The 57671-nt window shown below is 38.0% G+C and carries 46 protein-coding genes, 1 tRNA gene and 1 riboswitch (2 of these 48 cut by a window edge); of the genes, 26 read left to right on the top strand and 21 right to left on the bottom strand.

Going from position 1 to position 57671, the window contains the following annotated elements; genetic code table 11:
• A protein-coding gene (locus ASE74_RS02345; protein WP_055903582.1) for a TetR/AcrR family transcriptional regulator crosses the window boundary here: on the bottom strand, positions 1-268 show its 5' end (the start). The gene continues 278 nt to the left of window position 1, outside the view; only the first 268 of its 546 coding nucleotides appear in the window; it begins with the start codon at positions 266-268; its stop codon lies off the left edge, out of view.
• A gap of 115 nt (positions 269-383) precedes the next feature.
• On the opposite strand from ASE74_RS02345, the gene ASE74_RS02340 reads away from it, so the two are divergent.
• Positions 384-629, top strand: a complete 246-nt coding sequence (locus ASE74_RS02340; RefSeq protein WP_055903579.1) for a hypothetical protein — start codon at positions 384-386, stop codon at positions 627-629.
• Between the two features lie 45 nt (positions 630-674).
• Here the strand turns inward: ASE74_RS02340 and ASE74_RS02335 are convergent, their stop codons facing one another.
• The gene (locus ASE74_RS02335; protein WP_055903576.1) at positions 675-1304 is read right to left on the bottom strand and encodes a DUF4159 domain-containing protein; all 630 of its coding nucleotides are present in this window, start codon (positions 1302-1304) and stop codon (positions 675-677) included.
• A 148-nt stretch (positions 1305-1452) separates the two neighbouring features.
• On the opposite strand from ASE74_RS02335, the gene ASE74_RS02330 reads away from it, so the two are divergent.
• The 11 genes from ASE74_RS02330 to ASE74_RS02280 all read left to right on the top strand — a co-directional run bounded on the left by ASE74_RS02330 (position 1453) and on the right by ASE74_RS02280 (position 15794).
• Positions 1453-2451, top strand: coding sequence for a MoxR family ATPase (locus ASE74_RS02330; protein ID WP_055903573.1), 999 nt, complete (start codon positions 1453-1455; stop codon positions 2449-2451).
• Complete coding sequence (locus tag ASE74_RS02325; protein ID WP_055903570.1) at positions 2451-3338, top strand: DUF58 domain-containing protein; 888 nt, start codon at positions 2451-2453, stop codon at positions 3336-3338. The genes ASE74_RS02330 and ASE74_RS02325 overlap by 1 nt, the downstream gene beginning before the upstream one ends.
• 3 nt (positions 3339-3341) lie before the next feature.
• Positions 3342-4712 (top strand): BatA domain-containing protein, encoded by a 1371-nt coding sequence (locus ASE74_RS02320; protein ID WP_055903566.1) that lies wholly within the window; start codon positions 3342-3344, stop codon positions 4710-4712.
• Positions 4699-6831, top strand: coding sequence for a DUF4175 family protein (locus ASE74_RS02315; RefSeq protein ID WP_055903563.1), 2133 nt, complete (start codon positions 4699-4701; stop codon positions 6829-6831). The genes ASE74_RS02320 and ASE74_RS02315 overlap by 14 nt, the downstream gene beginning before the upstream one ends.
• 2 nt (positions 6832-6833) lie before the next feature.
• Positions 6834-8618 (top strand): hypothetical protein, encoded by a 1785-nt coding sequence (locus ASE74_RS02310; protein WP_055903560.1) that lies wholly within the window; start codon positions 6834-6836, stop codon positions 8616-8618.
• Between the two features lie 461 nt (positions 8619-9079).
• A complete protein-coding gene (locus tag ASE74_RS02305) occupies positions 9080-10714 on the top strand; it encodes a TldD/PmbA family protein (protein WP_055903557.1) in 1635 nt (544 codons plus the stop codon).
• Positions 10715-10716: 2 nt separating this feature from the next.
• Positions 10717-12033, top strand: a complete 1317-nt coding sequence (locus tag ASE74_RS02300; protein WP_055903554.1) for a TldD/PmbA family protein — start codon at positions 10717-10719, stop codon at positions 12031-12033.
• 139 nt (positions 12034-12172) lie between these two features.
• Positions 12173-13813 carry a TldD/PmbA family protein gene (locus ASE74_RS02295; protein ID WP_055903551.1) on the top strand — a complete coding sequence of 547 codons (1641 nt, stop codon included), beginning with the start codon at positions 12173-12175 and terminating at the stop codon, positions 13811-13813.
• A gap of 912 nt (positions 13814-14725) precedes the next feature.
• Positions 14726-14796 (top strand) — tRNA-Cys (locus tag ASE74_RS02290).
• 25 nt (positions 14797-14821) lie between these two features.
• Positions 14822-14921: riboswitch (SAM riboswitch) on the top strand.
• An 82-nt stretch (positions 14922-15003) separates the two neighbouring features.
• Complete coding sequence (locus ASE74_RS02285; RefSeq protein ID WP_055903548.1) at positions 15004-15240, top strand: hypothetical protein; 237 nt, start codon at positions 15004-15006, stop codon at positions 15238-15240.
• Positions 15222-15794 (top strand): DUF4833 domain-containing protein, encoded by a 573-nt coding sequence (locus tag ASE74_RS02280; RefSeq protein ID WP_055903545.1) that lies wholly within the window; start codon positions 15222-15224, stop codon positions 15792-15794. Before ASE74_RS02285 ends, ASE74_RS02280 begins: the two co-directional genes overlap by 19 nt.
• 247 nt (positions 15795-16041) lie before the next feature.
• Here ASE74_RS02280 and ASE74_RS02275 read toward each other — a convergent pair whose 3' ends face one another.
• Positions 16042-16581: a hypothetical protein gene (locus ASE74_RS02275; RefSeq protein WP_055903542.1), complete on the bottom strand. Its 540-nt coding sequence runs from the start codon at positions 16579-16581 to the stop codon at positions 16042-16044.
• A gap of 177 nt (positions 16582-16758) precedes the next feature.
• Here ASE74_RS02275 and ASE74_RS02270 point away from each other — a divergent pair, with 177 nt between their 5' ends.
• Positions 16759-17652 (top strand): winged helix-turn-helix domain-containing protein, encoded by an 894-nt coding sequence (locus ASE74_RS02270; RefSeq protein WP_055903539.1) that lies wholly within the window; start codon positions 16759-16761, stop codon positions 17650-17652.
• 113 nt (positions 17653-17765) lie between these two features.
• On the opposite strand, the gene ASE74_RS02265 is transcribed toward ASE74_RS02270, so the two are convergent.
• Complete coding sequence (locus ASE74_RS02265; protein ID WP_055903536.1) at positions 17766-17954, bottom strand: hypothetical protein; 189 nt, start codon at positions 17952-17954, stop codon at positions 17766-17768.
• A 64-nt stretch (positions 17955-18018) separates the two neighbouring features.
• A complete protein-coding gene (locus ASE74_RS02260) occupies positions 18019-18852 on the bottom strand; it encodes an LCP family protein (protein WP_055903533.1) in 834 nt (277 codons plus the stop codon).
• 240 nt (positions 18853-19092) lie between these two features.
• On the opposite strand from ASE74_RS02260, the gene ASE74_RS02255 reads away from it, so the two are divergent.
• From ASE74_RS02255 to ASE74_RS02205, 11 genes are all read left to right on the top strand, one after another.
• Positions 19093-20040 carry a glycosyltransferase family 2 protein gene (locus tag ASE74_RS02255; protein WP_055903530.1) on the top strand — a complete coding sequence of 316 codons (948 nt, stop codon included), beginning with the start codon at positions 19093-19095 and terminating at the stop codon, positions 20038-20040.
• 120 nt (positions 20041-20160) lie between these two features.
• Positions 20161-21327, top strand: coding sequence for a glycosyltransferase family 2 protein (locus ASE74_RS02250; protein WP_055903527.1), 1167 nt, complete (start codon positions 20161-20163; stop codon positions 21325-21327).
• A gap of 339 nt (positions 21328-21666) precedes the next feature.
• Complete coding sequence (locus tag ASE74_RS02245; RefSeq protein WP_055903524.1) at positions 21667-28170, top strand: type I polyketide synthase; 6504 nt, start codon at positions 21667-21669, stop codon at positions 28168-28170.
• 10 nt (positions 28171-28180) lie between these two features.
• Positions 28181-32230: a non-ribosomal peptide synthetase gene (locus tag ASE74_RS02240; RefSeq protein ID WP_055903521.1), complete on the top strand. Its 4050-nt coding sequence runs from the start codon at positions 28181-28183 to the stop codon at positions 32228-32230.
• Positions 32220-32924: a 4'-phosphopantetheinyl transferase superfamily protein gene (locus ASE74_RS02235; protein WP_055903518.1), complete on the top strand. Its 705-nt coding sequence runs from the start codon at positions 32220-32222 to the stop codon at positions 32922-32924. Before ASE74_RS02240 ends, ASE74_RS02235 begins: the two co-directional genes overlap by 11 nt.
• A 13-nt stretch (positions 32925-32937) precedes the next feature.
• Positions 32938-33792 carry a cupin-like domain-containing protein gene (locus ASE74_RS02230; RefSeq protein ID WP_055903515.1) on the top strand — a complete coding sequence of 285 codons (855 nt, stop codon included), beginning with the start codon at positions 32938-32940 and terminating at the stop codon, positions 33790-33792.
• A 171-nt stretch (positions 33793-33963) separates the two neighbouring features.
• Positions 33964-35331 carry a UDP-glucose/GDP-mannose dehydrogenase family protein gene (locus tag ASE74_RS02225; protein ID WP_055903512.1) on the top strand — a complete coding sequence of 456 codons (1368 nt, stop codon included), beginning with the start codon at positions 33964-33966 and terminating at the stop codon, positions 35329-35331.
• A 223-nt stretch (positions 35332-35554) separates the two neighbouring features.
• Complete coding sequence (locus tag ASE74_RS02220) at positions 35555-36652, top strand: hypothetical protein (RefSeq protein WP_055903509.1); 1098 nt, start codon at positions 35555-35557, stop codon at positions 36650-36652.
• Complete coding sequence (locus ASE74_RS02215) at positions 36653-38008, top strand: lipopolysaccharide biosynthesis protein (RefSeq protein ID WP_055903506.1); 1356 nt, start codon at positions 36653-36655, stop codon at positions 38006-38008.
• A 15-nt stretch (positions 38009-38023) separates the two neighbouring features.
• Complete coding sequence (locus ASE74_RS02210; protein ID WP_055903503.1) at positions 38024-38887, top strand: glycosyltransferase; 864 nt, start codon at positions 38024-38026, stop codon at positions 38885-38887.
• On the top strand, positions 38880-39674 hold the full coding sequence (locus ASE74_RS02205; protein ID WP_235525989.1) for a glycosyltransferase family 2 protein: 795 nt from the start codon (positions 38880-38882) through the stop codon (positions 39672-39674). Before ASE74_RS02210 ends, ASE74_RS02205 begins: the two co-directional genes overlap by 8 nt.
• Positions 39675-39679: 5 nt before the next feature.
• On the opposite strand, the gene ASE74_RS02200 is transcribed toward ASE74_RS02205, so the two are convergent.
• The 13 genes from ASE74_RS02200 to ASE74_RS02140 all read right to left on the bottom strand — a co-directional run bounded on the left by ASE74_RS02200 (position 39680) and on the right by ASE74_RS02140 (position 53990).
• Entirely contained in the window at positions 39680-40771 is a 1092-nt protein-coding gene (locus tag ASE74_RS02200) for an acyltransferase (RefSeq protein WP_200912247.1), read from the bottom strand.
• 57 nt (positions 40772-40828) lie between these two features.
• The gene (locus ASE74_RS02195; RefSeq protein WP_235525988.1) at positions 40829-41674 is read right to left on the bottom strand and encodes a beta-1,6-N-acetylglucosaminyltransferase; all 846 of its coding nucleotides are present in this window, start codon (positions 41672-41674) and stop codon (positions 40829-40831) included.
• A gap of 17 nt (positions 41675-41691) precedes the next feature.
• Positions 41692-42891: a glycosyltransferase gene (locus ASE74_RS02190; protein ID WP_055903494.1), complete on the bottom strand. Its 1200-nt coding sequence runs from the start codon at positions 42889-42891 to the stop codon at positions 41692-41694.
• Between the two features lie 10 nt (positions 42892-42901).
• Complete coding sequence (locus tag ASE74_RS02185) at positions 42902-44092, bottom strand: glycosyltransferase (RefSeq protein ID WP_235525987.1); 1191 nt, start codon at positions 44090-44092, stop codon at positions 42902-42904.
• Between the two features lie 71 nt (positions 44093-44163).
• The gene (locus tag ASE74_RS02180; protein WP_055903491.1) at positions 44164-45441 is read right to left on the bottom strand and encodes an O-antigen ligase; all 1278 of its coding nucleotides are present in this window, start codon (positions 45439-45441) and stop codon (positions 44164-44166) included.
• A gap of 13 nt (positions 45442-45454) precedes the next feature.
• A complete protein-coding gene (locus ASE74_RS02175; RefSeq protein ID WP_055903488.1) occupies positions 45455-47587 on the bottom strand; it encodes a hypothetical protein in 2133 nt (710 codons plus the stop codon).
• A 14-nt stretch (positions 47588-47601) separates the two neighbouring features.
• Entirely contained in the window at positions 47602-48279 is a 678-nt protein-coding gene (locus tag ASE74_RS02170; protein WP_162235779.1) for a TolC family protein, read from the bottom strand.
• A 34-nt stretch (positions 48280-48313) separates the two neighbouring features.
• Positions 48314-49387 carry a sugar transferase gene (locus ASE74_RS02165; RefSeq protein WP_055903482.1) on the bottom strand — a complete coding sequence of 358 codons (1074 nt, stop codon included), beginning with the start codon at positions 49385-49387 and terminating at the stop codon, positions 48314-48316.
• Positions 49387-49791, bottom strand: coding sequence for a PleD family two-component system response regulator (locus ASE74_RS02160; protein ID WP_055903480.1), 405 nt, complete (start codon positions 49789-49791; stop codon positions 49387-49389). The genes ASE74_RS02165 and ASE74_RS02160 overlap by 1 nt, the downstream gene beginning before the upstream one ends.
• Before the next feature lie 212 nt (positions 49792-50003).
• Entirely contained in the window at positions 50004-50546 is a 543-nt protein-coding gene (locus ASE74_RS02155; RefSeq protein WP_055903476.1) for a serine O-acetyltransferase, read from the bottom strand.
• Between the two features lie 612 nt (positions 50547-51158).
• Positions 51159-52769, bottom strand: coding sequence for a hypothetical protein (locus tag ASE74_RS02150; protein ID WP_055903473.1), 1611 nt, complete (start codon positions 52767-52769; stop codon positions 51159-51161).
• Positions 52770-52878: 109 nt separating this feature from the next.
• Positions 52879-53070: a hypothetical protein gene (locus ASE74_RS02145; RefSeq protein ID WP_055903471.1), complete on the bottom strand. Its 192-nt coding sequence runs from the start codon at positions 53068-53070 to the stop codon at positions 52879-52881.
• Positions 53071-53354: 284 nt separating this feature from the next.
• Positions 53355-53990, bottom strand: coding sequence for a response regulator transcription factor (locus ASE74_RS02140; RefSeq protein WP_055903467.1), 636 nt, complete (start codon positions 53988-53990; stop codon positions 53355-53357).
• Positions 53991-54368: 378 nt separating this feature from the next.
• On the opposite strand from ASE74_RS02140, the gene ASE74_RS02135 reads away from it, so the two are divergent.
• On the top strand, positions 54369-55118 hold the full coding sequence (locus ASE74_RS02135; protein WP_055903464.1) for a sensor histidine kinase: 750 nt from the start codon (positions 54369-54371) through the stop codon (positions 55116-55118).
• A gap of 350 nt (positions 55119-55468) precedes the next feature.
• Here ASE74_RS02135 and ASE74_RS02130 read toward each other — a convergent pair whose 3' ends face one another.
• The 3 genes from ASE74_RS02130 to ASE74_RS02120 form a co-directional block, all read right to left on the bottom strand.
• On the bottom strand, positions 55469-55723 hold the full coding sequence (locus tag ASE74_RS02130) for a hypothetical protein (protein ID WP_055903459.1): 255 nt from the start codon (positions 55721-55723) through the stop codon (positions 55469-55471).
• A 369-nt stretch (positions 55724-56092) separates the two neighbouring features.
• Entirely contained in the window at positions 56093-56701 is a 609-nt protein-coding gene (locus tag ASE74_RS02125; protein WP_055903456.1) for a hypothetical protein, read from the bottom strand.
• Positions 56702-57029: 328 nt separating this feature from the next.
• On the bottom strand, positions 57030-57311 hold the full coding sequence (locus ASE74_RS02120) for a helix-turn-helix domain-containing protein (RefSeq protein WP_055903453.1): 282 nt from the start codon (positions 57309-57311) through the stop codon (positions 57030-57032).
• Between the two features lie 144 nt (positions 57312-57455).
• Here ASE74_RS02120 and ASE74_RS02115 point away from each other — a divergent pair, with 144 nt between their 5' ends.
• Positions 57456-57671: the start of an SDR family oxidoreductase gene (locus ASE74_RS02115; RefSeq protein ID WP_055903450.1), read on the top strand. Its footprint extends 585 nt past the window's final position; 216 of the gene's 801 nt are visible here — the first part of the coding sequence; the start codon lies at positions 57456-57458; its stop codon lies beyond the right edge, outside the window.

Raw genomic sequence — 57671 nt, 5'->3', positions numbered from 1 at the left:
CCAAACTTCCCTCCTCCTTACCCGAAGCTTTTTTTTCTGCTGTAATCCACTCTGTGAGCTCTTTCAAGCTTTGGCCCATCAATTCTTTAAGCAAATCCTCTTTATTACGGAAGTGATGGATAATTCCTCCTTTACTCAAACCCGTTTTATCTGCAATAGCCTGAAAAGTAACGCGATGCCAATCTACAGCACCAATTTCTGCAGCTGCATCCAAAATGAGCTGTTTGCTTACCTCAGGTTCCTTTTTTCTTTTATAGGGATTCTCCATTCTTCAAAGATACCGAACATTTGGTTTGTTTACAAAATATATTTACATTTGTTTATATAAAAGATCAGTTTCATCCAGCTTGCATCTTAAAACATCAAAATAATTACGCTAAAATATGTCTAGATACATCACCATCCTCTCTACCATTATAGAATCAGACAGTGATACTGATTTAATTGCATTGGCCATTGCAGGGCTAAAGGATATTTCAGCATGGAGTATCGATCTCGAAGATTGCGATAAAGTAATCCGTGTTGTTTCGGCAGAGGATATCGGCAATGAATTTTGCGATAAATTGGCATTATTGGGTGTAAAGGCATCAGTAATGGAAGTTTTTGATAAAAAATACCATTTAATGTAAGCTTACAGAATGTTAACCATTTGAAACAACCGACAGCACAAAAAATCAACTGTTAATCCCCATGGCGTAGAGGATAATATTTACCCCAAACTTGGTATTGTCTTCAGCTAAAAAACGTTTGTTTCTAAAATCGTAATCCCATTCGCAGCCATAATCTTTGTTGCTGTACAGCACCCCTATCCTATTGTTAACCGTAATGGCTTTCAGGTAGTCGTGCACCAAATCATCACCCCAGCCATTTAACTCGAAAGATGTTGTTGGCGGTCCTTTTTCGAATTTGAAAAATGAGTTGTAAATGCCATGGTTATTGGGTATTTTTTTTAGAGCCTGGGCACCAAACAGGTTACTCATCTGCGTTTCAAAAGAACGTGCAAATAAACCGTCAATATCGTGGTTGCAGTCATCTACGAAAATAAAACCGCCATTATGCACATAGGTTTTAAAATTTACAGCTTCCTGCGTACTAAATTGCACCAGTTTATGGCCACTTAGGTAACAAAATGGGTATTTGAATAAATCCCTACTGCTCAGTTCCACAATTTTTTCCTCCTCATCCAAAGGGATTGTAGTATACTCTAAAAGTGAATTGAGGAGATTTGAAGGCATGCGCTGATCCGTATCCCAGTCGCCAGAATTGTATTTTAACCTCGCAAATGTAAATTTAGCTCTTTGCACAGCCTAAATTACCTTCATTTTTTAATAATCAGGTTTTTTAAGTCAATTATCTTGTAAATTTTTTGATATTCTTTCAGCAAGGCTAAAAACTATCTACCAATATCCCCTATATTGAAGCACCATATCGTCAAACTAAAAAAACACCATTTTGGAGCGTTCAGAAAGCAACCTAAAAACATTGATCGATAAGATCTCCCAGTTAAAAAGCGAAATACAGAAAGTTATTGTAGGTCAGGATGTAATCATTGAGGAAATGCTGATTGCTTTGATGGCTGGAGGGCATTGTTTGCTCGAAGGTGTACCCGGACTAGCGAAAACCTTAATGGTGAGAACCATGTCGCAGGCTTTGGATCTCTCATTTAGAAGAATCCAGTTTACCCCCGATTTAATGCCAACCGACATTGTGGGTACAGAAATACTGGAAGAAGACCATGTAACCGGAAAACGTTTTTTCAAGTTTAATAAAGGTCCGTTATTTGCCAATATTATCCTGGCAGATGAAGTAAACAGAACGCCACCAAAAACGCAATCGGCACTATTAGAGGCCATGCAGGAGTTTGAGGTTACGTATGGCGGACAAACCTATCCACTGGATCGCCCGTTTTTTATACTCGCCACACAAAATCCTATTGAGCAAGCCGGAACTTATCCATTGCCCGAAGCGCAATTAGACCGTTTTTTACTCTACATTAAAATCGGCTACCCTACCGCAGCCGAAGAAACCCAGATATTAAGCAGTACAACAGGCAGTAAAAAAGCGGTAATTAATCCGATAATTGGTACCGAAGAAATTAAAGCTTTACAAGCCATTACACGAGAGGTAAGCATTAGCGATGATTTAATTACTTATGTAAGCGAAATAATAAGGGCCACGCGCCCTGATACCACAGCAGTTAATTTTGTAAAGGAATGGGTACGTTGGGGAGCAGGCCCAAGAGCAGGGCAAGCCTTAATTTTAACAGCTAAAGCAAGGGCATTGTTTAAAGGCCGGTATGCGGTAATTCTGGAAGATTTGCAGGCAATGGCCTACCCCGTACTGCGCCATAGGGTACTGATGAACTTTAAGGCCGAGGCTGAAAATGTTTCTTCGGACAAAGTGACGGATGAACTGATTAAAGCAATCTCGAAACCAAAAGCCAATATTTAATGAGTAAACTGCTCGATCCGAAAGTATTGATGGCCATAAAAGACCTTGCTTTATCGGCTAAAATGACGATAGATGGTTTTATGAATGGCATTAATAAAAGCACCGTAAAAGGGCCTGGACTGGAGTTTAGTCAATATAGAAGCTACCAGCCTGGTGATGACCTGCGCTCGCTTGACTGGAAAATGTTTGCGCGGTCTGACCGTTATTACATCCGCGAATCGGAAGTAGAAACCAGTATTGCTGTGCGCATATTGATTGATGCCAGTGCCTCGATGAACCACAATGATGGCGACTTTAGCAAAATAGACTATGCAAAATACCTGGGTGCATCTATAGCTTACCTGGCCAATTTACAAGGCGATGCCATTGGCTTATATGTGCTTAAAAACTCAGGAATTTTTTCGATGACGCCAAGGCAGGATTATCAACACTTAGCAAGGTTGTTTTACCAATTGGAGCAGATTAATCCCGATGGAAAATTTACAAAACCTATTTATTACAAAGAGTTGTTTGCAGGGGCGCAAAAGCGCGAACTGCTAATTTTTGTAACCGACCTCTACCAATCTGATGATGAAATTATAAAACTTTTAGATACGCTCAACACGCTCAGGCATGAGATTGTAGTGTTCCATGTTTTATCAAAAAACGAACTTGAACTTGATTTTAAAGGATACAGCACTTTTGAGGATCTTGAAACAGGCGAAACGATCCAGATCGACCAGGCAAAGGCCAGGGTAACTTATAAAAATAAACTAAGTGCTTATTTGGAAGAAACCAGGATTAAGATGCTAGACAGGAGGATTTTTTACAGAACCATTAGTACTGACGAACCGCTGGATCAGGCTTTGAGAGATTTTTTAAAACAAAGAAGTAAACTTAGAATTTAAACTGTGCAATTTTTATATCCAATAGGTTTAATTGCGTTTGCAGGATTAATAATCCCGCTTGTAATACACCTGTGGAATGTAAAACAGGGCAAAACGCTCAAAATAGGTAGCATAGCATTATTGGGTGAAAGCTCGAGGGCAAGTGCCAAAAGTTTCAAACTTAACGATTGGCTGCTCTTTGTACTGCGTTGTATACTTTTAATTTTACTGGCATTTTTACTCGCGCAGCCCTATTTAAAAGAAATTACCTCAATTAGCAATAAAACGGGATGGATTTTGGTCGATAAATCAATATTTCCACAGGTTTTTAAAGCGCACAATACAACAATAGATTCATTATTAAAGAAAGGTTATGAAATTCATGATTTTAACCCTGGTTTTGTACAATTATCAATAAAAGATACTGCATCAAACACCGCAAAGCCTGGCGATACCTTAAGTTACAGCACTTTATTAATGGCGGCCAATCAAAATATCCCTTCGGGTGCATCTGTTTATCTTTTCGCCAACCGCCGCTTAAACCGTGTTGGAAACGAATTGCCTGCAATTCATTATAAATTAAACTGGATTCCATTTAACCAGGCAGATACCCTGAGCAGCTGGATTACGACCTATGCCGAAAAAAAATATGAAGCAAAATCAAATCCATCCAACACCACTTACCAGGCTTTAAATTCAACAGATGAAAGTCCAATAAACATCGCCATACACGAAGCCGCAGGGATTACCGATGGAAAATATCTTATCGCCGCCATACAGGCAATAAGTGGTTTTACCAAACGCAAGCTGATTATTACCCCCCCGGGCCAAAAGGTGGATATTGGTTTTTGGCTTTCTGACGAGGCTGTTGCACCAAGCTTTAAAGCTTCTATTGTTCAGGGTGGGGCATTATTGAAGTATGAAAAGGGCAAGGTAGTTGCCGAACCTTCATTTATGGTTATTGATGGCCGCAATATTAAATTAAGCAGAAGGACAACCTCTGCCAATCAAGCTGAAAAAATATGGACAGACGGCTTCGGAAACGCAATTCTGGCCAAGCAAAAGAGCCAAATGCTAAATATCTACCATTTTTATAGTCGCTTTAACCCGCAATGGAATGATTTGGTTTGGAATGGCGTATTTGTAAAAAGCTTAATGCCGATCGTGATCAGGGATCAAAATCAGCCAGATTTCGGTTTTGAAAACAATATTGCAGATCAACGCAGTTTATCAAACAATCAAAATGTGGTTAATGAAATTAATAAAATAGAGGCTCCAACAAAAAACACTCAAAATAAACCTTTGGGGAAATTCTTTTGGATCGCCGCTTTATTGATTTTTACCACAGAACGCATTTTATCATTCAGAAAAAAAACGGATTATGTTAAAAACTGAAGGACAAAACTGGATTAGAAACTTAAGGATAAGGTGGATTAGCTTAAACCTGATCAGCACTTTGGTAACTGCATTGGCCATATCATTGGTAATAACAACAATCGGCAGCCATTTGATGCTTCTTCCTTACTGGCTTTTTGCAATTCTGTTTCCTATTATATTATGTACATTACTATTAAATAAACCAGTTTGGAAAACTACCGATCGTGATGTTTCGCGTTATGTAAACCACCAATACCCTGAACTGGAAGAAAGTGCCGATTTACTACTTCAAAACGAAGCCGATTTATCGATGTTGCAGAAACTGCAACGCCATAAAATTGAGAATATAATTCCGAACCTTTCCAAACCGAAAGAACCTTTTAAAAAATTATATATGGGCTTAGCGGTACTTGCCTTAGCCTTAATTATCAGTTTTGGATTTAGCAAAATCCATTTGATTAAAAATATTAATGCGGCCGATCCTGCAATTAAACCCATAACACCTGTAATTAAAGAGCATATTCCACCAGAAATCGCTGACTTTACAGCCACCATTACACCACCTGCTTACACAGGTAAAACCGGGCGAAAACAAAAGCAGTTTACCATTTCTGCTGAAACCGGTGCGCAAATAAACTGGAAAATTGAAACCAACATTGGCATCAAAAAGCTGAAGCTTATTTTTAACGATAAAGAAATGGTGCTGCTTAAACCTGCAAACACAGCCCACACGCTATGGAACCATAGTAAAACCATTACTAAATCTGGCTTTTACCAACTGGAACTTGATGGTAAAAAATCAGATCTGTACCAAATTGAAGTCATTCCTGATTTGCCTGTAAATATTAAAATTACGCAACCAAAACAGCATACCACCATTGATATCGGTCAGCCGCAAAAATTTAATTTAAATGTATCTCTTACCGACGATTATGGTGTTCATGATGCCTTTATATCGGCAACAATGGCCAGTGGTAAGGGCGAAGGTGTCAGTTTTACAGAGAAAAAACTGTCTTTTAACACCAGTTTTGATAACAGGAAAAATCTTTCGCTCCATAAATTGATCGATTTAAAAAGTCTTGGTATGAAACCTGGTGATGAGCTTTATTTCTTTATCAAAGCAATGGATAATCATGGTCAATCGAGCCGCTCTGATGTATATTTTGTATCGATAGTAGATACTACGGAGTTAATGAGTTTAGCTGGCATGACGAATGGTGTTAACCTCGTTCCAGAATATTTCAGAAGTGAAAGGCAGATTATTATTGATACGGAGAAGCTGTTAAAAGAACAATCGGCTTTGCCTGTAACAACTTTTAAAACCCGAAGCAACGATTTAGGGATAGACCAGAAGTTGCTGAGATTGCGTTACGGACAGTTTTTAGGTGAGGAAAATGAAAATGAGATTGGCGGTGATCACGACGACCATGATGAGCATGCAGCGCATAAAGGTGAAGGCGAGAAATTTGGCGATGTTACTGCAATAATGGATAAATATGCGCACAAGCATGATATTGCAGAAGATGCAACTTTTTTTGAACCAGAAATGAAGGCGCAGTTAAAGGCCGTTTTAACCGAAATGTGGAATGCTGAACTTCGTTTAAGAACCTATAAACCGCAGGAAGCTTTACCATACGAATATAAAGCATTAAGATTATTGAAAGATTTGCAACAGAAATCGCGGGCTTATGTGGCCAAAACCACCGTAAAAACAGCTGCACTGAAACCCGAAAAACGTTTGAGCGGTGAGCTCGACAAAATTATGCAACCGGTGCAAAAACTAACATTTGAGCAGAAAGAAAAAAGGATAGCCAACTTAAAAACAGCACTCGCGCTATTGGAAAGCAGAAAAACAGGAAAAAACTTTGCTGAAAAAGATCGTTACTTGCTGAGCGAAACAGAAAAATATATGATCGGCGCAGCGGCAGATAACCCTAATACCTATTTAAATGCGCTGAGCAGTTTAAGAAAGTTAGCTACAGGCAATAAACTGATCGTTAAAGACATTGATCTGGTTGAAAAAGCCATAGTTAACATGATTAATGTTGAGGGTGCAAAACCGCAAACACAAGGGGCCGGAACAGCTTCGGCATTGTATCAAAACTATTTTAATAACCTTATTAAAGTTAACAGATAGATATGGAGTTTATATACATCGCTATTATTGCTGGGTTATTGTTATTGGCTTTTTTGCTTTACAAAGAGTTGCGTAGAACTAATAAAGCAAGAATTACCTGGCGGATTTTAGCAAGTATTATCGCTGTTGGCTGTTTTGTGCTGTTAATTGTGCCCATCAAATATGAAACAAACGTGCAGCAAAATGCAGATGAAATTATTTTACTCACTGCAGGTACAAACCCTGATTCGGTGGCAAAACTCAAAGAAAAAAAATACACGCTTCCTTTTGTAGATTTAAAAAAAGTTAAGGCCACCACCATTAACGACCTTTCTTATTTCTTAAAATCGAATCCAACTATCCACAAACTGAAAATATACGGTTATGGCTTAAATGCAACTGAATTAAAAAACCTCAAAGGATACCAGATTGGGTTTCATGCTTCGGCAAAGCCAACCGGTATAATTGCCGCCAATTGGTTAACCAGGTTAAAAAGCAGCGAAACTTTAATCGTTCAGGGAACTTACCAGAATATGGGTAATGAAACGGTTAAACTTTTACTTAAAGGCTTTGGTAAAGCGGTTGATTCTATTACTATCGGTGCTAAAACAAATAAATCATTTTCATTCAAAACCAGCCCTAAGCATATAGGAAATGCTGTTTATGAGTTAATTGCTTTGCATAAGAAGGATACACTTTCCAAAGAACCTGTTCCGGTGCAAGTGGGCGACCAGGAACCTATGAAGGTTTTAATCCTGGCTTCTTTCCCTGATTTTGAATATAAGTTTTTAAAAAACTGGCTGTACGAAAACCATTATCCATTGGCATTCCGGAGTCAGATCAGTAAAAATAAGTATGCTTCAGATTTTCTGAATATGGATAGTTTGAACCTCAATCAGATCAATACTTCATCGTTGAAAAAATTCGACATGCTGATCATTGATGAAGACGAGCTGGCGGCATTAAATTCAAACGAAAGGGCTTCGATAGATATAATGGTTAAAAATGGAATGGGATTACTGATCAGGGTGGCAAGTACCAAACCATCTACCCCACTTAGTGCATTATTTGCCAGATATGAATCTCCTGTTTTAAAGGGAAAAACGCTGAATTTAATGCTTACAGAAAATCGTTTTAAGTTTAATCCTCTTCCCCTTGAGCAAACATTGTTTTTAAAAACCAATCAAAATGACCTGCCGCTGATTACCGATGCTACAGGTAAAACATTGGTAAACAGCAATATTAAGGGTTACGGCAAAGTACTTATCTCAACTGTTTCATCTACCTACAATTGGTTGCTTTCTGGAAAAAAAACCGATTATGCAACTTACTGGTCTAAACTTTTAGCCAATGCAGCCAGAAAAAAAAATGATAGCCAATCGGTTAACATCCTTCCTCAATTCCCTGCTGTTCATCAAAAAACAAGAATCATTGCTGATTTGGCTGCTTCTGAAAAGTTGCCCATCTTAAAAATAGACCAGGTTAAGTTAAGTCCACGCCAGAATATGGAATTGCCTTTTCAATGGGATGCGTTTTACTGGCCTCAAAAAACAGGCTGGGTAGATTTACAGGTAAACCAAAATATTGAGCCGCTGTATATTTATCGTAAAACCGATTGGCAGGCACTTAAAAATCAGCAAATGTTAAATGATACTCAACAGTTTGTTAAAAATTCTGCCAATGTTAACAATAAATCACAGGTAAATAATGTTGTTATCGAAGAAGAAATATCCATTTGGTGGTTTTTTGCAGGATTTTTAATCTCAGCCGCTTTTTTATGGTACGAATCGAGGATATTGGCAACTTAGTGCAGTAAAGCTTGTTACAGAACTTATTGGTAGGAAAAATAATCCTTCGACTCTGTTGCTATTGACAGGCTTCAGTAAAGCGGTCGTCATTGCTGAGGTACTAAGCAATCTTTCATGTTAGTGAGCCTTGTCATAAAGATTGCTTCGTCGCCTGAAAAAGCCTTCTCGCAATGGCGATAATCATAGGGTATTCATTTCCTTAAAATCATGTCACTTATATTGATTTGGATAAAATAAATTATCCTTCAGGATTACAATTAAATAAATATTCCGTGCTTTCTGTGTTTCCGTGGCAAAAAAACTAAGAAAACACCTCAAACCGTGGTTATATCAACCAAAAAACGTCTTTTCATAAAAAAACATCCCTTATTCAGCATTGAAACTAAAATGTTATAATCAATTTGCCTTTTTAGGGTCGCAAATGGCTATCTTGAGATCGTAAACCTACTAAACTAAACCAATTGAAAAGAAAAGATTTCCTCTACTTATCCGGAATGGGTATGGGTGCATTACTCCTGCCCGATCTCGCTGCATTCGGAACTCCGATAGACCCGCTACAAGCGCTTGATGGAGTGGATGTAAAAATTAAAAAAGAACTGGCTGATGTTGCCCTAAATGCAGCCAAATCCAAAGGCGCAACATATGCCGATATCCGTATCGGCCGTTATTTAAACCAGTTTGTAGCCACCCGCGAAAAACGAGTTCAAGGCGTAGCCAATACTGAATCGTACGGTGTCGGCATCCGCGTTTTAGCCAACGGATGCTGGGGCTTTGCCGCAACAAACAACGTAACTAAAGATGCCATTGCCAAAGCAGCAGAGCAGGCAGTAGCCGTTGCAAAAGCCAACGCCAAAATACAAGGCGAACCCGTTCAGCTTGCTCCACAAAAAGGTTATGGCGAGGTAAGTTGGAAAACACCAATCGAAATTAATGCCTTTGAGGTTCCTGTAAAAGAAAAGGTAGACCTGCTTCTAAATGTGAACGATGTGGCCATGCAAAATGGGGCCAACTTTGTAAACTCCGTTATTTTTGCGGTTAACGAACAAAAATACTTTGCTTCTACTGATGGTTCTTACATCGATCAGGATGTTCACCGCATTTATCCAACCTTTAATGTAACTAAAGTTGATCGCGAATCGGGTAAATTTAAAACCCGTAATTCCCTTAGTTCGCCAATGGGTAAAGGTTACGAATACATGCATGCCCGCCCTGAGGATAAAGTTACCGGTATTGTAACCCGGTATAAGGGCAGGTACGATATGCTTGAGGATGTAAAGGAAGCTGCACGTGTAGCCAACGAAAAAGTAAAAGCCAAATCGGTTGAGCCAGGAAAATACGACCTGGTATTAGATCCTTCTCACCTTTGGTTAACCATCCACGAATCTGTTGGGCACCCTACCGAATTAGACCGCGTTTTAGGTTACGAGGCCAATTATGCCGGAACAAGTTTCCTTACGTTAGACAAATGGGAATCGAAAAAATTTAAATTCGGCAGTGATAAAGTGAATATCCTTGCAGATAAAACACAGGTGGGATCATTAGGTGCTGTGGGTTATGATGATGAAGGTGTAAAATGTAAAAACTGGGATTTAATTAAAGATGGGGTATTGGTAAGTTATCAGGCCATCCGCGATCAGGCACACATTATTGGCTTAAAAGAATCAAATGGCTGCTGCTATTCTCAAGGTTGGGATGATGTACAATTTCAGCGAATGCCCAATGTATCATTACAGCCGGGCAAAGAAAAATTAAGCGTGGATGATATGATCAAGAATGTAGAAAAAGGCATTTATATCATCGGCGACGGCAGTTTTTCTATCGATCAGCAACGTTATAATTTCCAGTTTGGCGGACAGATTTTTTACGAAATTAAAGAAGGTAAAATTGTAGGTATGCTTAACGATGTTGCTTACCAGGCCAATACACAAGAATTTTGGAACTCATGTAATGCCATTTGCGATGAAAGCGATTACCGTTTAGGTGGATCGTTCAATGATGGAAAGGGTCAGCCTTCACAAAGCAGTGCTGTTTCACATGGCAGTTCTACAACACGTTTCAATGGAGTTAATGTTATCAATACAGCAAGAAAAATATAATTATGGCCATATTAAGTAAAGAAGAAGCCCAAGCGATATTAAAAAAAGTAATTGGTTTTTCGAAAGCCGATTTCTGTGAAGTAGGTTTAAATGGTTCGGATGGCGGAAATATCCGTTATGCTCGCAATGCAGTTTCTACCGCCGGACAGATTAGTACCATGAGTTTAGGGGTAAGCTCAACCTTTGGTAAAAAAACAGGCTCGGCAACGATAAATGAATTTGATGATGCCTCTTTGCAAAAAGTGGTAAAGCGGGCAGAAGAACTGGCCATGCTGGCTCCCGAAAACCCAGAGTTTATGCCCCTTTTAGGTCCGCAAACCTTTGCAGAATCAAATACTTTCAATCCTAAAACTGCAGCCATGACGCCCGATACCAGAGCCGAAATGGTAGGGAAAAGTTTAAGTGTATCAAAAGCAGCAGGTTTGGATGCAGCAGGCTTTTTAGAAAACTCGACCCGTTTCAATGCGATTATGAATTCTAAAGGTTTGTTCGCCTACAATAAAGGTACAGATGTTTCATTTTCGGTAACTGTACGCAACAAACAAGGAACAGGCTCAGGCTATGTTGAGCAAAGCTTTAACGACCTTGATAAAATGGATACACTTGCCCTAAGCAAAATTGCGGCAGGTAAAGCCAATGGTTCAGCTGGTGCAAAAGCAATTGAACCCGGAAAATATACCGTTATTTTAGAGCCTCTTGCAGCCAGCGATATATTAAGCAATATGTTTAGAGGCTTCGATGCCAGAAGTGCAGATGAAGGCAGAAGTTTTATGAGCAAAAAAGGTGGCGGTACGCGTTTAGGTGAGCAGTTGTTTTCAGAAAATGTAAACATCTATTCCGATCCGATGAATAGCGAAATCCCTTCTGCAACTTGGAGTGGCGATGGTTTACCAGTAAAAAGAACACAGTGGGTAGAAAAAGGAATTGTTAAAAACCTCTCCTATTCAAGATATTGGGCTGCACAAAAAAATATTCAACCCGTTCCGTTTAGCCGCAGCGTAATCATTGAAGGCGGCACGCAATCGTTGGAAGATTTAATCAAAAGCACCGAAAAAGGAATCTTGGTTACCCGTTTCTGGTACATCCGTTCGGTAGATCCGCAAACACTATTACTAACAGGTTTAACGCGTGACGGTACTTTTTACATCGAAAATGGCGAGATTAAATTTCCGATCAAGAATTTCAGGTTTAATGAAAGTCCGGTAATTATGCTTAACAATGTAGAAGCTTTGGGTAAACCAGTAAGAACAGGCAGCGGATTGATCCCACCAATGAAAATACGGGATTTTACATTTACCTCATTATCAGATGCGATTTAATTGAATCGTCATCTCAACCAAAGTACAGAAATAGGCGATTCGTCATTCCCGCGCAGGTGGAAATCCTAAAGCTATTGCATTATGATTCCCAATCAAGTTGGGAATGACGACCCACTTAAGAATTTAAAAATACCAAAAATTGAGAAGAAGAGATTTCTTATATATGACAGGTGTTGGCCTTGGTGCCAGCATAATACCCAACATCCCTGCCTTTGGCAAAATCATTTCTGTTGAAGAATCTTTAACACCTGTAGATGTTGCGCTGAAGAAAAAAATGGCCGATGTTGCACTTAATGCCGCTAAAAGCAAAGGTGCCACTTATGCCGATGTACGCATAGGCAGGTACCTGAACCAGGTTGTGGCCACCAGGGAAACCCGGGTAGAAAACATCTCCAATTCCGAATCGTATGGTTTAGGTGTACGTGTAATTGCCAACGGAAGCTGGGGCTTTGCCGCAACCAACAATATGGATGATGCCAGCATTGCAAAAGCTGCGGAAGCAGCCGTAGCCATTGCAAAAGGGAACTCCAAATTGATGGAAGAGCCTGTGCAGTTGGCCCCGCAAAAAGGATATGGAGATGTAAGCTGGAAAACACCCATAGAAATTAATGCTTTTGAAGTACCCATTGCAGATAAAGTTGACCTTCTTTTAAAAGTAAACAGCGAAGCCATGAAGGGTGGTGCAAAATACATCAGCTCCAATCTTTTTATGATTAATGAGCAGAAATATTTTGCCTCAACAGATGGTTCTTATATCGATCAGGATATCCACAGAATCTGGCCAACCTTTACCCTTACAAAAACAGATGCAGCCAGTGGTAAGTTTGAAACCAGAAATGCTTTAAGCGCACCAATGGGGATGGGTTTTGAATACCTTAAACCAAAAGAGGAAGAAAAAATTAAAGGTGGCCCGGTTACCATGTACAAAAAGCGTTACGATATTTTGGAAGATGTACGCGAAGCAGCTGTACATGTGGATGAAAAACTGAAAGCCAAGCCCATTGCCCCAGGTAAATACGACCTCGTTTTAGATCCCTCTCACCTTTTCCTAACCATACACGAATCTGTTGGTCACCCAACCGAATTAGACCGCGTTTTAGGTTACGAAGCCAATTATGCAGGTACGAGTTTCTTAACGCTGGATAAATGGGAGAGTAAAAAATTCAACTTTGGCAGTAAAGAGGTAAACATTCTTGCCGATAAGCTGGAAACAGGATCTTTAGGTGCTGTCGGTTATGATGATGAAGGTGTTAAATGTGGCAAATGGGATATTATCAAAGATGGAATTTTAGTAAACTATCAAACTATTCGCGATCAGGCACATATTTTAGGATTAAAAGAATCGCAAGGTTGTTGCTATGCCGATAGTTGGGACAATATTCAGTTTCAAAGAATGCCAAATGTTTCATTGGCACCAGGAAATGCAGCCTTAAGTGCTGCCGATATGGTTAAAAATGTTGAGAAAGGAATTTATATGTTCGGCCGCAATTCTTATTCTATTGATCAGCAACGTTATAATTTCCAGTTCAGCGCACAGCTGGCTTACGAAATTAAGGAAGGCAAAATAGTAGGCATGTTTAAAGATGCTGCCTACCAGGCCAATACACAAGAATTCTGGAACTCATGCGTACAACGCTGTGATAAAAATGATTATAGATTGGGCGGAACATTTTCTGATGGGAAAGGCCAGCCAGGGCAGGCAAGTGCAGTATCTCATGGCAGTGCCACCACTCGTTTTAATGGTGTAAATGTGATCAATACCGGAAGGAAATTGGGATAAATTTATCTCTAATGAAGTGCAACAAAATGGAGAGATCTATCAAGCAAAATATCGTGTCAATTTAAAATTGGGATGCACGGGAAAGGCGATTGTATCTCCGTATATAACTATAATCCTTCATTGAAAATGCAGCAGATCACATACGCAACTATTTTTATTCGCATGGACTAATATTTTCTTGCTTTCCCTAACGCGATCGTCATGCTGAATTTATTTCAGTATCTTTTTGCAAAAATATACCCTGATCCTGAAAGTTTAGGACAGCATGACGATTCTCCTAAAACGCTTCGAACGGAGAGATAAACTATAGATTTTTCGTCCTAAAATCGTCCCGATTTGCAATTTGGATGCCCTAGAGAGGCGATGGTATCGCAATATGTAACTATAACCCTGCATTGAACTATTTTTATTCGCATGGACTAATATTTTCTTGCTTTCCCTAACGCGATCGTCATGCTGAATTTATTTCAGTATCTTTTTGCAAAAATATACCTGATCCTGAAAGTTTTAGGACAGCATGACGATTCTCCTAAAACGCTTCTAACGGAGAGATAAATTATTGATTTTTCGACCTAAAATCGTTCCGATATGCAATTTGGATGCCCTAGAGGCGATKGTATCGCAATATGTAACTATAACCCTGCATTGAAAATGCAGCACTCATCGATCCTCGTTGCAAACGAGGACCATGTTTAAAGTAATTAAAATTGTTAATAGTTAACGCTAAAAGATCCTTCGTTATACTCAGTATGACATATTAAAAGCTAAAAATCAGTACATTAACCAATAGAAATTAAATATCACGACATCACAAAAAAAACCACTAATTCTATAGAAATTATAGTTATTAATTTTTACTTTTGCTGAGTCTTCTTCAAAAAGTGAATCTAAAACTTCTTGAAAAGATCATATAGTCATGTGGCCGAGTGGTTAGGTAAAGGTCTGCAAAACCTAGTACGGCGGTTCGATTCCGTCCATGACGTCTAAACATTAAATTGTTTACATACATACTTATCAAGAAAGACGTAGGGAATGGCCCTTTGATGTCTTAGCAATCTGTTGATTAACAAGGCGCTAATTCCTTTTGCAATTGCAGAAAAGATGAGTTTGAAAGCAGATTAATTTTCTGCGTTCAGCAAATAATCAAAAAGCTATTCCCGACCGAAAACTGGTAATTTAAATTTTATGATATGTCGGTATATTTTGATTATCCATCAATAAGGGATTTTTTTGAGATTCAGGGAAACAATTCCTGCGAAAAATTAGATGATTATGAACATTGTAGGGCAGAATCGGATCGGCTTTATAATGCACAGCGAAATGAAAATGAGGAAACAATTTCGGCAGAAGATCAACATCAAACAGAAACCTGGTTCATACTACCGCTCTTCTACATAAAAAAATTAAAATGTACCAAACACCTTTAAGAATTTCAAAAACATTATTTACGATTGTATTAAGCCTTGTAATTTTTTCAACTCAAAGCCATGCACAAGGTAAAGATCCATCCCCTATCAATTTTCCGACACCAAAAAATATAGATCATTTGCTATTTTATATTCAACGTGATCCAAATACGAATACCCTCATTTATGCGCTAAACCTTACAGAAAATGGCACTATCAATACCGAAAATCCTATTCAGGTGTATTGGATCAGGTATGGTGAGAAAGGGCAAAAAAAAAATTTGGGGTACATCCAAAGGAAGTTTGCTTATGGCATTGATACAAAAGCATTGGGGAAGGATAAATATGAATTTAGATTTGTATCACACAAAAAACTGCCATTTTATTTACAAAGATATAATGATAAAAGCTACCATGTTTCGGTAACGATAAACAACCGGACAATAAGGGTTAAGCGATTATTTGTGAGGATACAAGGTGGCAGTTTCTGGCTCCCAAATGTGAAATATGCAGAAGTTGAAGGCACTGAAGAATCAACTGGTAAACCTATAGTGGAGCGGATAAACGTGAAGTAAACTAACGTTCAATAGTTTAGACAACTGTTTTTTACTACAAAACACTGATGGCAACGCCATAGACATTCATTATTACTTAAGCTTCAATGAACTTATATTACTTATAGGATAAAAGAGAGAAATGGTCTGTGGAGACACAGACCATGGATTCAGGTAACAGTAAAAATTCATTATTACTTAAGCTTCAATGAACTTATACGATAAAAGAAAGAAATGGTCTGTGGAGACACAGACCATGGATTCGTACTCAGCAACCACCTTTTTTAGGAATGCGTTTAAAAATAACCTGATGATCTCGTTCCACATATTCGCAGGATATTATTGGATATGAGTATTTGGGTGCATGTGATATACTGTGGCTTTTAATCATTATTTTGTCGTTAACTTTCAGGCTATGCAATTGTTCAAGTTGTGACATTTCCGGCTCAAATTGTAAAATATAATCGTCGCTATTAACCCTAACCATCACAGCAAAACCTAACCTTGATCCTGGTGGAAGCGAAAGAGCAGTTACAACCGCTTCCATATTGTTAAAAGCAGTTGTATGCTTCCTTATTTTAGCCGCACTGGTAAACACTTTTTTACCTTCAGGAGAAGCCTCCCATTTTTTGTACTTAATGCCATCGGGTGTAGACTCCCATTTTTTTCTTTCGGCATTCCTTTCAGCAACAGAACGCGGCTTTGAAAACGGCTTCTTAGTCGTATCATTCCCAATTTCAGGATTAGCAAATACTAATCCGCCCACCACAACCAGTGGTAACATCAGCGCATAAATCAATTTTTTCATAATTTTTGTGTTTTACTAAATAATCAAAGATTCTATTGGTTATTCAAAATGGATAGATATATTTTATTTTTCCATATGCCATCTAAGTTGATGCAGCAAAACTACCTTGATATTTTTCCGCTTGAGAAATTTGGATTGTAAATAAAAATGTAATCTTTGTAAATAAAAACTTGACGTATGCAATTCAGCCGAAATCTGCTTACCGGAAAACGTAAATACCTGTTTGTATTGATATTGCTTTCATTTATTGCTGTTATTTATGTGGCTTTCCATATAAGTGATAAAAATACTTTTGATTTCGCCAGAAGGGAAATTTTGCTTCGTCAAATCGGGCACGAACTGCTTTTACAGTCGGGCGATAGCACATCTAGAGTGCTTCCGATAAAAAAGATTTCTGAAAATGAATATCAAATCAGCTTTGAGAAGGAACTTACTTTTAAAACCGATTCTTTATTGAACACCACAGTGAATGTGTTGGCTAAAGATCCAATGGCAACTGATTATGTTGTAAACGTGATGAACAGTGCTAACCAAAGTGTAATCTATGGCTTTGCAGTGGCCAAAAACAAACGAGATGATATTGTGGCTTGCAAAGGAAGGAAGCAACCAAAAGCGAGTTACATGGTTGATCTTAAATTTAAACCGACAGGTACAATTACGGCAAAGAAACACTTGTTATTGGGCAGCATTCCATTTTTAGCGTTTGTTGGATTTATTTTTCTCAGATCTGCTAAGCCAAACAGCACCTCAATTCAAGAAAGTAAGGATTTGGGTATAATTACTTTAGGTTCAGTTTTATTCGACGCAAAGCATAGGAAACTGATTATAAACGAAAAAACGATAGATTTAACTGGAACGGAAACCCGATTACTTTCAATTTTCGCATCATCACCAAATGAAATGATTGCACGAAACCGGTTGCAGAAAGAGATATGGGAAGATGAAGGCGTTATTGTAGGTCGCAGCCTGGATATGTTTATCTCTAAACTTAGAAAAAAATTGGAAATTGATCCTAATATCAATATCGTTGTTGTTCGTGGAAAAGGGTACAGACTTGAAATTAATGCTTAAAAACAAATTGTAGCCATTATAAATTTTTTATAAATGGCATTTGATTGAGGTTACTGCTATATTTAAGATGTTTTTAGCATAAAACTTTAAAAACGGTAAAATGCCACTCTGAATTATATCAACATAATATCGATCGCCACCAGGCCACTACTGCTCAAATCAATTTCAAACAGCACTTCATCGCTAACATCAACCTTGGTGTTTAAGCTTTCCAAATTAAAAATAATTTCCTGCTCATTTTCATCTTCAATGAGGCCGTGTCCACGAGCTTCATCTACGCTCAGTATTTTTCCTTTTCGCATTTAAATAATTGTAATTTATTAGGTATTAAATCAATTCACAAACCTCCGGTTGGTAACCACAGGTTTATCTTATCATATCATTCAGGTCGTAAGATGCCGTTCTGAAATTTTTAATCTTCAGTACAAGTCCTACACCATCAATCCTTTCATTGGTATATAAATTCCCATTCGGAAATACCTGCGATCGCGGCAGGCGTTGTTTGTTTAAAAATGTGCTGAAAGTTTTAAAGTAATCTTTCAGGTTAATGTCTGTATCAATCATCGACCATAAATCTGATATATTTTTCAACGCTAAAGATTTATTTTTCACAGCATAGCTAATTACAGCTTTGGTTACATCTTTTTGTCGCTCAACCCTTGCATGATCGTCGTAACAAGTTCCAGCCACCCTAACACGGGCATAAGCCAGGGCTTGGTCGCCAGTCATTTTAATAGTTCCGGTGCGAGTAAGCGGCAAAAGCGGCACACCCTTTAAATAGGCCTGTTCTCCTATATAATTATTTACATAATGGTGGATGCCTTTATTTATTGTTAAAGTTATTCCTCCAAAAGAGTCGATCACCCTTGCCGTATTGCTAAAATCGGTAACGATGGAAGAAACCAGTTTTGTTTTAAAATTTGCATTAATGGTAGAAATCAATAATTCCTTCCCTCCTAACCGATAAGCAGCATTTAATTTCTGGTTGCCATATCCCTTTATATATACATACGTATCACGTAAGATAGAAGTTAACCTTACTTCCTTTTTTTTCACCGTAATAACCATTATTAAATCGGCATTGCCTCTTTTATTCTCTTCCCTTGAATCTGATCCGATCAGTAAAATCTGCTGTGCATAAAGCGAATGTGCAAACAGCATGAGTAATACGGTAATTAAGAAAGTGGATTTGATTTTCATAGTTGTAGATAACATTGGTTTATAAATGAATTTTGAGGTTTTTAGTTGCGTGCAAAGCTACCATGAGGCTTTTGCCTCCCATATAGCCTTTTCTCACTAATTGGATCGGCTGCTGACTTATGTAAACGATAAAGAGCGGCTTATAATTAACATTTTACAAGCAAATTGTACCGGTTGCGCATCATAAACCACCCAAAAAGGCTATAGATTTGTACCAGTGCTTTAGGTAGTTTTGCAGAAATGGCATTAACCTCAATCATTACCGTAAACTATAATCAGCCCGGAGTTACCCTTGATCTGTTGAACTCAATTAAAAATAATTGTGCTTTGGATGAGATCGAAGTAATCTTGGTTGATAACGCCAGTGATATCGATTATGAAACTCAGTTTAAAGCCAGTTATCCAACACTAAAATACATCCGTTCGGAGGTAAATCTTGGTTTTGCGGGAGGCAACAACCTGGGTATACAACAAGCCACCGGACAGCATATTTTAATGATCAATAATGATACTGAACTCATACCAGGATTTGTTGAGCAGCTTAATGCAGAAATGCTTGCCCACCCTGAAATAGGTATTCTCTCTCCCCTAATACTTTATCACGATGATCCGGATATTATTCAATACGCAGGTTACACACCAATAAACTTAATCACCGGGAGAAATAAAACCATTGGTTTAGGCCAGTTAAATAAAGGCCAGTATGCCAATGCCAATTATGAAACATCGTTTTGCCATGGTGCTGCAATGATGTTAAGGAAAGCAGATATCGATCAGATTGGAATGATGCCTGAGCAATATTTCCTGTATTATGAGGAATTGGATTGGTGTGAAATGTTTAAGCGTGCGGGCAAAAAAATCTGGTTTACGGGTAAAACACATATTCTCCACAAAGAATCGATGAGTGTAGGGAAAGAAAGTACCATTAAAACATACTTTCTTACCCGCAATCGCCTGTTGTTTATGCGGCGCAATAGCAGTATGATCAACGTAATGCTTTTTAGCCTGTATTACCTCTTAATAGCTGTTCCGAAACAATTATTCGGCTATCTTCTTAAAGGAAGAACCGACCTGATACCCTTTGTTTTCAAAGGACTGCTCTGGAATTTATTTCATTCGAAAAACCACCTTACAAGCCAACTGGCCAATAATTTAATAATTGCGCCCACTGTAAGTAGCTCGAAATAGAATGGTATTAAAGGACTATTGAGCAACTATGCTGTTTAGGCTACCTTCGTGCCAATCGGCAATAGGGATATAATAAACCTGCCTACTGCTGTTAACGACTTAATTCAAAGCTGATAAACAATGATTATTTTCCTCTGGACCTGCCTTTTTATTGTAACCTATACTTTTGTTGGTTACGGATTGGTACTTTATGTACTTATAAAAATTAAACGGTCATTTTCTAAACCTAAAAATTTCCTGGCAGATGCCGCACTCCCTTCGGTAACTTTGCTTGTAGCCGCCTGGAATGAGGAAACAATAATTGTAGATAAAATAAAAAATACGCTCCAGCTTGATTATCCAAAGGAGCTGTTACAGATCATTTTCATTACGGATGGATCTACAGATCATACCCCTGATTTGATTAGCCCGTACAAAGAGGTTATTTTAATGCACAATAACGACCGCCACGGCAAAATGGCGGCCATTAAGCGGGCGATGCCAAGTGTAGATGGTGAAATTATTGTATTTTCTGACGCGAATACCTTTTTAAACCGGGAAGCACTGCGTGAACTTGTAAAACATTACCAGGATAAAAAAGTTGGTGCTGTTGCAGGTGAGAAACGGATATTGGTAAACGAGCATGCAGATGCGAGTTCGGCAGGAGAAGGTTTTTACTGGAAATACGAATCAAGACTAAAAAAATGGGATTACGAATTATACTCAAATGTAGGGGCCGCAGGCGAGCTTTTTAGCATCCGTACCTCTTTATATGAACCGATTGAATCGGATACGATTATCGACGATCACATGATTGCGATGAGAATTGCCGAAAAAGGTTACCTAATTGCGTATGAACCTGCAGCATATGCCAGTGAAACTGCATCAGAAAATACAGGTGAAGAACTTAAGCGAAAGATCAGAATTGCCGCTGGTGGAATTCAATCAATCCTCCGGTTAAAAATTGCAGCAAATCCTTTCCGATATCCTGTTTTAACCTTTCAATATCTTTCGCATAGGGTATTAAGGTGGACCATTACACCTTTCTTACTGGTTATGGCCCTTTTAACAAACATTTGGATTGTTTACAATCATGGTGCTCCATTTTATACGGTTTTGCTTACCGCGCAATGTATTTTTTATGTGCTGGCAATCCTTGGATTTTTGATGGAACGTAAAAGTATCAGAATCAAACCCCTATTTATTCCATATTACTTCTGTATGATGAATTATGCAGTGGCAGCAGGGATTGTGAGGTATATTAATAAAAGCCAGAGTGCGGCCTGGGAAAGATCGTTGAGGAAATAGCTTTCAAATATGGTAAAATTTGCAATTTCCCTTCATAAATGGAGGGAAATTCAGCAGAAATCAACTAAAAATCTCCCGTATTTGTATTCTTTTGCCTACTTCGCATATCATTATGCGCAATCTCCTTATTCACAATAACAGGTTGTTACAGTGTCTATTTATCATTCTGGTAACCTGATTATCTCAATTCCTAATAGCCCTTTCGCACTATTTCAATCTACATCTATATAAGGTACTTTAGTAAAAAAAATTAAACAGTAATAACACGTCACAAAACTCATAAAAACAGCAATTTACGTTATCATATATTAAATGCGGCGCTACCAATCTTAATCTCGTATGCTTAATAATACTCTATCTGCCCTTATCACTGCCCAATGTAATGTATCCCCAAATAACATTGCTCTCGAATATAATAATCAGTCGCTTGCCTATGGCGAACTTGATACCCGATCTAATCAGTTAGCTAATTTCCTGATTGAAAAAGGTGTAAATAAGGATTCGAGAGTTCCTATATTGCTTAACAGATCATTTGAAATGATTATTGCGGTTTTGGCGATAATGAAATGTGGTGCAAGCTACGTCCCGATTGATCCATCATATCCTATGGAAAGGATTAGTTATATAATTGATGACATTGACGCAAATTTTCTCATCACTGCATTAAAAACCCCTCCAGGTTTCACTGGTACCACTATACTGCTGGATGGGAACCCATCTCCTGTTGATAATGCTCCAAAAACACCATTACCAGCAATTACAGATGAGGAAGCAGTAAGTTATATTATTTATACCTCCGGCTCTACAGGCAAACCAAAAGGTGTGGTTGTACAAAATAAAGCGGTGAGCAGCTTCATCATCAATCAAAGCAGCTATTATGGCATAACAGCAGCAGATAGAATTTTGCTATTTTCCAGCATATCATTTGATGCTTCCGTTGAACAAATATTTTTAGCCTTAACCACCGGCGCATGTTTGGTTTTGTTGCCCGAAGAGCTATTGGCAGATGTAGAAAGGTTTACAAAATATGTTTCCGATAAGGAAATCACACATCTTGATTTAACTCCGGGTTTTTTAGAAAACCTTAACCCCGAAAAATATACAACACTGAAAAGAATCGTTGTAGGTGGAGATGTTTGTCCGAAAGCCTTATTTTTAAAATGGCAGTTCAAAGCCGATTTTTATAACGTTTATGGTCCTACTGAAGCAACGGTAACCACTACTGCCTTTAAATGCAATGCTGATCAGATTTCGCTTTCCGAATCTTTACCCATTGGTAAACCTTTGGCCGGAACAACCATTTACATTCTTAATGAAACAAAACAAGAGGTAGCAGCAGGAAAAGTAGGTGAAATTTACATCACTGGCCCTCAACTGGCTAAGGGCTATTTAAACAATGATGCACTTACGGCACAAAATTTTATAAGCATAAATTCACTTGGCAACCACCTGTTTTACAAAACCGGTGATATGGGAAGATGGCTGGCAGATGGCAATATTGAATACATAGGAAGAGGTGATGAACAGGTAAAAATAAGAGGTTACAGAATTGAAATCGGCGAAATTGAAAATGCGTTAAATGCAAGTCCGATGATTAGCCAAAGTGTTGTGTTGGTTAAAAATAACACCGAAAGTGATAAGCAATTGGTTGCATTTGTGGTTTCTGATGCATCTTTTAACAAAACCGATACCGAAGCCTATTTAAGCAACAGGTTGCCAGAATACATGATACCCAGAATTTGGGTTCCGCTTGAGCAAATGCCGCTTACCATTAGTGGCAAAATTGATAGAAAGCAACTCGTTATTCCAGACTATTCCGATCTGCTGGCTACCCCGTATGTAGCACCACGATCAGCGTTAGAAACAAAAATTGCTGCCGTATGGAAAGAAGTATTAGCAGTAAAACGCATCGGTGTAAATGATAATTTTTTCGATCTTGGCGGCAATTCACTTTTATCACAGCGTTTAATTATTGCCATGGATGCCCAGGATATTAAAATCCCTGTGGTAAAGCTTTATCAGTATCCAACTGTTTCGGGGCTTGCAAATTACCTTAACAAGGCATTGGAATCCACTCGCTTAAAACGTCATTCGAATGGCAATAAATCAAGGGATATTGCTGTAATTGGCATGGCAGGCAGATTTCCGGGAGCAGAAACCATTGCCGAACTCTGGGATATATTGGCGCAGGGAAGAGAAACAACCACTTTTTTTAGTGATTCAGAACTGGATGTTAATATACCCGAACAGGTAAAACAAGATCCCCTGTATATCAAAGCCCGTGGCATTATTAAAAACCCAAAAATGTTTGATCCGGATTTCTTCGGTATTAACAGAAAACTGGCCGAATTAATGGATCCGCAGCACAGGATATTCCTCGAAATTGCTTTTGAAGTGTTAGAAAAAACAGCGCATCTTCCTGCTAAAGTAAATTACAAAACAGGAGTTTTTGCAGGCTGTGGCCCTAATTTCTATTACGAAACCAATGTATTGGCGCATCCCGATAAAATCGAAACAATGGGTAAGCTTCAGGTTACCACAGTTAACGATAAAGATTACATTGCCTCAAGAACAGCTTATCATTTAAACCTTAAAGGCCCCGCAATTAACATTAACTCGGCCTGCTCAACCTCTCTACTAGCCATTTTGGAGGCTGTAAACAGCCTAAGGGCCATGCAGTGCGATATTGCACTTGCAGGTGGAGCAAGTATAAATGCATCCATCAATAGCGGCCATATTTACCAGGAAGGAAGTATTTTAAGTAAAGATGGCCATTGCCGCCCTTTTGATGATGAATCAACAGGTACAGTTTTTAGTGATGGTGCAGGAGTGGTTTTATTAAAAAGACTCGAAGATGCTGAAGCAGATGGAGACACAATATATGCGGTAATAAAGGGTGTTGGGGTAAGCAATGATGGCTATGAGAAAGCAAGTTTTACTGCTCCAAGCACTGACGGACAGGCAGATGCAGTACTTTCTGCCATTGTAGATGCCGATATTGAAACCACAGAAATAACATACATTGAAACCCATGGTACCGGAACACCAATTGGCGATCCGATTGAATTTGAAGGCCTCCTTCAGGCATTTGGAAACCAGGTAAATAATCAATACTGCGCCATAGGCTCAATAAAAAGCAATTTCGGCCACCTTACAGAGGCGGCCGGCGTGGCAAGTTTTATAAAAACCTGTTTATCTATCTATCATAAAAAGTTAGTACCCTCAATCGGCTTCAATACTCCAAATAAGAATATTAATTTCGATAATAGCCCATTTTTTGTAAATAACCGCCTTCAAGATTGGAATGATCAAAAGCGAATTGCTGGCGTGAGTTCGTTCGGAGTAGGTGGCACAAATGTGCACGTTATTTTGGAAGGTTACGAAAATAGCATCAATGCCACAACTACCAGCCGTGAGTTTGAACTCATTCCTATTTCGGCAAAATCAGCCGAGAGCTTAATCAGCTACAAATCGCAGTTAAAAAACTTTGCATCACTACATACCGAAACGCTTGCCGAAGACCTTGGTTTTTCCCTGCAAAACTCACGTGGCGTTTTTAACCACCGTGGTTTCGTAGTTGTTGATACTAAAGAAAACCTGGCAGAACAGCTGGCAACCAACAATCAGGATTTATTTTTGAATAAACAGTTGACAAAAAAAGCGAACGACCTCGTTTTTATGTTTCCTGGGCAAGGCTCACAATACCATAATATGGGCTTTGGTCTTTATCAACAAGAGGCCACTTACCGCCAGGCTATTGATGAGTGTGCAGAAATTTTAAAAGATTTGATGGATATTGACCTCATAAATCTTTTATTTTCTGCTGATCAAAGTAAAGATGTATTGCAGAACACTCAATATGCTCAGCCGGCAATTTTCGCTACAGAATATGCTATGGCCAAATTATGGATGAGTTTTGGATGTAATCCTGATGTATTTTGTGGCCACAGCGTTGGCGAATATGTAGCCGCACATTTAGCAGGTATTTTTTCGCTTGCAGATGCACTGAAACTGGTTGCCCTGAGGGGAAAAATGATAAGCGAATTGCCCGCGGGCGGAATGTTATCTGCCAGGGTAAAAAATATTGATCTCCTTAGTATTTTACCGGCAGATCTTTCTGTTGCAGCAGAAAACACCAAAAACTTATATGTTATTGCCGGTCCGGTTGAATCACTTTCCAACTTTCAAAAAAAACTTGAAGCTATTGGCATTCCAAGTAAATTTCTTTCATCCAAACATGCGTTTCACTCCTCCATGATGGATCCGGTGATACCAGCTTTCCGTAAGCTTGTATCTACAATTGCCCTTTCTACTCCAAAAACACCTATAATATCAACAGTAACAGGCAGTTTACTTACCGATAAGGATGCGCTAAGTGTAGATTACTGGACAGATCATTTAAGAAAAACGGTAAAGTTCGAGGCCGCTGTAACGCATATTACTTCCACATACGACCCAATATTTCTGGAGGTTGGCCCTGGTGATACCTTAAGTATTTTTACCAAACAGATCATAATGGAGCAGCCTGTTGCAAGCACAGTAATTGCGGGCATAAAACAAGGTGAGGCAGACACCAAACAGATTATTTATGCTCTTGGAAAACTTTTTTTAGAAGGCCGCGAAATAAACTGGAAGGAATATTATAAAAATCAACAACGGAAGTTTCTCGAACTTCCATCGTATTGTTTCGAAAGAAAAAAATACTGGGTAGAGCCAGCCACAAACCATTTGCCCAACCCGCTAAAAACTAAATTTAACGATATTACTATGGATACTGATCAGAAAGAGACGCAAAAGAAGATGCTTATTACAAAGGTGAAAACGGTACTGGAAAATTCTTCCGGAATTGAGTTTGAAGGAGTAGATATCAGTAAAAACTTTTTGGAGATTGGTTTCGATTCACTATTGCTTACCCAGGTAGCGAGTTCGCTCAAAAAAGAGTTTAATGTGCCAATTACTTTCAGACAGTTAAATGAAGAATGCTCTTCCATACAAACGTTAACCGATTATATAAGTAAATTTATTACGCCAGAACAGCCTATAGCAGAACCTCAACCCAATTTTTCAGTTCAAAGCACTCAACCTCAAACTCAGGATCATACTGCGTTATCACTACTTTCGGCCCAGCTTGAGCTTATTGCCAAACAGATTCAGTTGTTAACCAACCTTCCGCAGCCTGCGCAACCAATTAGCTCAAATATTCCTGTAGGAGCACCCCAGAAAGTAAACAAACCAATAAAAACCGCACTGGGTGAATTATCAAATGAAGAACGAAAAGAAATAAGCAAACCCTTTGGTGCCACTCCAAAAATTGAATTTACCAAAACAGAACTTGATGGAAAGCAACGCCTTTTCTTGACCGAACTTACTCAACGTTACAATTTAAAAACTTCGAAAAGTAAAAACTATACGGTAGAAAGCAGACCATACATGGCCGATCCACGGGTAGTAAACGGCTTTAAACCAGCACTTAAAGATTTAATTTACCCGGTAGTTGTAAAAAAATCAGAAGGCAGCAAACTTTGGGATCTGGATGATAATGAATACATTGATGCATTGAATGGATTTGGATCCAACATGCTGGGCTACCAACCTCCATTTATTAAAGAAGCACTCCATAACCAGATTGAAAAAGGTTTTGAGGTGGGTCCGCAGCACGAATTGGCAGCTGAGGTAAGCAAACTGATTTGCGAATTTACCGGATTTGACCGGACAGGTTTATGCAGTACTGGTTCAGAAGCGGTAATGGGCTGTATCCGCCTGGCTAGAACCGTTACTGCCCGCTCAATAATTGTAGCATTTTCTGGCTCTTACCACGGTATTTTTGATGAGGTATTGGTAAGGGGAACGAAAAAATTAAAATCTTTCCCGGCAGCAGCAGGCATTATGCCCGAAGCCGTAGAAAACATACTCATCCTTGATTATGGAACTGATGAAACACTATCGATAATTAAACAAAGAGCAAACGAAATTGCGGGGGTTTTGGTAGAACCAGTACAAAGCAGACGGCCGGAATTTGTACCGGTTGCGTTCTTGACCGAACTCCGTAAAATTACCCACAATCATGACATCGCGTTAATTTTTGATGAGGTAATAACAGGATTCAGGATGCATCCGGGTGGTGCACAAGCCCAATTTGGCATAAAAGCCGATCTGGCCGCTTACGGAAAAGTAGTAGGTTCGGGTATTCCCATAGGTGTAATTGCTGGTGAAAGAAAATTTATGGATGCGCTTGATGGTGGCTCATGGAATTATGGCGATAGTTCGATACCTGAAGTAGGCATTACCTATTTCGCCGGTACCTTTGTTCGTCATCCACTTGCACTTGCCGCAGCCAAGGCATCACTTCTTTATATGAAAGCACAAGGACCTGCCTTGCAACAGCGGTTAAATGATAAAGGAAATTTTATCGCTCATGCCCTAACAAAAGAAATTGCGGCAAGGCAGCTGCCAATCAATATCGTTAACTACGGTTCGCTATGGAAAATAAAGTTCGAACAGGATATTCCCTACAGCGAACTGCTTTTTGTACTCATGAGGGAAAAAGGGATTCATATCCTTGATGGCTTTCCTTGCTTTATGACGGAGGCTACCACTTATGATGACATCAATAAAATAATCAGTGTTTTTACCTCTTCCATCGATGGACTTATAGAAGCAGGCTTTTTGCCGGATCACCGTGGTGAAAAAGCGGATGCAATACATCAAAATACGGCCATTGTAATTGACAATAATACTCCTCCAATTGCTGGAGCAAGATTAGGGAAAGATCGTTTTGGTAACCCGGCCTGGTTTTTAGAAGATCCGCAAAACGACAAGAAATTCTTACAGATTCAATTATAAGTTACCTAAGATGATGCCTTTAGAATTAGAAATTGAGCCGTTAACAGTTGATTTTAATCCCTTCGAAGATGAGCGGGCCATAAACAAAGTGATCTCCATAAACAAAGCACAGCAGGAAATTTTTATTTCCTGTTTATTGGGTGGAGATGAAGCTAACCTCGCCTACAATGAATCGGTTACAATTAACCTGACTGGTAATTTCGAAATTGAATACTTTAAAGCAGCTTTTGCCCAAGTGATAAACAGGCATGAAGCCCTGCGAAGCGTAATAAGTGGAGATGGAGAAAAACTCATCATTTACAATGAAATGCCTTTTGAAATTGCGGTGCAAAACCTTTCTCATTTACCGCAAAAAGGCAGAGAAATTGAGTTTAGCACTTTTTTAAAATCGCAGATGGCCATACCTTTCGATTTAAACGAGGGGCCACTTTTCAGGGCATTTGTACATCGCAACGAAGTAAAACAACATCAAATTACCTTAATTTTTCACCATATTATCTGCGACGGGTGGTCATTTGGCATTATCCTCGAAGAACTTAGTAAACTATATAGTGCATATGCCAGTGGATCAGCGCATTCCCTTCCTAAACCTTTCCAGATCAGCGATTTTGCAGTTGTAAAAGAAACATACCGCAAAAGCCCCGATTTTAGGAACACAGAAGAATTTTGGTTAAATGAATGCGCCGGTGATTTACCTACAGTAAACCTGACTACAGATTTTTCTAGGGGTACTCAACGAAGTTATCAATCAAACAGAATCGATCAACACTTGAGTGGCAGTGTAATTAAAGACTTAAGAAGCCAGGGTGCCAAAATAGGATGCAGTTTGGTAACCACCATGTTATCTTTATTTGAAATCCTTATTTTCAAAAAAACAGGTCAGGCCAATCTGATTATTGGTTTACCCTCGGCAGAGCAGGCAGTAGGTGAATTTTACGATCTGGTGGGCCATTGCGTTAACATATTACCGGTAAAAAGTTATGTTGATGCCGAAATGCCGCTAAATGATTACCTAAAAGGGCGTAGAGCACACCTGATGAATGTTTATGAACACCAGCAGTATAGTTTTGGAGAACTTTTAGAAAAACTTAAAACCAAGAGAGATCACTCCAGAGTGCCGCTTGTACCCATTGTGTTTAACATCGACATGGGTATGGACAGTGATGTGAGATTTGATGGACTTGAGCACCAGATTAACTCCAATGCAAGATGCTGTGAAACTTTCGAACTTTTTGTTAATGCCACCGATTCACCAGATGGACTTATTTTAGAGTGGAATTACAACGCACAACTCTTTTCTCAGGCCCGTATTAAGGCCATGATGCAGGATTATGAGCTCCTGATCAACAGTATGATCAAAACTCCATCCATTTCGATATATGATGCGATAATGGATGGAAAGCTTAAATCAGTAACAATTGGCAAAGCATTGGCTAACAATCAATCTTTCGTTGAACTTTTTAGCAACAGCGTATCAAAGTTTCAAAACCGCCGGGCAGTAAGTTTTGAGCAAAATGCACTTACCTTTTTATCGCTCGATAAAAAATCAGATGCATTAGCTTCCGTTTTAAAAAATAAAGGAATAAGAAAAGGCCATATTGTAGCCATCTCAATCAGCCGTTCCATTGAAATGCTAACCGGAATAATTGCCATTTTAAAAACTGGTGCTGCATACCTCCCGATAGACCCTACATTGCCCGCTGAGCGGATAAATTATATGCTCACCGATTCGGGTGCAACATATTTATTTTCTAATTTACTGGCTCATGTTCCCGTAAAACTGGAAGTACTCAATCCCGAAGAAATTTTTACCTCACTGGATGCACATCTTAACAACTGGCAAACTCCCACCATCAGTTTAAACGATACCGCTTATTTACTATATACCTCAGGCTCTACCGGACGACCGAAAGGGGTTAAAATAAGTCATGGTAACCTTGCAAATCTTTTACTGAGTACAAAGGAAATGCCTGGCATAAATTGTGAAGACCGTTTGCTGGCAACAACAACCATTTCTTTTGATATTGCTGCGCTCGAACTCCTTTTGCCGCTTATTACCGGTGCAGAAACAGTAATTGCTAGTGATGCTGCATGTAAAGACGGAAGGTTAATCAACAATATAATTTCAAGCCAAAAAATTTCGATTATTCAAGGTACGCCTTCCACCTTGAAGATGATTTTAAATTCTGGTCTTGAAACAAACAGCCTCAAGGTTTTTGCAGGTGGTGAGCAGCTGGATCTTAATCTGGCTAAATCGATTATGGCTACAGGAGCTAGTTTATGGAACATGTACGGCCCTACTGAAACCACCATATATTCGATAGGTAAACAAATATCAGTTAGCGATGAGTTGATTACGATTGGCAAGCCCCTTCATAATACGGTAATTTACATTAACGATGCCGCAGGCCGGCCCGTGCAAATGGGCGATGTAGGAGAAATTTGTATCGGTGGAGAAGGTGTTGGTTTAGGATATGTAAATAATAATTCGCTCATGAGCGAGAAGTTTATTTTCGCAAACGATGGCTCCAATATCATTCTTTATAAAACGGGCGATCTTGGCATTATGCTCAACAATGGAGAAATACAATGTCTTGGAAGAATAGATCATCAAATCAAAGTGCGTGGGCATAGGGTAGAATCGGGTGAAATTGAGAGCATTATAAACGCTCAACCAGAAATAAGCGATTCATTAATTATTCAGCGCAATGATACCGGGGCAGATGATTGCCTCGTGGCTTACCTCACAATTTGCGAAACCCAATTGGCCAATAAGGAAATTGTTCTCTCTACAGAAACAGATAACACTGAAAATCAACTCCTTTTGAACAGAAATTACAGCAAGTTATTGAAGAACAGACTTAAAACCCTTTTGCCAGATTATATGGTGCCGGATTTTTTTGTAGCAATGCGTGTTTTCCCACTTTCTGCAAGTGGAAAGGTAGATCGTGATATATTGCCTAAACCTGAAAGAGCGCAATATCCTGTAAATAAGGATATCACTAAACCGATAAACCCAACCGAACAGCTGCTCATAAACCTTTGGAAAGATGCCCTGGGTGTTGAAAAACTGGGTATTGAAGACGATTTTTTCGAAATGGGCGGCAATTCGCTGATGGCAGTAAGGGTAATGGTGGCTTTGGAAAAAAAGACAGGTATCCGCCTGCCACTAAACGTACTCCTTACCCATTCTACCATAGAAAAACTTGCCACACAGTTCGTTACTACAGATAGTGAGCGTTCTAAAACGATTATTCCGATCAGAACAGGAGGCTCTAAAGCACCCGTTTATCTAATTCACGGCAGTGGACTTAACGTATTATTATTTAAATCGATAATTCCCGCCCTGGATGATGACCAACCAATTTATGGAGTGCAGGCAATTGGTTTAGACCGTTATGAAGATCTTCCGGATACCCTTGAGGAGATTGCGGCAAGATACCTTGACGAAATCCTCGAAATCAATCAAGATGGGCCATATAACATCGTTGGTTATTCATTAGGAGGCTTTATTGCCTTCGAAATGGCCAAACAACTTAAAGAAATGGGTAAAGCTGTTAACCTTTTGGGAGTAATTGATACTGATACAGGCCAAAACGCACCAATTAGGCAATTAGACAATAATTTTGGTCATTTTGTAAAACGACAGTTCAAAAAAATTCCTTTTATAGCCAATTCTTTTAAAAAGAGACCTGTTAACACGGTTAAATACCAGCTTAATGCTACAAAAAAACGGCTTTTCAAAAACTTTGTAAACCAACATGACAGTGATTGGGGATTATTCACCGATCGCGAGAAAGAGTTGTATAATCAATACGATCAGGCATTGGAAAAATATTATCTACAACCAAGCGATTTAAAGGTAACCTTATTTAGAGTAAGTGAAAGGTTATATTTCCTTGATGACCTTACTTATCTTGGATGGGACCGCTTTGCACTTCAAGGCGTTGAGGTTTGCGAAATCCCAGGCGACCATAAAACTTTTATATCCGCCCCACACAACGAGGCATTTGCCAATATTTTACAAACAAACCTCAACAAGCATCAACATGCTAGCTAACAAACTGCCCGTTATTTTAAACGTGGATTGGCGAAGCCTCGATTCTACTGAAGATATTGACCTGACGAAAAACAACATTTTCAAGATCAATTTTGAGCTTTATTATCAAAAATTCTGCAACCAGATTAATGAGATACTTTCGCCAGAGGAGATAAAAAGATCCGGGTATTTTTTGAAAGCACACGATACGCGGCGTTTTATTGCTACAAGGCTCGCCATCAGGAAAATAATTTCACAATATACCGGCACCGTGCCTCAATCGGTAATTTTTAACCAAACGGCAAACAAAAAGCCATCTACAGCTGGTATCGAATTTAACATCAGTCATAGTGCGCAATACATTATGATTGCCATGAGCGAAAATCCGATCGGGATAGATGTTGAACATATAGACCACCCTGTTGATGTGGGCCAGCTAATCCCCTACTGCTTTTGCACAGCCGAGGAAGAATTTATAATGCTATCGGAAGATCAGAAAGAATCCTTTTTTACCTTATGGACGAGAAAAGAAGCACTGCTGAAAGCTACAGGAGAAGGACTTATCGATAATCTACTGGAAATTAACTGTTTGGAAAATATACAAACCAGATCATGCAAACCTTACCGCCTGGTAACGATGCGTGCAGCTCCCGACTATATCTTTACCCTTGCTACAAGTGAAGATCTGGAAACCGTTTTTTGGAATTTAAATTAAACACAATCAATCAATGCAAACCGTAAATAAAGTAGATCACATCTCCTATACAGAATTTATAGCAGAACATGTAAATAAAAGAAATCCTGTTGTTTTTAAAAATGCTTCAAAAGTTTGGGGTCAGCATACCTTCGGACCTGATTTTTTTAGTGCACATTTCGGTAATTACAAAAAAGAATTTGAGGGAAAAATGTATACCATCAACGAAATTTTGGAACTCACCCTAAAAAGCACCCCAAAAAACCCTGCACCTTACCCAATTACTTTTGAACTTCCTTACGATATACCAGGCTTTATGGAGCATATTAATCCAATCCATATGAATTATGCTACGCCAAACTGGTTCGATTCGAAGATTTTTCCTTATGGCAGATTTGGTAAAAACATTAACCTTTTTTTTGGTGGCCAGGGCAACCAATATTCGCTGCACAAAGATTTTTATCATACCAACGCCTGGATTACACAGCTTTATGGCGAGAAAAAATTTATTCTTTTTCCTGGTGAGCAGGATGAGTTTTTATACGCAGGCAAAAAAGGATATTCCAATTTTCTTTCCCCTGTAAATATCTTAGATCCGGATCTGCAAAAGTACCCCCTCTATAAAAATGCCAGATCGGTAGAAGTTACACTCCAACCCGGAGAAACCATTTTTGTACCAAATGGGGTATGGCACACAACTGTAGCTCCTGGACAAAATATCTCCCTTATTTTTGATCAGATGAACGCTACAAATTATAGTGCATGGCTTACAGATATGTATAACATCAAAAAGCAAAAAAGCCAAACCGGGGCTATTGTAAATTACGGCTTTGCCCTAGCAGCAGGCATGATCTGCAAATTAAAAGGTTTAGTTAAAACATCATCATAAGCTGTTTTAGCATACATCAAAACCATAATGCTGTAACCAATGCAATTGCCAAACTAAAACCCATTGATTATAATGGTATTAAAGGGCTATTGGCTTAAAATTAGGCAAAGTTTACCTTCGCATTGATCAAAAATCAGATCAGAAAAAAAATTATAGCCCTTAAAAAGAAATATGAAAATAGCAGTAATTGGCACTGGTTATGTTGGCTTGGTAACAGGCACTTGTTTGGCAGAAACGGGTAATCAAGTAACCTGCGTGGATATCAATACCGATAAAATCGAAAAGATGCAAAGCGGTATATTACCGATATATGAACCAGGGCTGGAATTACTTTTCCACCGCAACATCAGCCAAAACCGACTAATCTTTACAACCGATCTTGCATCTGCCATTAAAGAGGCACAAATTATTTTCATGGCTTTACCAACGCCTCCGGGTGGAGATGGAGCAGCCGATCTTTCTTTTATTTTAGGTGCCGCCAAAGATATTGCTGCGTTAATTACTGATTATAAGGTTATTGTAAACAAATCTACTGTTCCTGTAGGTACCGCAGATAAGGTTAAAGCAATTTTTGAGCAATACAGTACGGTTGAAGTGGATGTGGTTTCTAACCCCGAGTTTTTACGGGAAGGGGTTGCCGTAGAGGATTTTATGAAGCCAGACCGTGTAGTATTGGGAACGACCAGCGAAAAGGCAACAAAAATAATGAGCGATTTATATTCACCATACGTGCGCCAAGGGAATCCTATCCTGTTTATGGATGAAAAATCTTCAGAACTTACTAAATATGCAGCCAATTCATTTTTGGCCACAAAAATTACTTTCATGAACGAAATTGCCAACCTGTGCGAATTGGTTGGAGCAGATGTGGATTCAGTTAGAAGAGGAATTGGTGCCGACGAAAGAATAGGAAAACGCTTTCTTTTTCCTGGCATTGGTTACGGAGGTTCGTGCTTTCCGAAAGATGTGCAGGCATTGGTAAAAGCTTCGGATGATTATGCATATGATTTCAAAATATTAAAATCGGTAATCGAGGTTAACGACAGTCAAAAAACAGTACTTGTTGATAAAGTACTTAAATACTATGGTGATGATGTGAACGGAAAACACTTTGCTTTATGGGGACTGGCTTTTAAACCGGAAACCGATGACATTAGAGAAGCACCATCACTATACATTATAAAAGCATTACTTTCTAAAGGTGCTACCATAACAGTTTTTGATCCTGAGGGAAGCGAAAATACCAAAGTCTTTTTTGGAGATAAAATTTCTTATGCCACAAACCAATACCAGGCGATTAAGGGAGTAGATGCGCTTTTAATTGCTACTGAATGGTCGGTATTTCGCAATCCGGATTTCGATCAGATGAGTATTTTAATGAACGAAAGGGTAATTTTTGATGGCAGAAACTTATTCAATCTTGAAAAAATGATCGACCTGGGCTATTATTACAATAGTATAGGTAGGCAACTGATTGAAAAAAATGATGTTACCATAAATCTTCACCCTGAACAGGAAGAATACACAACTATTAATTAAAAAAATAGAAATTCGTTAGCATTACCAATAGAATTTAATATGTAAACAAAGTTGGTAGAAAAGGGCTATTGCCTTAGCTGGCGATTGTATATACCTTTCAGCTTGCTATTTATGATAAGTAACAGCTGAAGGCAATAATAAAAAATAAATCATTTTAAACGGCAAAAAACCAGATGTTGAGGAAATTCACTTCAATATTGCACATTATAATATAAACAACCAAGTGATAACCCGACCTGAATTACAGCACAAGAACATACTTTACATAGGCGTAAAATTTTACTACTATCATCAGCAGTTAATTGAGAAACTTGAGGATAATTATGGTGCAAAGGTTGATTACTTTCCTGAAAGGGATACCAGTATTATATACGGCATTATTAACCGACTAAACCCATCACGCTTAGAGGCTTACCAGGAGCTTCATTATAAAAAAATATTGACCCAAATTACCAACAAAAAATTCGATTATTTTTTGGTAATCAGAGGTTTTAAGATGCCATTGTGGTTTGTAAAAAAAATTAAGTCGCTTAATCCCGGATTAAAGCTTATCAATTACCAGTGGGATTCTAACACCAACAGCCCTTTCATTAACCTTACACCAGCATATAATATACTGCCGGAGTTTGATGTGAAATTAACTTTTGATTATAAAGATGTTGAAGACCATGCGCAACTAAACTACTCGCCCACCTTTTATACCGATGAAATAAAGGAACTAGGTGAAAAAACCAACAATGGAAATTTTAAATACGATCTTTTTTATTTCGGCTCTTATCTTCCTGAACGCTATAAAGGTTTACTCAAGTTTATGGAGTTTGCAAAAAAGCATAACTACTCCGTTAAATTTCATTTTTATATGCCCATCCGATATTTCATTATCGAAAGACTAAAAGGCGTTAAAATTGACTGGAAACTGATTAAGTTCGGAAAAATGTCGAGAACTAATTATATCAACAACCTTTCCATGTCTAAAACCATTATCGATGTTAGTAACACCAAACAATCGGGCATGGCCATGCGGGTATTGGATGCTTTAGGTTCGGGCAAGAAAGTAATTACTACCAATAAGTGGGTTGCCAAAGATGATATTTACAACCCAAAGCAGATTGCCATAATCGATATTGAAAATATTGAGCTACCTGATGGATTTATTGAAGACAATAGCTACTTGCCACGCAGCGCAGAATTTAACTTAAACCGATGGATTGAGCGGGTATTTATAGAAAGTTTCGAAGATACTATAACGCGCCTAGGTATAAATCCAATATCAAACGATGGCCAAACAGCTCTTAAACAAAGCATGACTAATACGCTATAAATGAAAATTGTACAGAAACTTAAAAACATACATTTTCTCTCATTAATGGGTACCGGCGGCATGTCGGTATTAACGTTTTTATTCACTGCTATCCTTTACCGCTCTTTATCAATAAAAGAAATCGGAATTTGGTTTTTCTTTCAATCCATGCTGTCCTTTCTTGATACCTTCAGGCAAGGATTTTTATCCACTGCTTTTGTAAAATTTTATGCAGGCACCTCACCTTCAAGAGGTCAGGAAGTTATCGGATCAACATGGTTTATAGCCACTGCAACAACAATTATCTTATTATTGCTCAACATACCCCTTATTTTTATTGCTTTTTTGATCAAAGATGAGAGTTTGATCTACTTTGCAAAATTTTATTCCATCAACCTCTTGTCATCCCTGCCAATGATTGTTACAATGTGCATTGCACAGGGCGACCTGCGTTTTGGGCGCTTAATGTATATCAGGGTTTTTCAGGTTGCTTTCCTTATCCTCTGCCTGGGTTTTCTTATACTTACAAAACAGAATAACCTTTATAACCTAATGTATATTAATATATTAGCAGGGGCAATTACCAGTATCTTATGCATTATTTTAGGTTGGTCTGGTATAGCTTTTATTGGCAAACGCACTAAAGCCTGTACAAAAGAAATTTTTGATTTTGGAAAATATACCGTTGGCACATCAATAAGCTCGAGCTTGTTTGGCGTTACGGATACCTTTGTGATCAATTTTATGCTTGGTCCGTCTGCACTGGCTGTTTACAACCTTGGGCGCAGGCTTATGGAAGTTGTAGAAATTCCGTTGAGGAGTTTTGTTGCAACCGCTATGCCGGCCTTATCAAGTGCTTTTAATCAGAATAACAAAGCCAAACTCATTTCTACCATGAGCAAATACATTGGCATTATAACAATTGGCCTCATCCCATTTTTACTGGGTACATACATCTTTGCAGGTTATGCACTTGCCATAATCGGTGGCGGAAAGTACAATGGCACCGAAGCTGGTGAAATTGCAGTTAATATTTTTAGAATTAGCGCAACAATTGCCCTGCTTTACCCTGCTGATCGCTTTATGAGCGTTACACTTGATGCCATACACAGGCCGCAAATTAATTTATACAAGGTAATTGTAATGGTTATCGTTAATGTAATATCAGACTTTGGTGGTGTATACCTTTTCGGCAATATATACGGACTTGTTATTGGTACCTTCTTCCCTACTTTAATAGGCATTATTATTTCTTATTATTACATTAATAAAGGCTACCAGAACTTCTCTATTTTTCACAGTTACATCCTAAGTTTTAGAGAAATTAAAAAATTTATATCCAATGGATTCAAGACTTCGGGGACAATTTCAAATTAAAAATACTGTTAACCCATGAACACGATATTTTCAGCACCAAAATGGTTGGATCAATATGAGTTTGCTTTTAAAAGCATTAACGAGGTACCTCCATCTTTTTTCCAGGGAATTAACACCAAACTAAGTAAACTGCAAAGTCCTAAGCCTGTTGTAACAATTTTAATCGCGGCCTGGAACGAGGAACTAAATATACTCCGTAATATTTCAAGCCTGGCCAATTTGGTTACCGATTATCCCCTGGAGATTATTGTAGTTAACAATAATTCTACCGACAGGACTCAACAAACACTTGATAATCTGAACATTACAAATTATTTTCAAGAAATTCAGGGTTGTGGCCCGGCGAGGCAAATGGGAATGGAACGTGCAAACGGCGAATACATTTTGCTTGCAGATGCAGATTGTGTGTATCCTGTCAACTGGGTTGATGATATGATGGAGAAACTTACCATACCTGGAACTGCTTGCGTATATGGCCGCTATTCTTTTATTCCTGAGCCTGGCTTTTCGCGTTGGAAACTTTTTCTTCTTGAAAAACTAAAAGATTTAGCTGCAGAACTGCGGCAGGTAAAACGGCCTTATTTAAATGCCTTTGGCATAAGTATGGGCTACGTTAAAGCCTATGGCTTAAAAACGGGCTATATTATGCACAATACCAGGGGTGATGACGGCAGATTGTGTTTTGACCTAATGAAATTCGGAAAAATTATCCCGGTACGCACTAACCGAGCGCGAGCATGGACAGCCCCACGTACTTTACAGCGTGATGGTGATTTTGCTGCTGCATTGCTTTCGAGGATAAAATTAGAATTTAGCAACCTTACCAGCCTGTTGCGTGCGCACCCCGCGCATGATACGAAGACAAGTAAAAATGAATAAACTCTTTATGAAAGCATTTAACTTTCCGGAAATATCATTACTGATCACCCATTATAACAGGCCGGATTCCTTGGAAAACCTTTTAGGCAAATTAAAAGAAATTGGCTGTAATTTTGGCGAAATTGTGGTATCTGATGATGGCAGCAGCCTGATCATCCGCAACCGGTTAGCAGAACTTAGTAAGCTTTATGATTTCAGATTAATTGGAACGGAAAACAACCGTGGCTTGGGCAATAACCTGAACAAAGGACAGGATGCAGTTTTAAAGCCCTATACCTTATATCTGCAGGAAGATTTTGAGCCTGGTGCTCTTTTTGGCGAAAAGCTAAGCTCAGCACTGAGTGCTATGGCCAACAATGCGGAATTGGATATTGTTAAATTTTACGCCTATTATGCCTACCCTTATCTTAAACCTTTTAACGATGATTTCGATGAGATGTATGTTCCAACAATGGGCCTTGATTATTCGAAAATCTATTTTTATACCGATCACCCGCATTTAAGAAGATCTAATTTTTTCAACAAATTCGGAAGGTATCCTGAAGGCATTAAAGGCGATATGACGGAATATAAAATGTGTATATCCTTTATCCAGAATAAAGGAAAAGGCTTGTTTTATAAAGATTTTGCAAATCTGCTGTTACAACGCAATTCAGTTAGCGAGCCAAGCACCATGCAAAGAACAAATTGGAAACACCGCCCGAACATATTGATTAAAGTATTGCGCGATAGTTACCGCCAGGTAAAATACAATCTCGATATACTTACCATGAAAAGGTTAAAGTAATTAATCTACAATACCTTTTTCTTCAATTTATACTGAAATCTCATTTCTATGTGTTGATAGGTAAACCTTGCAGCATAATAAATCACAATACAATTTGGGATAAACAAGTAGGCATAAGCTTCTTCAGGCAATTTAAAGAGCCTGATGAAAATCACATTAAACATACTGATAAACAGCGTATGTACCATGTAAATGGAGTAGGAATACTTACCAAGTTTTTTGAATAGATCGATTTTGATGATGGATTTTGAAACCAGTCCTTTTTCAAATGCAAATATCATTATCGATATAAAAAAGACAATTTCGTAAATGAAACCGTAATGTTTTAGTAACTGGCCACAAACAATTACAACGCCAATTAAAATCAGCGCCACAACTTCCAGCACGGTAAATAGCGATTGCCCGAGTTGAGCATATTTCTGATGCAGGTATTGAAAGCAATATAGACAACACGCACCGGCGAAAAACCCTATTAATCCTCTTAAAAAACCATAATCATAGGTATAATCTAGCTTAAATGAGCCTGTTATGGCATACAGAAACACTGCAGCTAAAATGGCTATTAACAAATAAACTATTGGTTTTGAGATTTTTATCTTCCGTACACTTATAATATAGCAGCTGATAGCAAATAATAAATAACTGATTACCTCGGCACTTATAGACCAGCTTACCAAATTCCAACTCACATCGTGTACATGAGGGAGTTTGACTGAGTTGATGAGAAATAAGGAAGAAAAAAATGTAATTGCTGAGTTATCAAGAAAGTTGTTAATTTTGATGTGGTTAACCAAACCGAGTTTAATTCCTTCTATCGCGAGGAAAATTAACAACATTAATAAATGCAGAGGATATAATCTCCTGATTCTTTTGGTTAAAAATAATTTTAATTCCTCAACATCATCAATCTGCTGATAGGAATAGCAAATAACAAATCCACTAAGTACAAAGAAAAAATCTACAAACATATCAGCATTCATTACAAAGCTGTTGTTTAATATTGGGGTAGCAGAAAAAGCGCTCATGTGATAGAGTACAACAAGGGATGCAAATATTCCCCTGAACATATCCAACACTAAAAATCTATGTTTCATCATGATTGATCGAATATTTGATCTAAAACGCTATATTCCGTAAAGGCTGTTTTTATTTTTTTATAGAACATTTGTCAGGATTTTTTCATTAATTTGAGAGAGAATTTCCGCATCGATATCAATATCAAACTTGCGTGCAAATAATTTTTCCGAACTGCGAATACCTGCAAAATCTGCTGATTTTAAAATTAGAGGGTTCGGTAGATTTTCATCCCAAGTAATGAACCGTAAATTATCATTTACTATGGTATCCTTATATGGAGAATCCATTAGCAGGGTGGCAATAAAAAACTCATCTGCTGCCCAGGTATATTTCATAAAACGCATCAGCTGGGGCTGATCTTTAATGTAACTAGTAAGATATGCCGCACATTCTGATGAGATAGACCACCAACTGGAAATACAAGTACCGTACAATTTTGCTGGCAGGGGAAACTTTCTTTTGGGTAAAACATGGTTTATAGCACGCTGAAGCAAGTATTTACCTCTAAATTTGAAGTCGGTAAAATGATAACTTTCAAACCGCGAACGCGCATGGCTCCACCAATTTTCATTCGCTTCCATATCATAAGAAACAAAACTCTTACCAATATTCTGCCTATAAAAATCGGCAATAACCTCTATAGGTTTTATTGGATAATCCTGTGCACTAAGTAAATTATAGAAATCGTAAGAGATGTTTTTATGCAAAATTTCTTCTAAAGACCTTAAAATGGCCTGCACAAACTGAAAACCTCCCCAGTTGCAAACGGTGCGGTTAGCAATAAAATATACATTTGGCAAATGCTGCAAATACTGAAAGTTGGCTATGTTAATTTTCTTATCCAGGTGTATATAAAAATCAAATTCCGGATGCGCCATGGCTTCAATCATCAAACCCAATTGCATTGGGTTTTTATATGCCATTATTATATTTGCAACTCTCATGTGCCAACAGGATTAACTTTATTGATATATCCGTACATCATCCCAACTGAGTTTTTCCAGGTATGCGACCGGGCAAAAGCTTTCCGCTCATCTATCAAAACCGGATCTTTTTCATTTAAAAGTTTTTCTATACCATCACAATAACCTTTAGCATCATTTGCCAAAAGTACATGATCGCGGAATGGCTCCATCGCATCCGTTTTAGTGGCTATTGTAGGTTTTCCAAATGCAAGATACTCATCAATTTTTCTTGGATAATTGCCAATAGTAAGTGCATTAACCAGCTGAGGATTAATACAGATATCAAATTCATCAATAAAACCAGGCAGTTCAGTTACTGGCCGGGCACCTAAGAAATGAACATTAGGTAACTGGTGTAAAGTACTTTGCTGAAAGCTGGTATCTTCGGGCCCAACCAATACAATATTCCAGTCAGGTTTAGCATTTGCAATATTTGCAATGAGCGAAATATCTAATCGGGCAGCAGTTAAAACGCCAACATAGCCAATTCTTGGATATGCAATATGCGCCAATTTTTTTTCTTCCCTACCCGGAACAAATTCATCGAAAGCTGTAAAATCACATCCTTGCCCTACATTGTACGAATTTGGGTTATATTTTTGACAGTAACTCGCTAAATAGGCAGAATTTGCGAAACATAAATCACTTTGGGCAATTATTTTGGGTTCCATATAGGCCCCGTGTTTTTTATAATAATCTGTCGCGAGCATATTGTCGCGTGAGTAATAAATGCTCAATTTTGGCTTTAGAAGCGTTTTTAGAAAGAAACTTCTAAACATGTCGCTATCATTAAACAGCACATCGTTTTTAAAGGATAAACTATCGGTTACTTTTTTTATGGCCTTAAACAGCCTTTTATTATTAAGCCTGTTGAGGTAGTTGTAAATTTGCCCTGGAGGTAAAAAGTTGATGGATTCTAACAGGCAATCACAATTTAAAACATATAAATTGTCATTAATTTTTTCGAGGCCGTTTTTTTTGCCAGCAATAACATCAAGCTTTTCAATAACCTCCTTATCTTTTCCGTTACGCCATTTTGTAATCCGATCAAGCGATGGGTTAACATATAAAACACGGTTAGCGGCCGAAAATTGTACAGCAATATCTTTGCAATTACTCCCTATTTTGGTATCCCAGCCCTGCTGCCCTACGATGATAATATCTAAGTTTTCCAAATTGCTGTATTTAGGGTTGAATAATGTGTTTGGTTGCTACTGATCGCTTATTTGCAGTTCTGGCATAGATAAGGGAAACTACCTGATAATAAATGAATTTTGGAATACCTGCCAGCGATTTGTAAATGCGGGCATCAGTTGGCTGTCTCAACAAAGCAATTAAAAAGCTGATTAAGAAGCAAAAAATTGCAACAACCCAGTAAACCGCGGCTACACTTCCTGTTAACAAATTGATCATGAGGAAAAAAACCGATAGAATAAGAAAAATAAACAAAGGTGGCCTAAGCAGAATAATACCAAAAAGCATCTGGTTTAAATTCATTCTCTTTATTCCTTTGCCAATTATACTTATGCCGTAACCGCAGAAACGGAACCAGGTATTGATCCACCTGGCGCGTTGATTAACAAGTTGGGCAGAATTGACGGTTTTTTCATCGTATACAATTGCATTTTTGGCAAAAGCTATTCTTTTACCCGAAAGTAGAATGCCCGCCTGAACCACCTTATCAAATCCAGCACCATGAAAATCAAGTTTTGCGATAGCCTCGCGGTATAAATCAGCTTTAAATGCCATCCCCGAGCCTGCCAGGGTTGCAGATGAGCCAAGCTTAAAAAGCAACTCCCCATCGTAAAAGTGATAATATAAATCTCTGGCCGCATCCAGGCAGGCGTAGGTGCTGTTTAAGTTTTTAGCTGCCCTAAGCCCTTGTACGGCTTCAAATCCCTGGTCGAAATAGTTGTTCAGTTCATTGATATATTCAGGATGCACCAAATTATCACTATCTATAATGGTAATGATATCATGGGCTCTGGTAAAGTTTTTAATTGCATAATCATGAGATTTAACGTTACTGGCAAGCGTATGCGGAGGCCTTAAAACCAAAACACGGTCTGAATTAAATGTTAATACAGCTGCCGAACAATTATCTGCAACGATATAAATCATGTAATTACTATAATTCAAATCAAGCAAAGATTTCACAACCTGTTGCAAATAATCTATTTGTTCGTAAGCAGTTACAATAATTGCATAATCAGGTAATTGCTTTACCAAAGTTTTTTTCAATCTGCTACGCACAAAAACGGAGAGTACAACCATTAATAATGGAAGTACCAGGTTATAGCCTATCAAAACCTGGATAAGGAGCCAAAAAAGATTAAGGAGGTTATTGATCATGGCGGGTATGTATTTTTTTAGCATTTCCCAATGCTTTATAAAAAGCATAGGTAAAGCATATCAATCCGGGTAAAACAAAAAATTCAAATGGCATATTAAGCAGCTAAATTGTTTAATTCTTTTGGTTCGTCAATCGGTTTATCCATTTGGCGGGCATTATAGATGAAAGCCCACGAGAGGTAAATCACAATTGCAGTGGGCATGGTATTAAGCACTTCGTTTCCGTAACTGCAAAACAGTACGCCGCCAAAGCCTGAGGTTAGTGCAACGAGTTTGATCCGTAAATCTTTATCACGGATTGACCAGGTGATACCACAGCATTTCCCCAAAATAAACATCATAATGGAGAACCATACCGTAAGGCCTACAACCCCATACATGGCCCATATTTTCACAAATAAGCTATCTGGTGGGAAGGTAGATAGATAAGTACCACCATTATAGAGTATTCCGTTATATCCCAAACTGCCTAGCCCGCCACCAAAAGGGCGACTTTCCATATAACTTTTTAAATTATTCTGATTGATCAGCCTAACATTTAAAGAGGCATCTTCAGGGTTTAAGGCCGTACGTAATCTGTATATCTGATAGTTATTATCACCAATGTGTGTAAACATTAAAATGCTTACCAATGCAACTGCTGTAGCACCACCAAGAAAAATTGCCTTAAGGTTTTTACTCAGTACAATAGCGATTACTCCGCCTACCAACAGCGCAAAAAGTGCTCCGCGAGTACCCGAAATGAGCATGCCATAAATACAAAAAGCCGAACTGGCCAATAGTGCCAGGCGTTTCCATAATTTCATTTTACCAAAAGATAATATCAATGCGATTAAGCCTATATGAGCCTGCGATGCCCCAAACTGACCTGCATCAGTATAAAATGAAAAAACCCGTAACCTTCCCCAAAGCAGGTGAGTACCAGCATTTGCTTGTAGAAATGCATTTTCTCCTGGCGATAAACCAATAAATAATTGCTTAATGCCATTTAAAGTTGCCAATACCGAAAGCGAAATAATAATGATTAAAAAAAGATTAAGGTCTTTTCGGGTTTTAAAAATAACAAGTGCTAGCCAGGTCATTATAAAAGGATATAGTGCTATACTGCGTAATTCTGCAAGCCATCCAATTAAACTTGCTTCAGGGTTTAATGCTTCGAGTAAACTCAACACAAACCAAATCAGCAGCGAATAAAAAAGATCGTTATTGATACTTTTGCCATCAAAGCCTGGCTTACAAACAAGAGTCGCAATAATGGTGAGCACTAGAAAACCCTCAACAAAAATTCCGAAAGGCAACCCTCCTATTTCACGGAAAAGTATTCCAAAAATGAAACAATAAACCAGAAGAACTATAAATATGCTTCTTTGCATTAAATATTATAGGTTAGGTTATCGGATGATCATAAAAAACCCAACCGGCAAAACCCTGCTGCTGTTTAATGTATTCAATATGTTTCCGTTGATCATCAGAAATGGTGTTGCCCGATCTGAAAACCATTACACTCATATCTACAAACAGCAGCCATTCTTTTGTTAGGTTAAGATCTTGAAGACTACTGATATCGATCACAATATTATCGAACTCTTTCCTAAGTTCCTCAAAAGCACTGCGCAGGTTTTTAAGACTTTGCGTTTCTAAAAGCGACTTTTTAACAGCGTTTTTTGTCATTACCGTTATCAGATCTTCAGTTTGCAATTTACGTTTAACGATAAAATTCTGGAAACTCTGGCTTGATGCGATCTTTTTCTGTTCAGTATTTTCAAGCGGTAGTTCTTCAGCAATAAGTAAGGTTTTTCTGCCTACCATAGCAAAAGAATATGCAAGGTTATAGGCCAGCTGCGTTTTTCCTTCCTTAGGCAACAAACTTGAAATGCCGAGCACCTGTTCTTTGTTCTGATCCATTTTTTTTAGCAACTCAAACCTCAGTGATCTGATCTCATTTTTATAATTATCATGCGTAACACCACTGTTATCATTCCAAATAAAACTTGGATTGCGCTCGCCCGTGGTAATTTTACTGAAACTCCCGATCACTTCAGATCCGGTTGCAAGTTTAAGCCTATCTACATCTTTTATTTTCTGATCAAACACCAGCATCAGTAGTAAAACTCCAAAACATAAGCCAAAACCAGCAAAGCTTGATCCCATTACATATAACACTTTTTTAGAGCGCAATGCTTTACCGGGCAAACCTGCCTGTTCAATTTTAAGATGCATACCCAAACTGTTGCTCGTTTTGCTTTGATTGGATTGATCAAGCGCAGCCATGTATTCTTTTGTGGCTAAATCAGCATCGCGTTGATAGTTCTGAATGTCAGCATCGTAGGGCACCATACTGGCGTATCTTCCTCTTAAGGTAGTTAACTCATGATCAACCGTTTGCATACTGCTTTTAGCTTGTTGAAGCTTAATTTCCAAATCGAGTTTCTGCTGTACCAGTGCCTGTTTCGAAGTACGTGGATCCAAAACGTCATCATCCGAATTCATATTGCTTCTGGCTGCAATCAACCTGTTTAAAGAGTCGATCTTTCTTTGACCCGAAACTTTAAATCCGCCATCTATGTAGGCATTATTCGCCAATTCCAATTGTCTTTTTAAATTTACTATAGCTTTATTATCGCTATAACTGCTTCCGTTTACAAAAGCATCTCCACCTCTTAATTTGCCTATTATTGTACGTATTGCGGCCTGGTTTGATGCAATTGTACGAAGCATTTCTGCACGCTGACTTTCGTATTTGGATATTTCATTGTAAACCGTTGCCGATTGCTCATTTAGGTTTAATACTCCTTTCGTTTTTTTGAATGAAGATAAAGAAGAATTCTTCTTGTTCATATCCAGTTCTTTTACCTTCAGCAATGAATCCAAAACGGCTGCTGCATTGTTCTGGTTGGTAGAAACATCAGAGCTGTAGATATTGATACATTCCTGGCTCAGGCTGTTTACCACAAATGCCGAAAGATTTGGATCTTCAGAAGTAAAGCCAACTGTAATAAGATCACTGTTACCTGCATGGGCAATTTCGAGTTTGTTTCTTAAGGCATCTTCTCCATAGCCCATATTTTCAGCCAAGTCATAAATTGCATAGGCTCCATTGTTATCCTGCAAAGTTAGCAGCGATTTTGTAGCCAGTTTTACTTTTAATATGCTGAGAATTTTAGCCCTCGAAGCTGCGTCAATCGATTTTAAATACTTTGAATGATCTCTAAAAGCATGTTTGGCATCACTCAAATCATGAATCATCAGGTTATAGCTAAGAATGCCTAACATCCTTTTCATTCCAAATTTTTCAATAATGTTGGAAAATTGCTGATTAACTGCAAAGAAATCTACAGACTGATTGCTTATTGCTTTTTTAGATGGATCTAGTAATCCGGTAGATATCTGCGTTTCGGAATAATACTGTTTCGGAATTCGCTTAACTAAAACGTACGCAATTATCCCCACAAGCACCGGAGATAAAATGAGTACCCATTTGTAGCGCTTAATGAGTTTTAAAAATATTTTGATATCCATTACGATTTTTTTATTTATTTAACCTCTGATAATGGCTGACCGATCACCTCTTCCAGTAAATCTTTCGCTTTCAAATAATCAGATTCGGCCTGCACCTGTAAAGAAATGGCAGATGTTTGCGCAATACGCGATTGGTTATATACATCAAGTGTTACCTGGCCTTTTTCAAATTTGTATCTCGAACTTTCGGCTACCCCCTTACTGTCTTGAGTACTTTGAGTATAAACCTTTAGCAGGCTGGTTTGCAATAAAAAATCGTAATATCTTTTCTTTACTTCAACAATTAATCCGTTATCAAAATCAAGTTCCTGATATTTGGCAATCATGTAGTTTGCCTTTGCTTTTTTTACATTGTAGGGCTTCTGCAAAAATGACCCAAGGTTAAAATTGATTCCTAATTGAAAACCATTCACATTGTAAGGATTAACCGGATCTACAACTGTTTTGCCTTGCGGACGGTAAATATATGATGCACCAAACATATCCAGATAAGACATTTTTGCAGCGCCAATATCCTGTTTAAAACTCTCAGTGGTAGCTTGCTGCACTTTTCGCTTTGCATAATTCTTTTTTGCAAGTTCGATGTATTTTGTAAGCTCGGCGTTATCAACAGCGCCGATTACTGTTTGCTGGGCTTGAGATTGAAAGCCGATAATACTAAAGGCTATAATTAATAAGAATGAAATTTTCATGGGAAATAAATTGTATAATTTTATAGAACGTTTTTTACACATCTTCTTTTTGAATTAGTGCGGGTAATGTTTTTAGAATAATTTTAAAGTCGAGAAAAATAGAATAGTGGTTGGCGTAATAGTTATCCAGTTCTTTACGCTCACTCTCAGACATATCCTTTTTTCCCCGGCGGCTTATCTGCCAAAGGCCGGTTAACCCTGCAGGGCCGTTAAATCTCGTCGACCATTTATTTGTAGTAAGCTGCTCGGCCTCGTAAAGTGGCAAAGGCCTGTTTCCTACTAACGACATGTCTCCGATGAATACATTAATCAATTGAGGAAGTTCATCAACACTGGTTTTTCTCAGTATTTTCCCTATTTTAGTAATCCTTGGATCGTTAGAAAATTTAACAAATGCTGATTTTCCCTTTGGGTTGCCCTCGTTGGCATATTGGTTAAGGTTGGCTAGCTGGCCAATCATCTGATCTGCATCACTTCGCATGGATCTGAATTTATAAAAATCAAAAATCCTGTATCCTGCCCCAACTCTCTTGCTTTTATATACAATAGCACCTTTGGATTCGAGCCTGATCATAATCGCAATGATGATAAACAAAGGCATTAATAACAGCAATGCTATTCCCGAAGCAACAATATCGAACACCCGCTTGCTTAGCGGTATCTGATAGCGCTCTTGCATATCTGCAGAAATTTCGAGTACGTTAGGTTTTATGGCTTTAAATTTTACCAAAAAAGCAATCCTGGCAATAAAATCATCCTGCGGAAATGGATGCAGGTAATAGTCGTTAGCCCTAACCTGTAGTGCTTTTTTGCGCCAATCTGCATTTTCTGTTGTACCAATCAATACAACAATTAAATGACTGAGGATAGGATGTTGCCTGATGTAAGAAACCTGATTAAACCAATCAGGGTTTTCATCCACTTCAATCATTACCAAATCCGGCAGACTTAAAAAAGTTTGCTGTTGGATATAAGATTGAAAATCATCAATAAAAATAAGTTCTTTTGTGCAGCCGCCCAGGCTCTCAAAAATCGTGTCTCTCAACAATTTACCAAAATACACCGACCGTACATTGGCCACAGCACTATCTTTGTTCGGAGTATTCATTATGCGATTAGCCTGCTGATCTGAGTCTTCAAAACAGTTGGATCGAAAGGTTTTTCCATATAACTATCGATTCTAAAAGCCATGCTTTTAACTTTTTCTTCGAGGTTTTCCTCTCCTGAAAGTACCATTATTGGTGTGTTACGGTAGAAACCGCTGCATTTAAGGTTCTGAATAAATGCCTTCCCGTCAAAATATGGCATTCTTAAACTAGAAATGATCAGATCAGGGTCGTTACCCTCTTCCAACCAGCTTAGTGCGTCAATACCACTGGTTTTAATGGTTAGCCTATATTCTGGTGCCAAAATGAAGTTCAATAACTTTCCAAGGTTTAATCCTCCATCTACAAGAAGGATTTGTTTCTTGGTAAAGCTTTTGATGCTGTTCTTTAAAATAAGATTTTTCATTGAGTTTTTTCTATTGCTGACGTTAATATTCTTCAGTATAATTAGCAGGATTTATAGGTTTCATAGATCGACGTAAAGGTCATATATCCACCAGCATTAATCAATAGCCCGATAGGGCTAATCCCCCTACATGGGGTACTAAAAGCACTAAAGCATTATTTTTCATCAAAATTTTATGGATAAATAAGGAGTATTAAATAGGGATGGTATCATTATGTATTTTCAACTGAAATAATATATTTCTTCTTTAACACAGTAGCGGTATTACCTACCATTACGCAGTTATCCTCAACATCTTTGGTAATTACCGAGCCGGCGCCTATTATTACATTGTTGCCAATTTTTACATCACCAAGTATTACCACGTTAATTCCTATATCTACATTATTACCAATTCTAGGTGCCTTACTACAGCTTCCATTTTCTTTTATTTTAGAACTGATGTTGGTAAGCTGCCTGATGTTACAGTTTTCACCGATTATGGTATTGCTGCCAATCACCGTTCCGAAGCCATATTGAATTTTAAGGCCCTTACCAATAATAGCACTTGAGTTGATACCAACATTCATTAACCAGCCAATAGCAAACTTATACAGCAGTAAATACCAGAAAAAAATAAACCGTAAAATTTTGTACCGATATATTATTGAAGATATTCTGTAGAAGAGCATGATCATACGGGACTTAAAATTTCCTTTATTGTTCTTCCAATCTTGAAAGATATAAAGTGATTGTTTCTGCCCCTCAGAAATCATTATTAATCGTATTTATATTCATATAAATTAAGGCTCATTCAAAGTTAAATCCACACGCCAAATCGTGTTTAGATCCTAAGCCTTAGCTCCTACAAAGCTATTGTTTACAGCCCCAGTGCTCAATAGCCCTTAAGTATCAATAAAAAAAACAGCAATAAACATTATAAGAATACTCAATACTGGCTAGTTAGATATTTGGCTGAGATTTCCTGTTGTAGTCTGAAAAATGATTAATTAGGATCAGTTATCGGGCTAGGTAATTTGATGTGAAAAAGGCTTTTCCAACGAAATACTTAAGTCTTCGGCTCCGCTCAGACTAACAAGCAAAAACTCAAACTTTATTAAATCTGAGCTCAGATAATCGTACGGTATTAAGTAAACTAAGGGACAGGAGCGAGCATCCCGATTTTTCATCAGGATAAAGCGGATGGCAGGACTACCGAAACCGAAAAGTTAGCAGATGTAGCAACTCCAGTACCCAAAGCGAAAAAAGAAATATAATATTAAATGAATCTACTTGAATAGTAGAAACCTTGAAGGAAGCAGTTTAAAAAAAAATGGACGATAGTTTATTGCTATCATCCATTTAAAAAAATCTATTTAAATTTCTATTTATTTTGCCTGTATAAAAATCGGGGTTTCTGTTACTAAAATCTGTAAAGTGCCATTTTTGGTTGCTACTGTTTTAGCATCCATTTGATCTTTACCGATAGCGAAACTATAAACAATGGCTTCTTTACTCGATCCAAGATCAAGATCATAAGTTTTCGATCTTCCTACCTGATCAGGTATGGTTAGCACAAAAGTTTTTTTGCCGTTAAGCATGTATACATCAACCAATGGATCTTTACTAATTGTTGATGAATAATGATATTCACCTATCAATTTATTTGCCTGGAGTACATAATCGGCAGAAGGCCTGCGTGAGAAATCTGGATTGATAAAGCCCGATGAACTATATTGCGTCCAGCTGTTCACATCCACATTATCAAGCATGTAAAACATACATTTGGAAATGCCTGATCTTGCATATAAAAGTGCAGTACGCATGTTCCAATCTGCCTGGGTAATCATCGAACTTTTGCTGCCAATTTTTATTGCCCTTTGTGGGGTATGTTCGCCAACATCATAACCTGTTTCCGTTACCCATACCGGGATGCCGCCGTTTACTGATTTTGCAAACTCTTTAAAAAGCGATGCTACCTTACCTAAATCTGAAAGTTCGGGTGCCAAACCTACTGTTGCATTTCCATTATTTTTAAAAGCATCATTGGCGTATTGATGATAATTAACAACATCAAAGCATAAATCTATCTGCCCGTTAGCCTTGGTTCCCCTGTTAGTTTTACACCATTGAACCATTTTGCGTACAAATTCAGGGTTTGCATCAGCAATACCGCCCATTACAACAATCATATTGGGATCGGCATTTTTTACACCAATTCCTTTACCGAGCGTACCTTTATGGCCATCGTAAAAAGCAGAAAGATTGGCTGCATATTCTTCTGCAGATTGCTGTGCAAGCGGGCCTTTCCACCATTTGTCGCGTTCATTATCACATTCTATATAAGTGATAAGCCCTAAACCAGCTTTTGGCAAATTTTGTGGATCATCTCTCCATCTTACCGTTGGATCGGCCAGAAGTAAGCTTTTATCAACATTTTTGTTCGAACCATAACGGGCTGCAAGCTGAAAACCCACACGTGCCTGTTTAATATAGGTAGCAGGTTGAGACCGGTTTAAACCATAAGGTGCAGGAACGTTTTCTCCATCACGCTGACCAACAGGATATGTGGCTAAAAGCCAATCCGGACAACCTTTTAAATCTATAAGAACATCTTTACCAGCATCCTTCATGCGTTGATAAATCTGATCATAATCCCAATCCCCATAGTGTGAGGGGCTGTAAGTAAACGATCCTTCCTTATTTTCTATCCGCTGCCAATCTAAATAGTGCCTTATTCCTGAAAAGGATTTAATAATCTGAAACCTCGCTTCATCCACTTGCCCGTGGTTAACCTCAGTGGTATAATCCCACTCGAAGGCATTTACGCCAAGAAAAGCTTTAAAAGGTTCGGCACTTAGTGGAGGGGTTACTCCAACAGTTTCGGGAGGAACGACATTTTCCGGAGCGGCCAAAATGGCCTTCTTACAATTTGAAAACGTAATAGCAATAATAAAAGTAACAGCAACACCTACTTTAGCAAAATAACGTTTCTTCATGACGATTGGATTTGGCTACAAGATAGCAATTTTCTCCACTCAATGAATATAAACGAATGTTTTGTACCAAAAAATTAATATTGCTGTAATAATGGATGCTATATTACAGTCAACCTGAAGTACAGAGAATAAAAATGGTTTGTCTGCTGTCTAACAGAAATATAAATTCGGTAAACTTATCTTTAATATTTTTGGTTATCTGAGTAACCCTACCTGTAGACTGATATTCATCAGTAATTTCATCACCAACCTTAATCTTATCAAGTCTGGAAATTGGAGTGCTATACGCTAATTTAATCATATGGAAAATAAACTTTAAAATTGGTTACTGCCTATTAAGGCTAATTAAAATCGATTAGATCAATAAGGATGACCTCACAATAATAGGGATTGACAACAACACAACAACAGGGTGTACTTTTAAAGGTTTTCATATAATTTCATTCTGCTTACATATAATGCGTTAAACGAAATCGGAACTATAAAATCACCAGTCTAGTTCATACGAATATTAGAATGGCTTGGTTTTTTGGTTATGTTGAAACAAGCGTACTAGGGAATACGCATACAATGGTTAATAATGTTTTAGTTATAACTGTAATCTTTAAATTTATTCAGTGCTTCTATCTTATTTTGTACGTGAAGCCTTTTATAGATGTTTTTACAATGATTTTTCACAGTATTCGGACTTATAAAAAGCATTTCTGAAATTTCTTTATATAATAAACCTTTACTTAAAAGTGATAAAACTTCAAGCTCACGTTCGCTTAAGCCTAAATCAAGTTTTTGCTTTGTAGGCTTGCTTCCCTGGATAAGGCTAATCACTTTTCTGGCAATGTAAGGACTCATTGGCGAACCTCCATTGTAAAGCTCAATCAGTGCATCGTGAATTTCTGTAGAAGTAGAACCTTTAATGATGTATCCGGATGCTCCAGCTTGTAAAGCACTGAAAATTTTTTCATCATTCTGGAAACCCGTGCACATTAAAAAAAGTGTTTTATTTAAGCCTTCTTTACTCTGCATTACAAGATCAATACCCGACATGTTGGACAACTTGATATCTACTATAGCGATATCCGGAGATTCGTTCGGCAATTTTTCTAATGCTTCTTCCGCCGAGGAATAAACACCTTTTAATTCAAAAGACTTGTTTTCGAGGATGGAACTTGCCAAAATGTTCCTGTAAAGACTGTGATCCTCAATAATTGACACCGAAATCATAATAATGCGTTATTTTTAGGTAATATTGTTATATGCCTTACCCCTTTTTTATTTTATCTTCACAGTTTTTTCGGTAAACCACTCTAAAACATGTTGATGCTAGTGTGGCTTAAGAAATTTATTAAGAAGGGAGACAACCTTTTTATCCATTTTACTGAACGGTACAAACCTATAAAAAAGAAAAGTTTTATCTATGCCCTTTGATATCACATAGTTACAACGTATGATTTGTACTTATTTAACCTATGGAAAATACATATAAAGGGCGAAATAGTAATACACATTAACGCAAAAATGGGTAAATTTAGTAGTATAAATAATACAAAAAGTTACCATAATGAACAAATAGGCACATCCATCTAATAAAGACCAAAAAATATGCAGCTCAATTTCCATCAAAAACCTTTCGATTTTTTACACATTTTATTAGCCGTTCTCATTCTGTTCACATTGTTCATTCTGCTTAAATATTATAGAACTTCAGTAAAATTTAAAAGAAAGTATAAAAACCAGGCTTTACTGATCAAGGCAGAACGCGACAGAATCAGTGGAGAAATACATGATGATATCGGATCGGGACTTACTGCAATAAAGTTATACGCCGAACATATAGCCCGGATAATGCCGGAGGTTACCGAACTTAAAAACCTGGAAGGCATGATAAGTGAAATAACGGTGCGAATCAGAGAAATTATCTGGAGCTCGAATGCTGAAAGCGACCATCTGGAAAGCTTGATCTATTTCATTGATGAGCAGGTTAGAAAAATTTTCGAACATACTGATATTGTGTTCAGCTCCGAACTTCCCGAAATTATTCCGGCTGTTGAATTGGAAAGTCAGAGTAGACGCGATTGTTATCTCATTGCTAAAGAAATTGGTCATAATGTGCTTAAACACTCCAAAGCTACAGAGGTAAAACTTCTGATCGAGGTTGAAAAAGATCAGCTTATATTTTCTATAAAAGATAATGGCATAGGTTTCGATCCGGCTGAGCATAAATCTGCAGGAGTAGGCATGGAAAATATCAGGATAAGAGCCAAAAGGCTAAAAGCAGGTTTAATTATCGAAAATTACAGAGGAACAAGGGTAAGAATTAACATCCCAATGAAACACAACCTGCCTTACTAACATTTAATGTGAATAAATAATAAGCTGTATTATAAAGTGGCTATTGGTTTAAGTAATATAAATCTATAACTTAGGTAAATCATTTAAAACACCACCTCTCATCCGAAAGGTGGTGTAGAAAAAAAATCGTCCCGTGATTTATGAAGAATACAAAAGTAGCACTACAACAGGCAGTGTCAAATAGCCCTTTATAGTCATTAAGCTTACTATAATTGGCTATACTTTTGGTTCTTTATTGATAAACATCCCATGCAGTGCTTACTGTATACCTTATAATTCACGCACTTACATTAGGTAAGTGCAGCAATTTATCTTAAATAATAGTGTTAGTGAATTTGGGCTAAGCGCACTTAGCCATTATTTACTTTAGAAATGCTATAGTCAAGATTGGATGGGATAATACTTCTATTGATTACCCTAACCACTTCCCAAAAATAATTGCCATTTAAGTCACGTCCGCCCATAATGCGGACTTCATACGCTACCCCTAGGTAGCTTGTTGATACTTCCAGAAAGTCATTCTTAATATCCAAAGGTTTAAGGGCAGGCCTTAGGCGCTTTAAGATATCTTTTTTGAAACTGTCGAATTCAGAATTGTTAAACATAGGTTCGTAAGAGATAGTTGATTAAAGCATATGCTTTTTCAACTTTTGTGCCACATCGTTTTTTTGAAGGCTAAGAACTAGGCAAATAGTTATTTTATTGACATATGTCATCTTTCTGGCCAATAAACCCGTATACAATAATTTAATTTTGACCAGTTCCCGACAATTTTTAATCCTTGATACCCAAAATATTGTATAATTTAAACTACTAAACACAGAATCCTTGAAAATTTGACAGATAAAACTTGAGGTTAGAAATGTTGTAGAAAATAGTTATTACAATAAATTAAGGTTAAAAAATGTTTAAAACCACAAAAAATATCAGTTTCTTCTCCACTTTTAGCAGAAAATTTAGCAAAATACAACTATTTAAGGCTTTCCATAAAGCAGGCCTTTTACCAACATTTTCCATTGCGGGTATGACAGACCTAATTTAGCACCCAACCCGACAATAAGATTCCTGCCCCTATCGAGTAAGTTTCCTTCATTTGTATTGGCTACCTCATTTCTGCCGTGTTCTTCTGCCCAAACTGTTATTCTATCGCGCCGGATGATGAAAGTAGATGTAGCCTGATCTTTAAGAAAGTGAGCAACCTGCTGATCTTTGCTAAAAGGGTTTGAACAGGGCCGCACACACATTGCGATCATTTCACAATCGCCATCATTTTCTATATTTATTTCTTCCACACGCACCAAATCAAATCCACCACCAGCTATCGATCCTGGTCCGGGTATATCAATGCAGATAAAATCTCCTTTTTGAGCTGGCCGCGATACTTGGTTGCCATCAGAATCATATATTTTAAAGTCTGACAAACCCGAAATCCTTCCCCATTCATTAACAGCCAATAGCTTTTTAGCGGCAAGGGAAAAGAATTCTTGTGCCTGGCTTAAACTACTCAGTTTTCGCTCTTCTACCACATCCATCTGTGTACCCACCACTTGTTGTGGCACCAAGTTGTTACCCGATTTTTCCATGGATTTTTTATTTTAATTTATCTATCTTTCAGCGGCATTACACACTAAATATTCAGAAAAATTTAATTCCTCATCACCCCCACCAGTAAGCCTGCGTGTAACATTATTTTCTTCTGAGGTGTTTATCTATCAGGCTTTAAACTATGATTTTAATGCTGACTGCCTCTTTGCTTTTTTTCTATTAAAACATTGGCCATTTCTACTTGGTTTAGAAAAGTTAACAATGGCAGGAAGCTAAATATTGGTTGTAATTGTAAAGGCTTTAGTAATCATTATTTTTCGAAGATTAATTTACCAGCATAGGTTGCAAATATTTCAGAGATTATTATTACAACATTATTGGATTTGATACCGGGTCAGATATGGCGGTTTTTAACACATCATCGGGTTTAATGGTCAACAAAATCAATGGATCTACTTCAAGCACATCAGCAATTCCAAAAAGATGATCAATGGTGAGCCTTATGGCACCGAGTTCGAGCTTACTATAGCCATTCTGAGATATTTTTATTTTACTGGCCACGTATTCCTGGCTGTATTCCCTATACTGCCGTAACGTTCTAATATTCGCAGTAACATTTTTGGTTTTCACTTTTAAAGTTTTTTCCATAGGTATTGACGATTTTTTCATTTAAAACATTATAAATGAGTACCCGGTTTAAACTTTTGTGTGTTGAAGTGATTTTAAGAAAATCAAAAAAATAAAATCTTTTTCAGTTTTGGCTATGTTGAATTAATAACTAATAAGGAAATTATGGATAGTCAAAAACATTTCGCGCTGATTACCGGCGCTACAAGCGGCATCGGCTTTGAGCTTGCCAAACTTTTTGCAAAGGATAACTTTAACCTAATTATTGTTGCCCGTGACCAGCAAAAACTCGAGTCGACGACGGCAGTACTGGAACAGCAAGGTATTGAGGTAATTGCGATAAGTAAAGACCTTTTTCTACCGGGCGCAGCGGAAGAACTT

It is taken from the genome of Pedobacter sp. Leaf216 (assembly GCF_001421515.1).
Lineage (GTDB): Bacteria > Bacteroidota > Bacteroidia > Sphingobacteriales > Sphingobacteriaceae > Pedobacter.
The sequence above is the reverse complement of the archived record's forward strand: the minus strand, read 5'-3'. Positions and strand labels throughout refer to the sequence as shown.

Bases quoted from the DNA above. Each gene is read 5' to 3' on its own strand.
- ASE74_RS02300 (WP_055903554.1), top strand. From the start codon at position 10,717: ATGGCCATATTAAGTAAAGAAGAAGCCCAAGCGATATTAAAAAAAGTA.
- ASE74_RS02245 (WP_055903524.1), top strand. From the start codon at position 21,667: ATGCTTAATAATACTCTATCTGCCCTTATCACTGCCCAATGTAATGTA.
- ASE74_RS02240 (WP_055903521.1), top strand. From the start codon at position 28,181: ATGATGCCTTTAGAATTAGAAATTGAGCCGTTAACAGTTGATTTTAAT.
- ASE74_RS02150 (WP_055903473.1), bottom strand. From the start codon at position 52,769: ATGAAGAAACGTTATTTTGCTAAAGTAGGTGTTGCTGTTACTTTTATT.
- ASE74_RS02185 (WP_235525987.1), bottom strand. From the start codon at position 44,092: ATGCTAAAAAAATACATACCCGCCATGATCAATAACCTCCTTAATCTT.
- ASE74_RS02170 (WP_162235779.1), bottom strand. From the start codon at position 48,279: ATGAAAATTTCATTCTTATTAATTATAGCCTTTAGTATTATCGGCTTT.
- ASE74_RS02280 (WP_055903545.1), top strand. From the start codon at position 15,222: ATGTACCAAACACCTTTAAGAATTTCAAAAACATTATTTACGATTGTA.
- ASE74_RS02215 (WP_055903506.1), top strand. From the start codon at position 36,653: ATGAAAATTGTACAGAAACTTAAAAACATACATTTTCTCTCATTAATG.
- ASE74_RS02165 (WP_055903482.1), bottom strand. From the start codon at position 49,387: ATGAATACTCCGAACAAAGATAGTGCTGTGGCCAATGTACGGTCGGTG.
- ASE74_RS02200 (WP_200912247.1), bottom strand. From the start codon at position 40,771: ATGATGAAACATAGATTTTTAGTGTTGGATATGTTCAGGGGAATATTT.
- ASE74_RS02250 (WP_055903527.1), top strand. From the start codon at position 20,161: ATGATTATTTTCCTCTGGACCTGCCTTTTTATTGTAACCTATACTTTT.
- ASE74_RS02255 (WP_055903530.1), top strand. From the start codon at position 19,093: ATGGCATTAACCTCAATCATTACCGTAAACTATAATCAGCCCGGAGTT.
- ASE74_RS02285 (WP_055903548.1), top strand. From the start codon at position 15,004: ATGTCGGTATATTTTGATTATCCATCAATAAGGGATTTTTTTGAGATT.
- ASE74_RS02140 (WP_055903467.1), bottom strand. From the start codon at position 53,990: ATGATTTCGGTGTCAATTATTGAGGATCACAGTCTTTACAGGAACATT.
- ASE74_RS02180 (WP_055903491.1), bottom strand. From the start codon at position 45,441: ATGCAAAGAAGCATATTTATAGTTCTTCTGGTTTATTGTTTCATTTTT.
- ASE74_RS02160 (WP_055903480.1), bottom strand. From the start codon at position 49,791: ATGAAAAATCTTATTTTAAAGAACAGCATCAAAAGCTTTACCAAGAAA.
- ASE74_RS02210 (WP_055903503.1), top strand. From the start codon at position 38,024: ATGAACACGATATTTTCAGCACCAAAATGGTTGGATCAATATGAGTTT.
- ASE74_RS02260 (WP_055903533.1), bottom strand. From the start codon at position 18,852: ATGAAAATCAAATCCACTTTCTTAATTACCGTATTACTCATGCTGTTT.
- ASE74_RS02270 (WP_055903539.1), top strand. From the start codon at position 16,759: ATGCAATTCAGCCGAAATCTGCTTACCGGAAAACGTAAATACCTGTTT.
- ASE74_RS02130 (WP_055903459.1), bottom strand. From the start codon at position 55,723: ATGTTTAACAATTCTGAATTCGACAGTTTCAAAAAAGATATCTTAAAG.
- ASE74_RS02145 (WP_055903471.1), bottom strand. From the start codon at position 53,070: ATGATTAAATTAGCGTATAGCACTCCAATTTCCAGACTTGATAAGATT.
- ASE74_RS02325 (WP_055903570.1), top strand. From the start codon at position 2,451: ATGAGTAAACTGCTCGATCCGAAAGTATTGATGGCCATAAAAGACCTT.
- ASE74_RS02265 (WP_055903536.1), bottom strand. From the start codon at position 17,954: ATGCGAAAAGGAAAAATACTGAGCGTAGATGAAGCTCGTGGACACGGC.
- ASE74_RS02340 (WP_055903579.1), top strand. From the start codon at position 384: ATGTCTAGATACATCACCATCCTCTCTACCATTATAGAATCAGACAGT.
- ASE74_RS02195 (WP_235525988.1), bottom strand. From the start codon at position 41,674: ATGGCATATAAAAACCCAATGCAATTGGGTTTGATGATTGAAGCCATG.
- ASE74_RS02175 (WP_055903488.1), bottom strand. From the start codon at position 47,587: ATGGATATCAAAATATTTTTAAAACTCATTAAGCGCTACAAATGGGTA.
- ASE74_RS02235 (WP_055903518.1), top strand. From the start codon at position 32,220: ATGCTAGCTAACAAACTGCCCGTTATTTTAAACGTGGATTGGCGAAGC.
- ASE74_RS02125 (WP_055903456.1), bottom strand. From the start codon at position 56,701: ATGGAAAAATCGGGTAACAACTTGGTGCCACAACAAGTGGTGGGTACA.
- ASE74_RS02120 (WP_055903453.1), bottom strand. From the start codon at position 57,311: ATGGAAAAAACTTTAAAAGTGAAAACCAAAAATGTTACTGCGAATATT.
- ASE74_RS02230 (WP_055903515.1), top strand. From the start codon at position 32,938: ATGCAAACCGTAAATAAAGTAGATCACATCTCCTATACAGAATTTATA.
- ASE74_RS02155 (WP_055903476.1), bottom strand. From the start codon at position 50,546: ATGATTTCTGAGGGGCAGAAACAATCACTTTATATCTTTCAAGATTGG.
- ASE74_RS02275 (WP_055903542.1), bottom strand. From the start codon at position 16,581: ATGAAAAAATTGATTTATGCGCTGATGTTACCACTGGTTGTGGTGGGC.
- ASE74_RS02135 (WP_055903464.1), top strand. From the start codon at position 54,369: ATGCAGCTCAATTTCCATCAAAAACCTTTCGATTTTTTACACATTTTA.
- ASE74_RS02310 (WP_055903560.1), top strand. From the start codon at position 6,834: ATGGAGTTTATATACATCGCTATTATTGCTGGGTTATTGTTATTGGCT.
- ASE74_RS02205 (WP_235525989.1), top strand. From the start codon at position 38,880: ATGAATAAACTCTTTATGAAAGCATTTAACTTTCCGGAAATATCATTA.
- ASE74_RS02225 (WP_055903512.1), top strand. From the start codon at position 33,964: ATGAAAATAGCAGTAATTGGCACTGGTTATGTTGGCTTGGTAACAGGC.
- ASE74_RS02315 (WP_055903563.1), top strand. From the start codon at position 4,699: ATGTTAAAAACTGAAGGACAAAACTGGATTAGAAACTTAAGGATAAGG.